Source organism: Komagataeibacter xylinus, from assembly GCF_009834365.1.
GTDB classification, from domain to species: domain Bacteria; phylum Pseudomonadota; class Alphaproteobacteria; order Acetobacterales; family Acetobacteraceae; genus Komagataeibacter; species Komagataeibacter xylinus_D.
The window spans coordinates 1,085,670-1,142,270 of sequence record NZ_CP041348.1; the positions used below are offsets into that span (position 1 = coordinate 1,085,670).

Sequence of the window (56,601 nt, forward strand, 5' to 3'; positions counted from 1 at the left end):
ATCATCTGCGGCCTGAAATCAAGCGTTTCGAGCCGGGCCGTGATCGAGCGCCCGAGGGCCGCGATATAGGCCGGATGGTCGGCAAAGGCCGGCAGGGTGCGGATGGCGGGCTGGTTGCGCAGCCGCATCAGGGCACGAAACGCCTGGTCATTGGCCGTGGCCGTGGTGGTGGCGCTGTATTGCGGGTAAAGCGGAGCAAGCAGGATACGGTCGCACCCCTGTGCCACCAGCTCATGCAGCGCCTGCTTTATGGAGGGCTGGCCATAGCGCATGCCCCACGCCACCGGCACATCGTCAGCCGCCAGCCTTTGTGCCAGCATTTCCGCCTGGTCGCGCGTATAGGTGCGCAGCGGGCTTTCATCACGGTCATGGTGCCAGATGCGGTGATACGCCTCGCCCGACCTGCGCGGGCGGAAGGTCAGCACCGGGCCATACAGGATCGGCTTCCAGATCAGGGGGCTGGCTTCAATAATGCGCCGGTCTGACAGGAATTCGGCCAGATAGCGGCGTACTGCGCCATAGCCGGTACCATCGGGCGTGCCAAGATTGCTTAGCAGAACCCCGTTGCGCGGCGGCGCATCTTCATGCCCCGCCGCGCGGTTTACAGTAATAAATGTCATGCTCCGGCTGCTACAGGAAGCCGGAGGCGGATGCAAAGGACCAGCAGCCCCTCACCCTGCATGGGGTGCATCCTAGCGCCGGGCGCGCACCCGGACCGGCTGCATGGCGCGCGCAGGAGCTGAACAGTAACGGGTGGCGGCAACAAGGCCCAGCAGGGCCATAACGGGGGAAAGCATCTGGACAAAAGCGAACATTACGGTCCCTTTCCTGATCGGACACGTATTACTCAACCGCGTGGATCATGGCGGCGTCAATCAAAAAATACCGGCCCTGCGTGCAACCTTTACGCATTTGCTCATGAGCGAGGGCAGCGCCACGGCACCATCACCGGGGTAATGCACGCATCCCTGTGCGGCCATGCTGTTGGGAAAGGCTGCAATTGTGGCTGCGTACACATCCACCAGCAGGGTGAAATGGGTGAACACATGCTTCACCTGCCCCACCATGCGCCAGCGTGGGTGCAGGCCGGGCGCGGCAGGAGCCTGCGCCAATGCCTCGGCCTCGGGCCACGGGTCATCGCGCCAGTGCGGCCCCGGCAGGCCCATCATGCCGCCGAGCAGCCCTTTTTCGGGGCGGCGGACCAGCAGCAGGCCCCCGGCTTCATCCACCAGGCAGAAATGCACGCCATGCCGCACGGGCCGCGCGATCCTGGGCGCGCGACGCGGCAGGGTGGCGGCAATGCCCTGCGCATGGCCCGCGCAGGCTTCGCGCCACGGGCACAGTACGCAGGCCGGGTTGCGCGGCGTGCAGATACCCGCCCCAAGATCAAACAGCGCCTGCGCAAAATCGGAGGGGCGGGCTTTGGCCTGCGCATCGCCGTTCAGGGTCACGGCGCGGGCGGCAATGGCCTTGCGGGCACCGGGCAGCGGATCGGTCAGGGCAAACAGGCGGCTGGTCACGCGCTCCACGTTGCCATCCACCGGCACCACGGGGCGGCCAAAGGCGATGGCAGCAATGGCCGCTGCCGTATAGGCCCCGATTCCCGGCAGTTCCAGCAGCCCTTCCACCGTATCGGGAAAAGTGCCGCCACGCGCTGCCACGGCCCTGGCGCAGGCATGCAGGTTGCGCGCGCGGGCGTAGTAGCCAAGCCCTGCCCACAGCGCCATGACCTGATCCTGCGGCGCGCGGGCCAGCGCCGTGACATCGGGGAAGGCGGCAAGGAAACGCTCGAAATAGGGCATGACCGCCGTGACCGTGGTCTGCTGGAGCATGATCTCGCTCAGCCACACCCGATAGGGATCAATGTTCTGGCCGGGCAGCGCGCGCCATGGCAGAATGCGACGGTGCCGGTCATACCAGCGTAACAGATCGGTAGCACAAGGTAACACGGACCCGGTTATGACGAACCCGCCGCCACGCAGCAAGAAAAAGAACGAAGCCGCGCCCCCCGAGCCGCCGCGCCGGGCTTTTCGCGCGCGCAGCATGGCCGCCCTGCTGCCCCAGATCAGCCAGCCGGTCTTTCGCAAGCAGTCGGCTGCCGCCGTGCAGGTCATGGCGGACTGGGCGGATATTGTCGGCCCCCATCTGGCCGCCCTGACCGTGCCGCGCAGGCTCTCGGCCGGCACGCTGACAGTGGGCTGCCAGGGGCCGGTGGCGATGGAACTGCAGCACCTCGCCCCCACCGTCATTGCCCGCATCAACACCACCTGCGGCACCGGCGTGGTCAAGCGGCTGAAAATGGTGCAGGACCTGATCGCACTGCCCCGGCAGGCCCGCCCCCCTGCCCCGCCGCGCACGCCGCCTGCCCCCGTGGATATTGACGACATGCCCGACGGCCCGCTGAAAGAGGCGCTGGCTTCACTCGGCGGATGGCTCCGCGCCCGGCAGGACCGATGAAAAGATGAAAGTTTCTGGTAAAGCTTTTTTTTAAAAAGGCGGCACCCAGAAACTTTTATTCTGCTGGAAACCGCCCGGATGAGTCGCCATATCCCGACTGTCATGAAAACGCCCTGTTCCGGGGGCTTCCTGATACGTAACATCACGGAACGGTGAGGGTATGGGGCTGGATATCTACCCGATCCGTGCCAATATCGCGCTTGCAATGGTACAAAAAAGGAACCCGTCAGATGCGTAAGTTGGCTCTGCTGCTGGCTGTATCCATGGGACTGGTTGGCGTTCTGCCTGCCCCTGCCGCCCATGCATGGGGGGGTGGCTGGCGGGGTGGCCCCGGTTGGGGCGGCGGCTGGCACCGTGGCTGGGGCTGGGGTGGCTTTGGCATGGGCATGGCTGCCGGCACCGCGCTGGGCGTAGCCATGTCGCCCTATCGCTACCGGCCTTATGGCTACGGGTATGGCTATCCGGCCTACGGTTATCCACCGCCGCCCTACCCGGTTTATGCCTATCCGCCGCCGCCACCTCCGCCGCCTCCGGCCTATTACGGTTATTACCGCTAGGATCTGAAACGGAAGGAAGTTCTGGTAAAACTTTTTCCAAAAGGCTTCGTAAAGGTGCCGCCATTTAAAAAGTCGGCACCCGAACACGTTTAAAGGCTGCGGGCCGCCTGCACGAATTCACGGATCAACGCAGGCGACTTGATGCCGGGGGCTGTCTCTACCCCGGATGAGACATCCACCGCCCGCGCCCCGCTGCGGGTTATGGCCTCACGCACGGTATCGGGCCGCAGGCCACCGGCCAGCATCCACGGTACTGGCGCCTGCCAACCCTCGGTCAGGCTCCAGTCAAAGGCCTGCGCATTGCCGCCGGGGCGCTGCGCCCCCGCAGGCGGGCGGGATTCGATCACCAGCCCATCAACCGTGCAGGCCTGCGGCAGGTCGGCACGGGCGGCAATGCCGGCAGCCAGCCACACCGGCACGCCAAACCGGGCGCGGATGGCGGCGGCACGGGCTGCGGTATCGTAAATCTGCAATCCATCGAGTGCGACCGTATCCAGCACGTGACGGATTTCGTCATCCGTCGGGCGCACGAACAGGCCGATGGCGCGCGGACCGCCTACCGGCAGGCGGTGCACCAGTGGGGCTGCCTGCGGGGCCGTGACATGGCGGGGCGAGCGGCTGAAAAACACGAACCCCACCCAGTCGGCCCCGGCCGCACAGGCGGCATCGAGCCCCGCCCCGTCACGGATGCCGCATATCTTGACCCTGACTGTCATTGTGATCCTGCCGCTACCTTAAAATTTCAAAGTTTCCGGGTGCCGCCTTTTTTCAAAAAGACCACATTCTTCTCAGGCTTTTTGGAAAAAGCCTCACCAAAAACTTTTTTCAGGAGAGTGCCGTTTGCAGTTCGGCAGCAATAGCCGCAGCAGCAGCCGCAGGGTTGTCGGCGCGGGTAATGGGGCGGCCCACCACAATCCAGTCTGCTCCGGCAGCGCTTGCCTGTGCCGGGGTCATGACCCGCTTCTGGTCGCCCAGGGCACTGCCTGCGGGGCGGATTCCGGGCACCACCAGCACCGGTGCCGCACCAAGCGCGGCCCGTAGCGGCGCAATCTCGTGCGAGGAACAGACAAGACCATCCGCACCCGAGTCCATGGCCAGCGCGCCAAGACGTAGCACCTGCGCCTCCACGCTGCCCTGCACCCCGGTTTCGTGCAGGGCGGCCTCATCCATGCTGGTCAGCACGGTCACGGCCAGCAGCATCGGGCGGGCCCCTTCGGGAAAGGTCTCGTCAATCGCCTTGCGGGCGGCGGCAATCATGGCGGGGCCACCGCTGGCATGGATGGTCAGCATGGCGGGCCGGAGTGCAGCCAGGCTGCCAATGGCCGAGGCCACGGTGTTGGGAATGTCGTGCAGCTTGAGGTCAAGAAAGAGCGGGCTCTCGCCTGCCGCTTCGCGCACCGCATCGAGCCCGCAGGCATAGGTGAACTCGAGCCCCAGCTTGACCATGCCTGCCTGCCCCGCCACCTGCTCACGCCAGCTTGTGGCCTGTGCGGTGTCCTTGGTGTCGAGGGCAACGATCAGGCGGGTGGGCCGTCCATGGCTCATTGGCGGTGCTCCAGAGGCAGAAATGGCGAGTTGGTCAGGATCAGGAGTGCTCGGGCGGCCTGGGCAGCGTGGCAGGCTGCGCAGCAGCCTCAGGGGCAGGAGCCACCTCAGGCGCGGGCGGCGTCTCGACCGGCTGGGGTGTGGCATAGGCCTTGAGCATGGGGGAATTGGCCGGGGCCGATGTCAGGCCCGGCAGGCGGGCGGGTGCATCGGTCTCAGGCAGGCTGGCGCGCAGAGTGCGCAGTTCCTGCTCGGCGCGGCGCGCGCGGCGGATCTGGCGCAGCACCACAACCCAGACACTGGCCGAGCCGGTGGCGTAGAACAGGGCGGCCACCAGAAGCGCCAGCACGCCGGGGGATGACGTCCATTTCCACTGCAGCCATGACAGTTCCACTGGCGCCTGATTGCAGGCCGCGAAAATGATCAGTGCCACGGTCACGGGCAGGGTGATGAAAAGACGTATCATGATCCTGTTTCCCTACCCTTAACAACCAGAGCCTGCAAGAAAATCAATTCCTGCGGCGCTGCCTTGATCGCGCGGCACGGGCATGGTTGCCTGTACCACACAGGGTGCAGGGAGCGGAGCAATGGGCAAGGTTGTCGTTTTTCGCAGCACGACGCGGCGTGATGAATCCTGGGCGGTTGAAGCCCGCACCGGGCGCGAGACATGCATTGCCAGCATCTATGCCACCCGCGCGGCGGCCGAGGCCGACTGCGCGTGGCGCAACAGCCAGGTCACGGCCTATCGCGCCTTCCTTGAGCGCAATGCGGTGGCCGTGCCGCAGTACAGCATCCGCCCCTATCGCCGTGCCGACCTGCCGCGCGCCTGGCGCCCCCTGCCCGCGCTGGGCTTTCTGCATGGGCAATGTCACTCATAAATTGATTGAAAATAATACACGTTTCCGGGTGCTCCCCCTTTTTTCAAAAAGGCGGTGTTTTCCCTTATGCACCCGCCTGCGCGCACCCTGAGGTATGGTATAAAGCGCGGTCAGGCCCATGCCGGGGCACCCGCCGATTGCAGCAAACGGAGATTTCATGACCGCGACCGCCTCCCCCCTTTCTCCCGTTCTGGAACAGGCGGACCGCACGCTCGATGCGGCCCTTGAGCGGCTTTTTGCCTTCCTGCGCATTCCCAGCATTTCCACCCAGCCCGAACATGCCGATGACTGCAGGCGTGCCGCACAATGGCTGCGCGATGAGCTCGATGGCCTCGGCTTTGACGTGACCCTGCACGAAACCCCCGGCCACCCCATTCTTACAGCCCACGACCGCACGCCGCCCGCAGGCCCGCATGTGCTGTTCTATGGCCATTACGACGTGCAGCCCGTCGATCCGCTGGAACTGTGGGAAAGTGGGCCGTTCGAACCAAAGCTGGTCACGGCGCAGGATGGCACGAAGCGCATCGTCGCCCGTGGAGCATCGGATGACAAAGGCCAGGTCATGACCTTTATCGAGGCCATCCGCGCCATCAGGGCAACAAACGGGCAGATGCCGGTGCGCATCTCGCTGCTGATCGAGGGCGAGGAAGAATGTGGCGGCCCCAGCCTGCTGCCCTTCATGGAAACGCACCGCAAGGAACTGCGCGCCGATGTCGGCCTGATCTGCGATACCGCCATGCTGCCCGGCGTGCCCGCCATCACCACCACGCTGCGCGGCATGCTTGGCGAGGAGGTGCACCTGCGCTGCGCAACGCGCGACCTGCATTCCGGCATTTACGGCAATGCCGCGCGCAACCCCGCCGAGGTGCTATGCCAGGTCCTGTCCTCCATCCGCGATGAGGCGACCGGCCGGGTGAAACTGCCCGGCTTCTATGCGGGCGTGCAGGACCCGGCCCCGGAACTGCGCGCGCGCTGGCGCGAGATTGCGCCCGATGATGCGACCTTTCTGGGCGAGGTCGGGCTGTCGTGCCCGGCGGGCGAGAAAGGTTACACCGCCATCGAGCAGACATGGTGCCGCCCCAGCTTCGAGATCAATGGCATTTCCAGCGGTTATGCCGGCGCGGGCTTCAAGACCGTGCTGCCCGGCGAGGCCGTAGCCAAGGTGTCGTTCCGGCTGGTGGCGGGACAGGACCCGGTGCATATCCGCCAGGCCTTCTGCAGCCATGTCCGCAACATGCTGCCCGAGGACTGCACGGTCACGTTTACGCCCTGCGGCGGATCGGTGGCGAGCGCCCTGCCCGATGATGCCTTTGGCCTGCAACCCGCCCTCGACGCGCTGGGCGCGGAATGGAACACGCCTGCGGTGACCATCGGCTGTGGCGGCTCGATTCCGGTGGCAGCCGACATGCAGCGCGTGCTGGGCATGCCCGCCCTGCTGGTGGGCTTTGCGCTGGATGATGACCGCGCCCATTCCCCCAACGAGAAATATGACCTGACCTCCTTCCACAAGGGCATGCGCTCGTGGGTCCGCATCCTGCACGCCATGGCCACGACCGATGCCTGAAGTCATGCCTCCCCTTGCCCTGACCATGGGCGACCCGGCCGGGATCGGGCCGGAAATCACCGCAGGCGCCTGGCGGGCCATGCGGGCAGGCGCCATGCCTTTCGCTGTTATCGGGGATGCGGAACTGATCGCCCGTTACGGCGTGAAAGTGCGCGAGATTGGCAGCATTGGCGAGGCAGCGGACGTGTTTGCCGATGCCGTGCCGGTGCTGCCGGTCACATTGGCCGCCCCCGTTCACCCCGGCCAGCCGGACAGCCGCAATGCGGATGCCATCACCACCTCCATCGCCCGCGCGGTGGAACTCGCCCGCCACGGGCACGCGGCGGGCGTTGTCACCAACCCCATAAGCAAGATCGTGCTGAAAAAGGCAGGTTTCGCCTATCCGGGCCATACGGAATATCTTGCCGCCCTGTGCAATGTGCCCGGGCGCGAGGTGATGATGCTGGCCTGCCCCGAACTGCGTGTGGTGCCCGTGACCATCCATGTCAGCCTGCGCCGCGCGCTTGATGAACTCACCACCGAAGGCATCATCACCGCCACCCGCACCACCCATGCGGCGCTGATCCGTGACTTTGGCATTGCGCGCCCCCGCATCGCCATGGCCGGGCTGAACCCGCATGCGGGCGAAGGCGGCACCATGGGCACGGAAGAACAGACCATCATCCTCCCCGCCATGGAAGAGCTGCGCAAACACGGCATGGATGTGAGCGGCCCCTGGCCCCCTGATACGATGTTCACGCCCGCCGCCCGCGCGCGCTATGACGTGGCGATGTGCATGTATCACGATCAGGCGCTGATCCCGCTCAAGACCATCGACATGACGCAGGGGGTCAACACCACGCTGGGGCTGCCCATCATCCGCACATCGCCCGATCACGGCACCGCCTTCGATATTGCGGGCCGCGGCACGGCTGACCCCTCCAGCCTTGTCGCAGCATTACGCCTGGCCATGCAGATGGCCGAACACAGGAACAGGTCATGAGCGCATCTTCTCCCGCCCCGATCCGGCTGGGCGTGAACATCGATCACGTCGCCACCGTGCGCAACGCACGCGGCGGCACGCATCCCGACCCGGTCAAGGCAGCATTACTGGCCCAGAAATCGGGCGCTGACGGCATTACCGCGCATCTGCGCGAGGACCGCCGCCACATCCGCGATGCCGACCTGGAGCGCCTGCGCGCGGAGCTTGCCATTCCGCTGAACATGGAAATGGCCGCGACCGGGGAAATGACCACCATCGCCACCCGCCTGCGCCCGCATGCGTGCTGCCTGGTGCCCGAGCGCCGGCAGGAGGTCACGACCGAGGGCGGGCTGGACGTGGTGGGACAAGCCGAAACGCTGGCCCCGCGCATTGCACGACTCAATGACGCAGGCATCCGTGTCTCGCTGTTCATTGACCCCGATGCCGCACAGATCGAGACTGCGGCAGAACTGGGTGCCGCCGTGGTGGAACTGCATACCGGCGCCTATGCCGATGCGCCCGATGCAGCCGCCCGCGCGGTGGAACTGGGCCGCCTGACCACAGGTGCCGCCCATGCCGCCCATTGCGGGCTGGAAGTGCATGCGGGCCACGGCCTGACCTATGATAATGTCACACCCATCGCAGCCCTGCTGCAGGTGATGGAACTCAATATCGGGCATTTCCTGATCGGGCAGGCCATTTTTGACGGGCTGCCTGCGGTGATCGGGCACATGAAGGCCGTGATCGCAGCGGCGCGGGACTGACAGATCAGCCCGCGGCAGGGCCAGGGAGCGGATCAGGAATAGTGCCCCATCCTGACTTACTGTTACGAAATGGCACGAAAAACACGGGCGGCGGCAACCTATCGAGCCGAAATGCAATGGCCTGCCGCCCGCTCCGTGGGCCAGAGGCGCAGCAGGGCCTCGGCCCTTGTATAATGTGGGTGTTATAGTAAAAGACTTCCCATCGCGCAATTTGCCTGATCGGTAAACGGTATCTTCCACAAAACTGGGAAATTTTGATCTTCATGATGGACGGTAAGCGTATTGCGGTTGTTCTGCCCGCCTATAATGCCGCAAAAACCTTGCAGCAGACCTATGATGAAATTCCCCTCGATATTGTGGATGACATCATTCTGACCGATGACGCCAGCAAGGACAACACGGCTGAACTGGCCCGTTCGCTCGGCATCCATGTCATCGAGCATGACCGCAACCGCGGTTACGGCGGCAACCAGAAGACATGCTATGAAAGCGCCCTGGCCCGCAGTGCGGACATCATCATCATGCTCCACCCCGACTACCAGTATTCGCCGCGCCTGATCCGGGCCATGGCGGCGATGCTGACCTCGGGGCATTATGATGTGGTCATTGCATCGCGCATACTGGGCAAGGGCGCGCTGAAGGGTGGCATGCCGCTGTACAAGTATGTGGCAAACCGCGCGCTGACCCTGACCCAGAACATCCTGATGAGCGCCAAGCTGTCCGAATATCATACCGGCTACCGGGGCTGGCGGCGCGAAGTGCTCGAAGCCCTGCCGCTTGACCTGTGCTCGGATGACTTCGTGTTCGACAACCAGATGCTGGCTCAGGTGGTGAATGCGGGCTTCCGCATTGGCGAGATTTCCTGCCCCACCCGTTACTTCGAGGAAGCCTCCTCCATCAATTTCCGCCGTAGCGTGAAATACGGACTCGGCGTTCTGGGCACATCCGCCATCTACCGCCTCAACCGGATGGGCCTCTATCGCCACACCATCTTCAAAAAATGAGCCAATCCCTGAAAACGGATGGAGAAGACAATCTTGATGGCGCAACGGATCGCGTCTCAAGGATCAAGCTTTTCCTTCTTTTTTCGGCTTTTGCGCTGCTTGGCGGGGGCCTCCTTGTCGCGCGGCGCACCGGCATGTCCCTCTCCATTCAGGACATGCTTTCGGGCCTGCATGGCGATCGGGCCTGGCAGGGATGGATTGTGTGCGAACTGATCCAGATCCTTGTCGCGCTGTGTGGCATCCTGCCCGCCTCGGCTACGGCCATGGGCATTGGCGCGGCCTATGGCATTGTAGATGGCTTTCTGCTGGCCGCCCCTGCCACGATGATCGGGGCCCTGCTTTCCTTCGTGCTGGCCCGCTCGTTCCTGCGTGGCTTTATCAACCGCCTGCTGCGCCGGAAGGCATGGCTGGACAAGATTGACCACGTGCTCTCGGCGGAAGGGTGGAAGATTGCCTGCCTGTTCCGCCTCTCACCCATCATGCCGTTTTCCCTCACCAGCTACGCGCTGGGCATGAGTGCCCTGTCGCTGCGCGATTACATGATCGGGACACTGGCTTCCCTGCCCGCGCTGCTTGGCTACATCGCCATGGGTGCGCTGACCGCGCGCAGTCTGACATCGGTTGGCGGGGGAAGCGCTTCATGGATCCATGCCACCATCCTGATCGTCGGCGCCATTGCCACTTTCGCACTGGTCTGGCACCTCAACCGGGTCATTTCGCGCATCCTGTCCACGGACCGGACGACTGCCTGAAGCCGGCCTGAAAAACGGCCTGTTCGAGAAGTTTCAAAGAAAATATGGCCCTCTGGAGCAAGACGGCCATATCCTTCCCCACTTCTCAAATGGACTGTTCCTGACAGCCTGCCATCCCTGCCCCATCATCTTGCCTCGCGAAGCGGGCAGGCCTGCATACGCTGTTCAGGGGTATGCGATCCATCAAGATACATGATCCAGTGGAAAGACCCGGGCCATACATGTAACCCGTAGCTGTGATCTTTTTCCCACTGCGTCACTTCGCCGCTCCACAAAGGCCCTTTGAGGAAAGGATAGGAATTGATGACCGGCTTCCTGAAGTGGGAGATGCCAAAGATGAGCATGAGCGTGACCAACACCCAGCAGACCCTGCTGACAAACTGCTTGCCCGTGGCAGCCAGGCAGAGGATGGAACACGCCAGCAGCGACTGACCGACAAAAACATACCGTTCAGCATCGGGAGCGATGGTTGTCAGCGCCCCCCCCAACCCCCCATACATCGAAGCAAAGGCATGGGTGCCGCCCGCCAGGGCCAGCCAGGCCGCCTCCCGCGTCTTTTTATTATATATTGCCTGATAAAGTACTGTTCCAAAAAACAGGACCATCAGTGCAATCGTCAAGGGAATAATACCTGAAGGAACGTGCCCGGTCATTGCTTTCCATTTAAGGGCATGACCGGTTTTTACGACAAAATGCTTAAAACCAACAAGCGGATAAAGAATATACCGAACCAGAAAGGTCAGGATATAATCAGAGAATGTGGAGGGATCGAAGAACCGTTGGTTGATGCGCCTGGCTCGTGATTTCAGGGTTTTGGCGATTTGATTTACGGTTTTTGGGGTAGCTTTTGATCTGCGTTTTGAGCAGATCGGGGACTGCCCTCCCGCTGGATGACTACGCGCTCGCGTTCAACCTTTCGAGGAAGAGGAAGCGGCGCATGTTGTAGACGATATTGGCCAGCCCGATCCTCATGGTGGCCCGGGTGATACCGACAGTTCGGATGAACAATCCCGTCTGTGATTTCTGGTCGGCAAAGACGTGCTCGACGCGTGATCGGATCACGGACTTTCCAGCATTCGATTTCTGGATATGTCGGGGCATAGGCTTGAGATGCGGCTTTTTTCTGTGAACCTTTGAGACAAAACCCTCTTTGTCCATGAAGTCCTCATTCGCTTTCGAGCGATAAGCTGTATCAGCCCAAACGCTTGAGGCCGTATTGGTTTTATCTAACAGCCCCTCTCTCAATCGCGCACCATCACTGGCGGCGGCATCCGTCGTCTTCCATTTTCGGATGAACCGAAACTTCCGGTCGATGGAGATGTGGGATTTGTAGCCAAAGAACGGGATGGCGAGATCGCTCGACGGTATGGTTCCATCGTCCTGCCGCTTCGCCTTCGTGAACTTAAGTGTCCATCGTGCATGACGATCCTTGTGCGACATCTTTGCGGGCTTGTCCTGCCAGTCTTCTGGAATACGTCCCGCCCGGAGATCCGCTTTCTCCCCTTTGGTATTGCGCTGCTTTGGCGCTGCCACCAGCGTGGCATCCAGGATCTGGCCGGACATCGGCAGATACCCAGCGTTACGCAGGGTGGCGTCAAAGCGCTCGAACAGCTTCTGGATGGCGCCTGCCTCGGTCAGACGCTCGCGAAACAGCCAGACCGTTTTGGCATCGGGCACCCGGTCCGACAGTCCCAGACCGAGGAAACGCATGAAGGACAGGCGGTCGTTGATCAGATATTCCGTTCGCTCGTCGGAGAGATTGTTCAGCGTCTGGATGACCAGGATCTTGAACATCAGCACCGGATCGAACGGGGGACGGCCGCCTTTGCTCCTGTCTGAATAGGCCAGAGCCTTCTCCAGATCAGGGCGGAACGCCTCAAAATCCACAGTCCGGGAAAATGCCTCCAACTGATCGCCAAGCCCGCTTAACCGGGCAAGCCGCTCGTCAACATCAAAGAAACCCGGCTGCTTCATGAGCCATCCCCCCAATCATCACACAAGGTATGGAATCACAGCCACCAATTCAGAGCCAAGGGGTTTTTCGAACCCTCCATGTTGAGTTATATGTCCGTTCTCCATACTTCTCGAAGAAAAAAAGAAGCTGTGTCGCGCTGGCACCGACAATAACCAAGCACTCGACCAGTCGGGCACGGGTGCGGTCAAAGAAAAGCCGGAGCACGAAAAGCGGGGCCATGCTCACCGCCCCCGGTCCACTCAGCGGGCCAAGAAAGAGCAGGCCCAAGCGCATGTATTCCCGCCAGCCCGAGGTTGTGGCAAGAGCAAGGATCAGCCCGCAACACAGGGCAAGATGAAACTGGGTGTGCATGCTCTGCACGGACACTTCCACTGACTGCGGCACGAACAGCAGCAGTGCGACCGCGACAATACGTGTCCGGGTGGAAGAGAGCCACTCATCCTTCGCCGTCAGCAGCATGAAAGGGGCCATCAGCTGGAAAACCAACGCAATGGACATGGTCACATAGGGTGCGTACGCCAGCGGCACGAGACGGGAGGCCAGCAGCGTACTGCCATTGGCCATTATATTGATATAACCACCAAATGAATGAAACAGTGCGCCATACCATGAAGAATACCAGGCCTTCTCGAAGAAGACGCATCCTTCTTCTGCCTGAAACCGGCCACCATGCAGTAGGGTACCTGAAAAGCGGGATAGCAGAAATATAGAAAAAACAGATAATACTATAAATACAAAAGATTTATTTTTTATTTCAGTTTTCATAGAATTGTATCTCTGCTTACCATCTGGAAAATAGAAAAATCACCCGTCATTCTGCCTGATCCTGATGGACCGGGCAGGCCTGCATGCGCTGCTCGGCGGTATGCGACCCGTCAAGGTACATGACCCATTGTGGATCGGGCCATACGTGCAATCCGTAACTGTGATCTTTCTCCCATCGTGCCACTTCACCACGCCAGGCCGAGCCGTGCTGAAGCATGCGGGGAATGACAAACGGACTCCAGAAATTGCAGAACCCGAAGACAAGCATGAGCACGACCAGACCCCAGCAGATCCTGCTGACCATCCGCCTGCCTGTCACGGCCAGGCAAAGGATGGAACAGGCCAGCATGGACTGCCCCACAAAAACATAGCGCTCGGAAAAATGGGGGAAGATCATTGTCGAGGCCCCGCCCAGCGCCCCGTACATGGAGGCACAGGCATGCCACCCGCCCGCCAGCGCCAGCCAGGCGGCATCACGCGTGTTTTTGTTATACACGGCCTGATAAAGTATTGTGCCCGCGAATAAAGCCATCAGCACAAGGGTCAGGGCGATCACGCCGTAAGGCATATGGCCCGCTGCTTCCTGCTTCTGCAGGGCGTAGCCTATCGTGGCAACAAGATGCTTGAACCCGAAAAACGGATAAAGGATGTAACGGACAAAAAACGCCAGAATAAAATCAGGCAGGGTAGAATTATATGTCCTTTGACCATAATGCCCGAAAAAGAGCAGCACCTGCGTGGCGCTTGCGCCAATGATGACCAGACATTCGATCAGTCGGGCACGGGTGCGGTCAAAGAAAAGCCGGACGATGAAAAGCGGTGCAAGGCTGACCGCGCCGGGGCCACTCAGCGGGCCAAGGAAGAGCAGGCCCAGACGCATGTATTCCTGCCAGCCCAATGTTGTGGCAAGGGCGAGGATCAGCCCGCAACACAGGGCCAGATGAAACTGGATGTGCATGCTATGCGCTGAAACTTCTATTGATTCCGGCACGAACAGAAGCAGGGCGACCGCGACAAGACGGATGCGGGGAGACGCTAGCCATGCATCCTTTGCTGTCAGAAGCAGAAAAGGTGCCCCTAACTGAAACAGCAGGCCCATCAGCATTGTTACATAAGGCGCATATGCCAGCGGCACGATATTATGGGCCAGCAGCGTGCTGGCATTGGCCATTATATTGATATAACCGCCATATGGGTGGAATAATGCTTCACGCCACGATGAGTACCAGGCTTCTTCAAAGAAGACACATCCTTCTTCTCCCACAAACCGGCCACCATGCAGCAGGGCAGGAGAAAAATTGGATAAAACAAAAACGGAAAAAACAGATAATATCATGAATATGAAAAATCTGTTTTTGACTTGATCGCTCATCAAACAACACCCGTTCAGGCTATCTGAACATCATTCTTTATTGTTATGGCTTCGTTACGTGGCATCATGATCCTGCCGTATGGAAGGATCATGCCGGGCACACAACAGGCTTTATTCCCCCGATGCGGACAGACCCATGCGGCACAAAGCGGCTTCTTCCCCCGATCATCGGGTCGGCATGGTCCAACGCACCCAGTCCTTTATCCCCCCGTGCCGCCCACGGTCAGCCCGGTCATTTTAAGGGTCGGCTGGCCCACGCCCACCGGCACGCCCTGGCCTGCCTTGCCGCAGGTGCCAATGCCGGGGTCAAGGGCGGGTTCGCCGCCAATCATGGTCACCTTGGTCATGGCATCCGCGCCATTGCCGATCAGCGTGGCGCCACGCACGGGGGATGTGATCCTGCCATCCTCGATCATGTAGGCCTCGGATGCGGCAAACACGAACTTGCCCGAGGTGATATCCACCTGCCCGCCACCAAAATTGACGGCATACAGCCCGCGCTTCGTGCTGCGGATCATGTCCTCGGTCGTGGCATCGCCGCCGAGCATGATGGTGTTGGTCATCCGCGGCATGGGCGCATGGGCGTAAGACTGGCGGCGACCATTGCCGGTGGGGGCAACGCCCATCAGGCGGGCATTGAGGCGATCCTGCAGGTAGCCGGTCAGGATGCCGTCCTCGATCATGACCGTGCGGCCGGTGGGCGTGCCTTCATCATCAATGGTCAGGCTGCCGCGCCGCTCGGGCAGCGTGCCATCATCCACCACGGTCACGCCGGGGGCCGCCACGCGCTGGCCCATCAGCCCTGCGAAGGCCGATGTGCCCTTGCGGTTGAAATCACCCTCCAGCCCATGGCCCACGGCCTCATGCAGCAGGATGCCGGGCCAGCCCGCGCCCAGCACCACCTCCATCTCGCCCGCGGGTGCAGGGCGGGCATCAAGATTGACCAGCGCCATGCGCAGGGCCTCGTCCACCGCGTTCTTCCACACTTCGGGGGCCAGCAGGCGGCTATAGGCATAACGCCCGCCCAGCCCGTGCCCGCCGCTTTCGCGCCGTCCGTCCTGCTCGACCACCACCGACACGTTGAGCCGCACCAGCGGGCGGATATCGGCCATGCGCTGCCCGTCGGGCCGCAGGATCTGGATTGCCTGCCACTCCGCCGAGATCGAGGCCATCACCTGCACCACGCGCGGGTCACGCGCGCGGGCATAGGCATCGAGCTCCGACAGCATGGCCGCGCGGGACGCGAATTCACCCTCCGCCAGCGGGTTGATGTCGGGGTAGAGGCGGTGGTTGGTTGAACGCGGCCCGGCAGCCAGCGTGCCCGAACGGCCCGCGCGCACCTGGCTTACGGTCTCGGCGGCGCGGCGGATCGCGCTTTCGCTGATTTCATCGGAATGGGCGAAACCGGTTTCCGTCTCCAGCACGGCGCGCAGGCCAAAGCCCGATGACGTATCGAAGGTGGCGGAACGGATGACGCCTTCATCAAGCGAAATGCCCTCGCTTTCACGATATTCCAAGAAAAGCTCGCCATCATCCATCCCCTCGAGCGCCTGCTGCACAAGGCGCTCGGCATCGGGGCGGCCAAGGCGGGCACCGGCGCGCTCAAAGAACAGGGCATCAGTTGCGGCCAGCGGGGTAAGACCCTGAAGGGATGAGGGCATGAAAAGACGACTCCGGTTTGGCGGAACAGGAAAAAACACGAACGCTCGGGCCGCGCAGGCCGGGAGGGCACACAGCATAGCCGGATTTGCCCCCCATGGAAAAGCAGGGACATGTTCATGACAGCCACCATGCCTGAAAATGAACTTCCCTCCATCTGCATGGTTTCCCTTTGTGGTAGGAAGGCAAGGCAGGGCATGTTGCGGGGATCATATTTATCTTTTTATTATCTGGAGAATTGGCGTCTCGTGAAAGTTTTACTCCTGTGCGGTTCAAACCTGTCCCGGTCCGCGCCCCGTCAGGCCGGGCTTGTGCTGGCCAGCCTTCTTTACGCGGGCGCGCCCGCCCTGGCCCAGACAGCGCCTGAGTCCACACAGGCCACGCCTGGCGTCCAGACCCCCGCTGCCATCCCGTCCGCGCCCACCGGCACGGAACGGACAGCAGCGGCACCGTCAGCCCCTGCGCCCGCCGCCAGCCCGGACACGGCGGGGGAGCAGCTCTACTCGGTGCCAACGCCCGAACCGCTTTCGGGGAGCGGAAGCATGCCACCTGCACCAGCCGTCACCACGCCATCTGCAAACCCCACGCCGCCGCAGGCCCCGCCGGGGAACCCTGCTACGCCCGCCATGCCCGCAGGCGGTGGCGCGTCCACGCCTGCCACACCGCAGGAGGGTACTCCCAGCCCGGCCAGCCAGGCCACGACCACGCCGGGCAGCACTGACCATGCTGACGCCACCCCACCGGGCACCCAGCCCGCCCAGACCATGCACAAAGATGGCCCGGCCTCAAGCGGCAGCAGCCCGGTTCCGCCAGCCGATGCCCTGCTGTCCGATGCCGCTGCCCCCGCAGCCCTGGCCCAGGACCTGCGTCCGCCCTCGATCGCGCTTGACGGGCTGTTCCAGGCCATTGGCGAGGCACATATCTATACGGATGCCAAGACCGCAGCCGACGCCATACCCGATGAAGCGCCTGCCGACCTGATGGCGCAGTACAACCTTGCCCGCCAGCGCCCCGATTTCTCGCTCAAGGATTTCGTGGCCCAGCACTTCACCCTGCCCGAGCGCAAGACCGTCTCCTACCAGCGCACGCCGGATGAAAACGTGCGCGACTACATCGTCGGCATGTGGGAAGTGCTCAGCCGCCCGCCAGACACGCAGGTGGCCTATTCCTCGCAGCTGCCCCTGCCGTTTACCTATGTGGTGCCCGGTGGCCGTTTCAGTGAACTGTATTACTGGGACAGCTACTTCACCATGATCGGCCTGTACGAAAACCAGAAGATCGACCTCATGCGCGACATGGTGCGCGACATGGCCTCGATGATCGACCGGTACGGCCATATCCCCAACGGCAGCCGCACCTATTACCTCAGCCGCTCGCAGGCGCCGTTCTTCTCGCTGATGGTCGACCTGCTGGCCATGCATGACGGGCAGGTGGCCTACACCACCTTCCTGCCCGAACTGCAGGCGGAATATGACTACTGGATGGACGGGCAGGATTCCCTGGCCCCCGGTGGCGCCTACCGCCACGTGGTGCGCCTGCCCGATGGCACGATCATGAACCGCCACTGGGATGACCGCGACACCCCGCGTGATGAAAGCTACCCGCAGGACATCGCCACGGCCGCTGAATCCGGTCGCCCCAAGAACGAGGTATACCGCGACCTCCGCGCCGGTTCCGAGACGGGGTGGGACTTCAGTTCGCGCTGGCTGGCGGACGGGCATACGCTCTCCACCATCCACACCACGGAACTGCTGACCGTGGAGCTCAACTTCCTCATACCGCACCTGCAGCAGACCCTGGCCCACGCCTATGACCTGAAGGGCAACAAGGAAGAGGCAGCCCGCTACGCACACCTTGCTGAAGAGCGCATCAGTGCTGCACAGCGCATCCTGTGGGATGAGCGCCGCGCGGCCTATATTGATTATGACTGGAAGAAGGGCGAATCGACCTCCATCCTGTCAGGTGCCACGGTCGTGCCGCTGTTCCTGCAGATGGCAACGCCCGAGCAGGCCAAGGCCGTATCGGAAACCGTGCGCAAGAACCTGCTCAAGGTGGGTGGCCTGATCGCCACCGAGCGCACCAATAGCGGCCAGCAGTGGGATGCCCCCAATGGCTGGGCCCCGCTGCAGTGGATGGCGGTCAAGGGCTTCAACCAGTATGGCTATGACCAGCTTGCCAGCGACATCGCGGCGCGCTGGATGGGCCGCGTGATCGGCACCTACGAAAAATCGGGCGTGCTGCTGGAAAAATATGACGTGGTCAATCCCTATATCAGCCCCAAGGGCGGCAAGGGTGGCGGCGAATACCCGATGCAGATCGGCTTTGGCTGGACCAACGGCACGCTGCTTGGCCTGATGAACCGCTACCCGCAGAACACCCGCGTGGTCCTTGACCGCAACCCGGCAGCGGATCAGCCCTCGCCCCAGCCCCTGCCGCCCATGAACGCCTATGGCGTGCAGAGCGATGCCGATGCGCTGAACCGCTACACCCAGCCCACCGTGACCCTGACCCCGCGCCCGGTGGCGCCCACCCCTACGCTGCCGCAGGTTTCAAGCGTGGGCGCCAGCGCACCGATCCCGACCACCGAAATACCACCCAGCCCGGCAGCCGCGCAGGCTACGGCTCCCGCCACGCCGCCTGCTGAAGCACCCGCGGCAAGCGCGACCCCGGCGGAAATCGCGACACCTACGGCCCCGGCTGCGCAGCCAGCCACAGCCGCACCTGCCACGCCTGCGGCACAGGACACGACCAGTGCGCCCGTTTCCGCAACGCCGCCTGCGGCCAGTCAGCCAGCGCCCTCCACGGCACCTGAAGCAGCCACGCCGCCCGCAGCCCAACCCGCACCGGCCAACGCTCCAGCCAATGCCCCGGCCAACGATGCGACAGCGCCTGCCAATCAGCAGGCAGCACCCGCAAGCCCGGCCACGCCGCCACAACCGGCCCAGCCGTAAAAAACACAAGGGGGAAGACCATCTGGTCTTCCCCCTTTTTTCATGGAAACTGCAGAGACATTTCTGGTGAAGCTTTTTTCAAAAAGGCGGCGCCCAAAAACTTCTGTCGTTCAGACACATACGAAAACAGGCCGGTCACCCCAAGGGCGACCGGCCTGCAAATCTGGTCGGAGTGAGAGGATTCGAACCTCCGGCCCCTGCGTCCCGAACACAGTGCTCTACCAGGCTGAGCTACACTCCGTTGCAGGCGGCTATACTAGCCTGCTCCCTTTTGCGCAAGGGGATAGATGAAAAGTTTTACAGCGTTGTTACCGCGTCACGCGCCCCTGAGGGGGCCGGAAGTGCTGCAAGGGCAGCCATGAGGGTTGCCACATCCGGCACGACCGCAAACAGGTCGCGCGCGCTGGGTGAGGCGAACCCATCCTCGATACAGGTATCGATCATGGCCAGCAGCGGGTCGGCCCAGCCTGCGATGTTGACGATATAGATCGGCTTGTCATGCTGGCGCAGCTGCCGCCAGGTCATGATCTCGATCGTCTCGTCAAACGTGCCCAGGCCGCCGGGCATGACCACAAAGGCATCCGAACACGCAAACATGCGCGCCTTGCGGTCGTGCATGCTGTCGGTCACGGTCAGGTCGGTCACACCTTCATGCATGATCTCGCGTGAATGCAGAAAGCGCGGGATCACGCCCGTCACCTCGCCCCCTGCCGCCAGCGTGGCATCAGCCACCGTGCCCATGAGGCCGACATGCCCGCCCCCATAGACCAGCCGCACGCCTGCCTGCCCGAGTGCCGTGCCCAGCGCGCGCGACTGGGCTGCATATTCCGGCCGCGAGCCGAAACGTGATCCACAAAAAACCGCTACAGATGAAATCTGCATCTATCCAGCTCAGCTCCCGCAAGGTTGGTCACGCGCCGCGCACCCTTCAGCGCGGCAGGAATTTCAATGCCATGGTGACACCCACGCCCGCCAGCGTAAACAGGGCCGAGACCACAAACAGCGCGCCATAGCCCATTGTCTGGATCACCAGCCCCAGCAACGGCCCGGACAGCCCCACGGCAATATCTAAAAACACGGAAAAAGCCCCCAGTGCAGCCCCCCGGTTTTCCGCCCCCACGCGGCCCACGGCCAGCACCCCCATGGCAGGGAACACCAGAGAGAACCCGGCCCCGGTCAGCGCGGCGCCAAGGGCTGCGCCCTCCACGCTCGAGCACTGCCACAGCACGCCCAGGCCCAGCGTTTCCACCAGCAGGGAGATAAGGGTGACCTGCAACCCGCCCCGGCGGTCGATCTGCCGGGCGAAGAGGAAGCGCATCATCACGAAGGCCAGGCCAAAACCGGCCAGCGCCACGGCGGCACCATTCCAGTTGTTATGGGCGTAGAACAGCGCCAGGCAGGCTGAAATGGTGCCAAACCCCACCGACCCGCAGGCCAGCACCGCGCCATGAGGCAGCACGCGCATGAACACCTGCCCGAATGGCATGGGCGGCGCCTTGGCGGGCACGGGGGGCACCGGCGCATACTGCCGCGCCAGCACAAACCCGAACAGCGTCAGCCCCGCCGAGAGCGCACCCACCACCGTCAGCCCCCCATAGGGCATGGGCAGGCCGGACAGGATCTGCCCGATCGGCGCGCCAAGGGCGATGCCGCCATAAGAGGTCACGCCATTCCACGAGATCACCTGCGCGGTGCGGCCAGCCCCCACGCGGCCGATATTCCACATGATGGCACCCGTCGCCGTCCAGCTTTCGCCTATGCCCAGCAGCACGCGGCTCAGGATCAGCAACCCGACTGACAGCGCTGCAAAATGCAGCAGCACGCCCGATGCCAGCAGCATCAGCCCCGAAAGCGTGCACACGGCCAGCCCGACAATGACCGTGGGCTTGGCGCCGCGCCGGTCGGCCTGCCGCCCCGCGCCTGCGCGCGAGGCGAAGGTTGCGAGATACTGGACCGAGACCGCCATGCCCGCGAGCACGGTGTTGTAGCCCAGCACCTGGTGCACAAAAACCGGGATAACCGCCATCGGCAGGCCGATATCGATGTAACACAGCAGATTGAACAGCACGACGGGCAGTATCCGCCGTGTCGGTGACGCCGATGATGCCTGCGGCCCGGTCATGATATGCCTGAACTCCCAATAAAAAACGAACGCGCCATACCGGCGCGCATGACAACCCTGATTTTCCGCCCGGCAAAAGAGCTTGGGCACAACGCCGGATACGGCTTATGGAAAAAACTGAAAAAACCAACCCGCAACCATTCGTTCCCGCACCACAGCCCCGTGCAGGATGCATGAACACGTATCACCCGGCCACGAAGGAGACAGGTTTCATGACGCAACGCCCCACCCCCGATGCAGGTGGCTACACCACGCTCTCCACCCGCACGGCCTATGAAAACCCCTGGACCCGCGTGCGCGAGGACATCATCCTGCGCCCCAATGGCCGCGAAGGGCTGTATGGCGTGGTGGAGCGTGGGGATTTTGTCGTGATCCTGCCCCTGTGGGAGGGACCCGAAGGCCCCCGCGTCACCCTGATCCGCCAGTACCGCTATCCCATACAAAAGCGGATGTGGGAACTGCCCATGGGCATGTGGGAAAACCGCCCCGACGCCACACCCGAGGATGTGGCGCGTGGCGAACTGCGTGAGGAAACCGGTTTGCAGGCCGCACAGATGCGCGATGCGGGGCTGATGTATCAGGGGGCGGGCTACACCACCCAGAAGGGCCGCGCCTTCCTTGCCACCGGGCTGACGCAGGGTAAACACCAGCGCGAGGATACGGAAGAGGACATTACCTGCCACACCGTAACCCTGGCCGAGATGGAAGCGATGATTCTCGACGGGCGCATCACCTGCATGGTCACGATTGCGGCATTTGGCCTGATCCGGGCGCGTGGCTGGATCTGAACGCCAGGGCGGCATGAACCATGAAGAAAGTTTTTGGTGAAGCTTTTTTCAAAAAGCTTCAAAGAATGCCGCCTTGTTAAAAGAAAGGCGGCACCCAAAAACTTCTGCTTTACCTTAATTTGAAACGCCCTGCTCGCGCCGCAGCGGCGTCAGGTAACGCTCAAGGTTGACGCGCAGCGGCATGAGGTAGGTATTGCCGCCCGCATCTGCCACGACCTCCATCATCCGCCGGGCAAAGGTGATGTTGGCCTCAAGTGTGGGCTCGAACCCGTGGGGGAAGATGACGTGGTTCGTCGTCTCCCAATACGAGCGTGACTTCGGCCCCACCACCGGCGAGATTCCCCAGAACACGTTTTCCCCGTGCAGCCAGTTCATGCACAGCTCAAGCATGGGCAGGTCGAATATGGGCTGGGTAAAGAAGCCGATGGCACCGGCTTCCTTCTTGCGGGCGATGGCTTCCATTTCCTGATACGGCGCGCGGCGATACGGGTCGAACGCGGCATAGACATCCAGATGTGGCGCCTCGCGGCGGTAACGCGCAATCACGCTCTCGCTGCTGTTGGGATAGGTGCGGTGCCGCAGGTCCGATGGCGGGTCGCCCTTGACCACCAGCACCTCACGCAGGCCAGGATCATCCACGCCCGGCAGGGGCGCATCAGGGGCAATATCGATGGCGCGGATATGCGGCACCACGCGCGGGAAAACCGGACGCACCAGACGCGCCGCCTCCCAGCTGCGCAGCGGAAAGCGCAGCAGGTCAGGGATATTGATCATTCCCGCATCTGGGAACAGCCGGGCGACTTCATTGGCATCACGCAGCAGGGTTTCCGCATCACGCGGAATCAGTTCAACGGATGTCAGGGTCATGGGCGTACCTGCCCTGTCACGATCTGGCGGGCGGCATCAAGGGTGTTGCGCAGCAGGCAGGCAATGGTCATCGGCCCCACCCCGCCGGGCACGGGCGTAATCAGGCCCGCGCGTTCAACAGCCTCGTCAAACTTCACGTCACCCACCAGCCGCGTCTTGCCCGAAGGCAGCGTGACGCGCGAGATACCGACATCAATCACCGTTGCACCCGGCTTGATCCAGTCGCCGCGCACCAGTTCGCGCACGCCAGTCGCCACCACCACGATATCGGCCTGCCGGGACAGGGCTGCCGTATCACGCGTGTCGATATGCGCCACGGTGACGGTGCAGCCCTCCTGCAGCAGCAGTTCGGCCATGGGGCGGCCAACAAGGTTCGAGGCGCCAATCACCAGCGCGTCCTTGCCGCGCATGTCACCCACGTAGTGGCGCAGCAGCAGCAGGCAGCCCAGCGGCGTGCACGGCACGATGCCCGGCAGCCCCAGCGCCAGACGCCCGGCATTGACCACGCCCAGCCCGTCCACGTCCTTTTCGGGGGCGATGGCGTTGGTCACGGCCACGGGGTCCAGCCCCGCAGGCAGGGGCAACTGCACGAGGATGCCATGGATCTCGGGATCGACATTGAGCCGCGCGATCAGGCTGAGCAGTTCCTCCTGCGCAGTGGTGGCAGGCAGCATGTGCATGAACGAGCGCATGCCCGCGCGATGGGTCTGGAGCGCCTTGTTGCGCACATAGACCTCGCTTGCGGGGTCATTGCCCACCAGCACCACGGCAAGGCCGGGAGTGACATGGTGCTTTTCATAAAAGGCACTGACATCGGCTGCGATCTCCTGTGTGAGGCGGGCGGCGAAACCCTTGCCATCAATCAGGCGCGCGCGAGACGACCCTTGGGCATCGGATAGTGCTGAACCGGTCATCATCCCCTCCGGAAACGAACATGCGATGCGTGCAGATACGGCAAGAAGCCCTGCCGGGACAATCAGGGTGAGCCGTTTTTTTAAGGAAATGGGGAGAAAGCCGCCTCTTTTCTTTGCCGTAACCGTCTGCCTGCCCAGGCGCGGACAGGAACGCTGCTGATGCGCGTGGCGTTAACGTGGTGGCATCCGCCCGTATGGCCGGACATTTCTTTTCCTTCTGGATAAAACCATGTCGAAGCCCGTTCTTGTTGTCGGTGCGGGGCCTGTCGGCCTGACCATGGCCGCCGAACTGGCCCGTTACGGGACGCCTGTCAGGGTTATCGACAGGCTGCCAGCCCGCACCACGCAGTCCCGTGCCCTGGCCGTCTGGCCCCGGACACTGGAACTGCTTGACGCAGCGGGCTGTGCGGATGCGTTTATGGCCACCGGGCTCCGTGCAGATGCTGTCAGCATTCATGCTGGCAACAGAACACTTGCCCGGATCCCGTTCGGGACGATCGCCTCCCCCTTCAGTTACCTGCTGATGATTGCGCAATCGGAAACCGAGCGGTTGCTGGAAGAACATCTCGGGACTTTTGGCAATACTGTCGAACGCGAAACCGAACTGACCGATTTCGTTGACGGGGCGGACGGTGTTTCATGCACGCTCATGCATGCGGGTGGCAGGATCGAGACGCTGGAAGCTGCGTGGCTCATCGGGTGCGATGGTGCGCATTCCTTTGTTCGCAGCAGACTGGGCCTGGCATTCGCGGGCGACACGCTGCCCATGGGGTTTGTCATTGCTGATGTGCATGTGGCGGGCCTTGCGATCCCGCCTGACGAACCGGCGATTTTCTGGCACCCCGACGGCGCTGTCATGTTCTTTCCGATAGCGCGGGGCCATTACCGTATCATCGCCGATCTGGGTTCGGTTCCATTGCATACGCCAGACCTTGGGGAAATGCAGATGATTGTCGACCGGCGCGGACCGGGCGGGATCACCCTGTCCGATCCGGTGTGGCTGTCGGATTTCGGGGTCAATGAACGCAAGGTTAGGGATTACCGCAAGGGCCACGTGTTTCTGGCTGGTGATGCGGCCCATATCCATAGCCCTGCCGGTGGTCAGGGCATGAACATGGGCATGCAGGATGCCTTCAATCTCGCCTGGAAGCTGGCACTCGTCGCGCGGCAGGATGCCAGCCCGTGCCTATTGGACAGCTACAGTAGCGAACGCAGCGGCGTTGCGCGGCAGATCTTGTCGGATTCCAGCCACATGACCAGAATTGTCCTGCTCAGAAGTCATCTGGCGCAGAGGGTGCGCAACTTCATTGTAAAGCAGGGTTTCCGCATTCCGGCGGTCCGTCGTGCCATTGCCAATCGGCTTTCCGGAATCCTGATCGACTACCCGGACAGCCCGCTCAACATAGGTTCAGCCCGGAGGCTGCGTGGCCCCGGGCCGGGGCAACGACTGATTTCACGACGACAGTCCGGACGAGGCAATATGCCGCCCCGCTTTGTACTGGCTGCCACAGACAGTGTCGAAGCGCGGGCCATGATGGCACGCCATTCAGCCTTGCTGATGCCCGAAACAGAGCTGCCACCGGATGAAAACGGTATCTGGCTGATACGACCCGATGGCTATGTCGCCGCTGTCGCAAAAGGTGGGAACTGGACGGTCATCGACATGGCTCTGGACAGTATGGCAGGCAATCGAAACATCAGGACTTATGATGAAATTGGAAGACATTGGTGATGTCCGGCCATGAAACCGGATGGGCAGCAGTCGCCTCCATTCAAGTTATTACGTCTCTCGGCGACGTTTTCGTAAAGCCGACATCCACGCCTGTTTCAGCCCGATCACATTGCGGGGACTGACTTTACGACAAGGCAAGTGAAGAGATGAAATCTTTCTCACTGACCTTAATAAGCCACATCGTCGAGATACGATCTTCATCCGGTAATAAACGCCAGAATATCGGCATTGACGACGTCTGCATGGGTCGTGTGCATGCCATGCGGATAACCGGGATAGATTTTCAACGTGCTGTTCTGCAGTAGTCTATCCTGAAGGATCGCGGCATTCTTGTAGGGCACGACCTGATCATCATCGCCCTGCAGCACAAGCACCGGCACGGTGATGGCTTTCAGGTCCTCCGTCTGATCCGTTTCGGAGAAGGCCCTGATCCCTTCATAATGCGCCTTGGCACTGCCCATCATGCCCTGACGCCACCAGTTGCGGATCGTTCCTTCTGAAACTTCTGCGCCCGGACGGTTGAAACCGTAAAACGGGCCGCTCGCTACATCCAGAAAGAACTGCGCGCGACTGGCTGCCAGCCCGGCACGAAGTCCGTCCAGCACTTTGATCGGTGCGCCTTCCGGACTGCGATCCGTCTGGACCATCAAGGGCGGCACGGAACTGATGAGCACGGCTTTGGCGACACGCCCCTGAGGCTGACCATATTGCGCGACATAGCGGGCAACCTGCCCGCCCCCTGTCGAATGCCCGACATGAATGGCGTTTTTCAGATCGAGATGTTCAACAACGGCTGATGCGTCGGCCGCATAATGGTCCATGTCATGACCATCGCTGACCTGCGCTGAACGTCCGTGACCGCGGCGGTCATGCGCAATGACACGAAATCCCCTGCTCAGGAAGAACAGCATCTGCGTGTCCCAGTCATCGGCGCTGAGCGGCCAGCCATGATGGAAGATGATCGGCCGGGCGTCCTTCGGTCCCCAGTCCTTGTAGAAAATCTCTACGCCGTCGGATGTCGTGACGAAGGGCATGATACGTCTCCTTGCCGAGCAATAATGGGGTACTGGTCAGAGCCTAACGTTAAAGGTAGCTTCAAGGTCAAGTTGCGTTCATAGTGGGAGTTACATCATGAAGATTGGAGAACTGGCGCAGCAAACCGGTCTTACGACTTCCAAAATCCGGTTCTATGAGCGCATTGGGCTGCTGAAAACGGTCAATCGCCGTCCCAACGGATACCGAACCTATCCACCGCAGGCCGTGCTGATCCTGGGGCTTATCACAACGGCGCAGCGGGCCGGATTTACGCTGGATGAAATCCGCACCCTGCTGCCCTCTGACCTGCAGCACTGGGACCATGATGCCCTCATGAATGCACTGACACGCAAGATTGCGGATATCGAGGCGCTACAGGCACGCCTGGCCCAGAGCAAAGCCCACCTCCTTCGTCTGGTTGAGGACATTCAGGCACGCCCTGAAGACATGGACTGTGCGGCCAATGCCCGTCGTGTCCTGACCAATGTGCTTATGGAGCCTTCCAAAAATCTGGACGTCACACCAGACGATGTGCGCCTTCTGGACAGGACGGATCGCCGTCTGTCCGTGAGCAGGGGGCGCAGCAAAAAAGCTGTTTCAGCTTAAAGTCCAGCCAGAAGGGACACGACTTTTCTTGCGGTTGCTCTGGCGGAAGAAGGGTTCTGGCCCGTCACCAGTTTTCCATCCGCCACAACATGGGACATGAACGGCAGAAGGGCTTTTTCGTATAGCGCGCCCCGTGCCTTCATTTCAGCTTCCGCGTTGTAAGGTATCTTCCGCGCTACACCTGCCAGCCTTTCCTCGGTCCACGAAAATCCGGTGATTCTGCGCCCGGAGACCAGAAAAGCCCCATTGGCAAGCCGGGTGTTCAGCAGCCCGCAATATCCATGACAGACAGCGGAAACAATACCGCCCTTTTCCCACACTGCGCGTGTAATGGCCTGAAGGCCCTCACTATCTGGAAAGTCCCACATCACGCCATGCCCGCCGGTAAAGTAGATCGCATCATAATCCTGCGGATTGATGTCTGCTGGGGTGGGGGTTGAAGAGAGCAGGGCCATTTTTGCCGGATCGGCCAGCCACGCTTTTGCGGAACCGTCGCGCATCGGCCATTTCAACGCACGCGGATCAAGCGGAACCTTGCCACCCTTGGGGTAATCATCCGGCGAGAGACGCGGGCGTATTCAGGCGGCGATGGTATTGTGGACCTGCTGGTGGGCTTTCCAGTGCCAGGGCAGGAGTTCATGGAGGCGTGGATTGGGAATGTCATTGATCCGTGCCAGGACATCAGCGAGCCATGCATGGGGATCGACATCGTTCAGGCGCGCGGTGACGATCAGGGAATACATGGCGGCGGCGCGCTCTCCGCCACGATCGGACCCGGCGAACAACCAGGCTTTCCTGCCCAGGGCGATGCCGCGCAGGGCGCGTTCTGCTGCATTGTTTGAGAGGCAGATCCGGCCGTCAGTGAGGAATCGTGTGAATGTATCGGCACGCCGTAGAAAATAGTTCATGGCGTGGGTAACGGGATTTTTGGTCGACATGCGCCGGCAACACTCCCGCATCCAGTCGAACAGATCGTCGACCAGAGGGGCTATGTCTGTTTGACGGACTGCCAGCCGATGTTCTGGGGGCGTACCGTTGATGGTGCGCTCGGCCTGGAATATGGCGTCGATCCTGCCTACTGCCTCTATGGCGAGGGGCGCCTTGTCCCTCTCGGCGATTTTGAACAGCCCTCTGCGTCCGTGGGCCCAGCATCCGGCGGAGACAACCGGCGCGGGTTGGCGTCCCGGTTTCGCCAGAGTATTATAACCCGCATAGGCGTCTGACTGCAGAATGCCGGTCCAGCCGGTGAGATGGTCCGTGGGATGTTCGCCCTTGCGGTCCCGGGAATACCGGAACCAGACGGCTGGCGGTGCTGGCCCACCAAATGGACCATCATCACGCACATAATTCCACAATCGTCCGGTGACTGTCCGGCCTTTCGCCAGAACCGGCACGGTGGTGTCGTCCGCGTGCAGGCGTTGTGCCGCCAGCACATGCGCCCGGATCAGCGTAGTCAGGGGGGCCAGCGTCGCGGTGCAGGCTCCCACCCAGTCGGCCAGCGTTGATGTGTCGAGATCGATCCCTTCGCGGGCAAAGGCATCGCTCTGGCGGTTCAGCGGCAGATGCTGCAGGAACTTGTCGCACAGGATGGTCGACAGCAGCCATGGGCCGGCGCGTCCGCGCGCGATCGGATGGAAGGGGGCGGGTGGCTGGGTGATGCTCTCGCAGTCCCGGCAGGTGAACTTCTCCCGCACCGTCTGGATGACCTTGAACTGGCGCGGGATCACCTCCAGCGTCTCGGTGACGCTCTCCCCCAGTTTGCTCAGACGATCGCTGCCACAGCACGGACACTGTGTCGGTGCGGGGATGACGACCCGCTCGCGCGGCAGATCGGCACGCAGGGGCTGGCGCCCCCGGTTGCTCCTGGGTGCTGTCGCGCGGACGGCGGGATCCGCCGCATTTTCGGGCGCGTCCTCGGCGAGTGTCGTCTCCAGCTCTTCCAGTTCGAGTTCGAGCTGGGCCAGCAGGCGGCGCCCCCGCTCCGACGAGGCGCCGAAACGGTCCTGGCGCATCCGCGCGATAAGATGTTTGAGATGGGCAATCTGCGCTTCGGCGCTGGCCGCGCGCGCTTCTGCATCAGTGGCCCGGATTTCGGCAGTAGACGCCCGGAGTTCGGCGACCTGGGCACGCGCCTCGGCAGCGGCAAGTGCTGCGCGCAAGGCGATGATGTCGTCCGTGTCTCCCGTCATGAAGGCAGTTGATCACATGGGCGCTCAAAAGGGTACCAGTATATGCTGACCTGGCGCGGTTTTTATTATCCCGCCAGTTCAGGTCTCCATGTTTTCTGCGGATTGCGCCAATCCACACCCTCCAGCAGACAAGTCAATTGTGACGGGGAGAGATGGATCGCTCCGTCCTTTGCCGAAGGCCACAGGAAATGCCCGCGCTCGATCCGCTTCGCATATAAGGAAAGGCCGATCCCATCGTGCCAGATCAGTTTCACCAGGTCGCCGCGTCGGCCCCTGAAGGCATAGACGTCACCCGCGAAAGGGTCACGACCCAGTGCTTCCTGGACCTTCAACGCCAGCCCGGGCATCCCCAGGCGCATATCGGTTACACCGGCCGCCAGCCATATCCTCAGCGTGGAGGGAAGCGGGATCATGATCGTAGTGCGCCCACAATCTCACGCAGACGATCAGCGGACAGCCCTGTGTCGAACTCCAGCCGCACACCGTCCGGAAAGACCAGGCTGACGGCTCGGTCGGACAGCGTTCCCTGTTCTCTCCGACGCTCCAATGGCTGCGGCTCGGGGGCCGGGGCCACCATGACAGGTATGAACGATGTCCCGCCTTTGGCCCGAGCCTCTCGCCGCCAGCGAAACACCAGACTTGGATGGATCCCAAACTGTGCAGCCACCTCCCTTATGGGGCGTCGGCTCTCGTAGGACGCGATGACCACTCGCGCGCGAAATTCAGGGGCGTGCCAGCGGCGGCGATCCGAAACGATCTCGATCCGCGAGGCGCCCGCCAGCCTGTCCCGCTCGCCTGTCTCTCTACCGCTCCTTTGGAGCCTCTCTGCGGTACTACCTGCGACACTCGCAGGTAGTACCGCGTCCCTATCTCTTAAATCGCTCATGCTTCATAGCTGAACCAGACCAGAAGTATTCAGCAAGGCGTCAGTCGCCGGGAGCTTACCCCTTGGGGCTGACAATGCGCTGTTCATAACCCCTGGCGGCAAACACGTCCCAGGCATGCGTCAGTTCCGACAGCCATAATCCGGTCGGGTGCGCCGGATTGTCGAAATGCGCGATGTTGGTGGCAACGTGAAGGATATGACGGCTCATGGCTGGTCCCTTTCATGCGGCAGGGTAGTCGAACAACCGTTCTGTAACGTTCAAGTCCAGTTGAAGGTCAATCTGTCGTTTGACATTCAATCTGACTTCAACGTTAGCGTTGTAAGGGCAAACCTGCTCGGCACCATGGAGGCAGCCCCACATGCAGACAATTCTGGGCGCAAATGGCCAGATCGCCACGGAACTGGCGCGGACATTGCATCAGCATCATACGGGTGACCTGCGGCTTGTGAGCCGCAATCCCCGCAAGGTCAATGACGACGATACCCTTATGGCTGCGAACCTGCTGGATGCAGAGCAGACGACACAGGCGGTGAAAGGCAGCCGGATCGTCTATTTCACAGCCGGCCTGCCCCCGGACAGCACACTGTGGGAAGAGCAGTTTCCGGTCATGCTGAAGAACGCCCTGCAGGCATGCCGGGCGGCCGGGGCCAGTTTTGCCTATTTCGATAATACCTACATGTATCCGCAGAACAGCGCGATCCAGACGGAGGAAACACGCTTCGCCCCGGTTGGCCGGAAAGGGCGGGTGCGCGCTGCAATGGCGTCCATGGTGCTGGAAGAAATGGTCCGAAGAGACATCCCCGTGCTCATCGCCCGCGCACCGGAATTCTACGGCCCGGGGAAAACGCAGAGCTTCACCAATGCCCTGATCATTGACAGGCTGAAAGCGGGCAGAAGACCGCTGGTCCCGGTCCGTGACGATACGCGCCGGACCCTCATCTGGACACCGGATGCAAGCCGCGGGCTGGCAACCCTGGGCAACACACCGGATGCTTATGGCCAGACCTGGCATCTGCCATGCTGTGATGATCGGCCGACCTACAGGACATTCGTCACCATGGCGAGCAGGATTTTCGGGCACGCGCCCTCCTATTCGGTCATTGGAAAGTGGCCACTGATCATCGCAGGCATTTTTTCAAAAAAGGTGCGGGAGATTAGGGAACTGCTGCCACGCTACGAACAGGACAATCTCTTCGATTCAACGAAGTTCAAACGCCGTTTCCCCGAGTTTTCTGTCACGACATATGAGGAGGGTCTGGAAGTGATCAGGAAGGAATAGAGAGGCGGATACCGCCGTCATGTCAGACATTAAAGCGGCTGTGACCATTGCCCGAAAGCCGACATTGTCAAGCAGACCGCTATAGACAGAGTTTGGGACAAAGTCGTCGTCTCCGCTTCGCTGCTACGATGACGGTTTTCAGCGAAAGCAGAAGCTTCAGCCTCGTATAAAACTATCGTCGGTTGGCTGCGATTGGAGGCAAGAGTCGCGTGGTGCCTTTGGATCTCACAGCAGCGGATAGCGGTTATTCCTCCTCTCGCTTAATTGCCTTCTGTGTTCGTACGGACGATCAATTCCCACTGGATGGAACCGAGATTGGTCGCATGTTGGTGATGATTCTGAGGCGGGAGAGGATCGCCCTTGTTCGATGTAATCTCTTTCTTGCAGTGTCGGCACTTGTAGATTCCCGATATAGGAACTTCGCTCCCAGGATTGTAATAGTGAGTCTACCAAGTGTTTTGAGGCTTACCTGTCTTGTGAAGATCATTTAGATTTAAATACCAAGCCATCTCATGCTCCGTGGGAACCCAATTTCTCTCGGCATTCTACTACAAGCTACTATCCCGACAAATACTAATTATGCGAAAAAACACTTGTTCATTTTAGGATAGAAAATTATTGTTTTCTTATAGTAATACAATAAATTGAGACATTTTATCAATATAAATCATCAAATATAATTAGTATATGAATTTGATTTCGTGTGAAATTATATAAATAACTTACTATAAATTCTATTTTAACAGGGGAATGTCTTATATATTTACTTAATTAACACTTGCGCGGGTCCGAGAAGGCGGCATCAATCCGATTTTAGTGGCCATCGAAGCAGCTTGGTTTCGATGGCATTCCGCGTTTAATATCGACAAAACGGAGAGGATCAAATGTCACTTTCTGGTGTTATGAGTTCGCCTTACCAGCGTAAATTTTTCCTGTTTTCATCGATCTTAATTATCATTGTTTCCTGTTTTATCGTATGGATTCTTTATTGGTTCACATTGGACACTCGCGGCTGGAACCTGCTCATTAGTGTCTTAGTTTCGATTGTCACCAGCGCCATATTCTCCCTTGGGTCTGCGCTCTATCTTGCCTTTTTCTTCGAAGACCCCTTCGAACTTGCCTCTGCCCAAGAGCTGCTGCCTCAAGATGTCGGCCAAGCCCTAAGGCAGATAGCCGAGAATACGGCAGACTATAAGCTGTTCGTGCGCACTGGCCGCCATTTCAGGGCGGAAATTCTCCCTGTACTCGTGAATAGCGCCATAAAGTCCCGCAGGCCTGTCCAAATCGAAGTAGTGCTACTCAATTTTCGTAATGACGCTTTATGCGAGAAATACGCGGCTTACCGGAAAAGTACCTCCTTTGACGCCAAGGTGTGGACAAAGGAATATGTGCAGCAGGAAGTGTTGGCGACGATCTTGCGGCTGATCGATACCGTGGTGACCCACAGCAGCCTAGTGAAGGTTGATCTTTATTTGAGCGATCGACTTTCGATTTTCCGAATTGACGGATCATCAGACGAACTTATCGTCACCCGGGAAGATCCCAAGGATACAGCGTCACGTTATCGCCGCGATGATAGGGCCTACTCAGCCTTCCTGACCGAATTCAATTGGACGCGCGATGATGCGATAAAGGTTAGGCTTGGAAGCAATGGTTTGTCACTACCGACAACATTGGAGGAAATGTTAGACGGATCTTCTTTGCTAGCAACTGTCGGCGCTGGTGCGGCGAAGGCAAAAACTGCCCCCTCACCATATGCCCGTTAAAATTCCTTTCCCACTCACGCTCGATTACGTCAGATCGGCTTCAACTTCTGCCCTATTTGCAAGCCTCCAGTCGTGGGTGAAGGCGTCAGATCCTACCTGTCTGGTTCACCCGCACGGCTTCGCCGTAGTCCTCCTCAGGTCCGGGTTCGAAGACTGGCGGCTTCATTGGTGGCCGAAAGGACCAAGAATTTTGACTGGCATGCCGGGGATGATCCACACCCACGACAAAATGATTGAGAGCCGAATTCTTCTGTGGTTGCCGTCCGTTATGCAAGAGTTTTCTGACCCATATTGACGTGTGATCGTGTGCGGTCTTCTGTAAGGCCTGTTGATGTGGCCTTTCAGAAGCCACTGGCCAGTATGGTGATCAGCGGATCAGATCCAAATCTCACAGGCGTGCTTTAAAGCACAGAGAAATCCACTGGTTTTTCCGATCCGGATCAGACGATCATGCGCCCATTCAGGTCATCGCCCTCTCACACCCCTACCGGTTCCATCCGCGGGAGCCGAGCCATCGCTCAGGCTGCCACGGACAGGGCCGGATCCCGATAATCCTCCTGTTTTGTTGCCATGGCCCAGATGGCTCGTGCCATCCTGTTGGCCAGCGCAATGGCTACCAGCATACGGGGCTTGCGGGCCAGCATCCGTGCCAGCCAGCTTCCCGGTGCAGGGGCCTTACGGCTGGCCCAGTTCACCTGGGTCATGGCGCCCATGATGAGAAGCCTGCGGATATCAGCCTGCCCGGCTTTTGATATCTTCCCCAGCCTTTCCTTTCCGCCAGATGAGAACTGACGGGGCACCAGCCCCAGCCACGCAGCAAAGTCGCGCCCGCGCCGGAAGCTCTGCAGGTCAGGCGCAAAAGCTTCAATCGCAAGAGCGGTCAGAGGACCCACTCCAGGCATGCTCTGCAATCTGCAGGTGTTTTCACTTTCCTGGGCAAGCATCCTGATCTTCTTTGTTCTGACATCAATCCGCACACTCTGCTCCGAAATCTGTCGCAGCAGATCAAGGCATTCCTGCTTCACAGCCTCTGGCAGAACCGCCTCATCCAGCATGGCTTCAATGTGTCTGATATGCGCAATCCCCTGTGGCACGACGAGACCGAATTCATACAGAACGGCACGCAGGGCATTCACCAGTTCCGTGCGCTGGTGCACCAGACGCTGCCGGGCCCGGAAAAGAACGCCACGCGCCTGCTGCGCTTCAGTGCGTGGTTCGACAAAGCGCATTTCCGGCTGACGGGCCGCAATGACGATCGCTTCCGCATCAGCAGCATCGTTCTTCTGGCGCTTCACGAAAGGCTTCACATACTGCGGAGCGATCAGTCTGACCTCGTGACCAGCTCCTGCCAGTTCGCGAGCCCAGTAATGCGCGCTCCCGCACGCTTCAAGAACGACCAGAGCAGGCGGCTGCGTGGCCATGAACTGCATAAACTGCTGACGACGCAGCTTTTTGCGAAACATCACCTCGCCCGCACGCGAAGCTCCATGAACCTGGAAAATGTTCTTTGCCAGATCAATGCCTATCACTGTATCCTTCATCTGCCGTCCTTTCGCGCAGTCGTTTCTTCCAACGACCATTCTGGCACATTGCGATGCCGTGCGGGGAGGACGGCAACCACCCCATCTCACAGGGCAGATCAAGAACGTTCTTTATGACGTTTCGGCAGTAACGGCCGGAGGGCAGCCTGTGTACGAAGTGGCCTACGCTGGCAACAAATATGTTAGAGCCTGATCCGAAAGTTTTTGAACAATACCAGCCTGTTGTGATTCATCCGTCTTTACGAAGAGATGGAGTGAATGGTGACATGGACTGGTATTGCCCGACGTGAACATAGCCGGGAAGGACTGCGATATCCATCGGATATGATGGACGGGGAATGGGCTTTGATCATGCCATTTGTGCCCCCTGCGAAACGGGGCGGTCGCCCTCGCACGACGGATATGCGCGAGGTGGTCAATGCGATGCTCTACATAGCCTCGGCCGGGTGCGCGTGGCGCCTGCTGCCGAAATGCTTTCCGCCGGTCTCGACTGTCAGGCGCTATTTCTACGCCTGGCGTGATACCGGGCTGTTCGAGGTCATGAATACGGTGCTGGTCATGAGCCTGCGCGAGATCGAGGGGCGTGAAGCCTCCCCGAGCGCGGGCGTGATTGACAGCCAGTCGGTGAAAACTACGGAAAGCGGCGGGCTTTCGGGCTATGACGCGGGCAAGAAGGTCAAGGGCCGCAAGCGCCATATCGTGACTGATACCTGCGGCTTCCTGATCTTTCTCCTCGTTCATGCCGCCGATATCCAGGATCGTGATGGGGCCGTTGATGTCCTGGCGGCAATACGCAGGCGCTTTCCCTGGCTGCGCCACATCTTCGCTGATGGCGGCTATGCTGGCGAGAAATTGCGATCCGCGCTCGCCTCCATGGGAAAATGGACGGTCGAAATCATCAGGCGGTCCGATACGGTGAAAGGCTTTCAGATCCTGCCGCGCCGCTGGGTGGTTGAACGGACATTCGCCTGGCTGGGACGGTGCAGGCGGCTCGCCAAAGATTGGGAACAATCCATTGCGTCCTCAACCGCATGGACATTGATCGCCTCGATCCGCATGCTCACACGACGGACAGCAAGGCATTGTCAAGCTTGAAAAACTTTCGGATCGGGCTCTTAGAAATACTGCGAACGTTTTGCAAAAAACTGCTGAGCGAGTGCGGGCAAGAGTGAGTAATATCCAAACCCTCAAGGCGGGTGACTGCTACCGCATAGAAAATCATGTTTATCATGAGGCCATCGTTCCAGACGACGCCGTAACGGCAACGATCGTATGTATGCACTCTCCGTCGCCGGGACCTATCAAGGTGATTGGCCTAGATGGTTATCCAGAACACCTCGAGTTTCAACGGATCGAACGCCGAGCAGCTGATTACATGGGTTTCGTTTGAGCGCCAATCTTCACCTCAATCTATGAAAAGACGAGGCTGTCGCGGCGAACCGCGTTGAGCATCATGAAATGAATGACGGATTTTTGCCTACTATGGCGAATAGGAGACATTCCGCTCCCCCCCCGTCACAGCCCCATTCCTTCGCCACACAAAAAAGGCCGGGACAGAATTGCCCCGGCCCTCATGCCAATCCGTTCAGTTCACCCGATCTTACTGATCGTCATCATCACCGGTCGGCGCATCATTATCATCGGCATTGGGGCTGACCGCCACGAACACGCTCTGCCCGTTGCGCACGACCCGCAGCAGCACCGAGTGATTGGCCTGGAAAGCCTGCCTTATGGCCGAGACAGTGGCGCGCGGGTTTTCAACCGGCACTTCGCCCACCGCCTGAATGACATCACCAGCATGGATACCAGCCTGCTCGGCGGGCGAGCCGGGCTGCACGTCGCTCACCACCACGCCGCGCACGCTCTCTTCCAGCCCGAGTTGCTGGCGCAGGTCAGGCGTAAGGGGGGCAAGGGTTACGCCCAGTTTCGGACCCTTGTCGGCATCATGCGCGTTGTCACCCACAGTGCCATCGGCCGTGCTGCCCTTGCCCAGGCTTGAAATCAGCACGGTTGCCGTCTGCGGCTTGTTGTTGCGCAGGTAGGACAGCGATGCCTTGGTGCCGGGCGTGATGGAGGCCACATTGACTGCCAGCGTATGGGGCGTATCGATATTCTGCCCATTGAGCTGGGTCACCACGTCACCGGCCTTAAGTCCCGCCTTCTCGGCCGGGCTGCCCACGCTGACACTGGCTACCAGCGCCCCGGTGGCCGGTGCCCCCGTGGCCGAGGGCTTCAGCCCCAGCGCGCTGGCCATGGACGGCGTGATTTCCTGCGCCGTTACCCCCAGATAGCCGCGCGTGACATGGCCGGTCTTTTCAAGCTGCTCGACAATGTTTTTCACGGTATCGGACGGAATGGCGAAGCCAATGCCGATCGACCCGCCCGAAGGCGAAAGAATGGCAGTGTTCACCCCCACCACCTTGCCATCCTGCGTAAACAGCGGGCCACCGGAATTGCCACGATTGATGGGCGCGTCCACCTGAATGAAGGAATCATACGGCCCATCGCCAATATCACGCCCGCGCGCGGAGACGATGCCTGCGGTCACCGTGCCGCCAAGCCCGTATGGGTTGCCAACGGCCACCACCCATTCACCCGGCTCGACCTTGTCGGAGTCGCCAAGTTCGATAAAGCGCAGCTTGCCCGAGGGCGAGACCTTGAGCAGGGCGATATCGGTCTTTGAATCGCGGCCCACGATCTTGGCGGGCAGCGCCGTGCCATCATCAAGCGTGACCGTGACCTTGGTCGCACCCTTGACCACATGGTTGTTGGTCACGACGTAGCCATCGGGCGAGATGACGAAGCCCGAGCCACGCGCCTCGACCGTGCGGTGCGCCTGCTGCGGCATCATCTGGAAAGGGAACGGGAACGGAAAGCCGCCCTGCATGCCGCCGCCACCGCCGCCCATTTCCTCGCCCGTGTCAGCATCCTTGATGCGGGCCGTGATCGAGACCACCGCCGGTTTGACCTGCTTGACCAGATTGACGAAGTTAGGCAGCTGCTGGATCTGGGTATCGGGGCGGATGACCCCGGTTTCATCGGCCCGCGCCACAGGTGCGCAGACCAGCCCTGCCCCGGCAACCGTGCTGGCCACCAGCGAGGCCAGCAACCGCGTGCGAAACCGGCGGGGGGAAAGGGTGTTCGACCGTACTACGTCTGACATGGCATCCCTGAGCATGGAGGTCCTGCTGAAATCTCGAAACAACGGGGCGGGACTGGCCGCCTGAGCATTACAGTCCCATTCCCTGCATTGTGCCGCAAGAGAGCCAACACGTGTTATACCGTTGCATGACAAATAGGTTAGGCACGCTTCCGGGCAAAAAAATCCCGTAGCAGCGCCCCGGCCTCGCGCTCGCGCACGCCGCCCACCGTCTCGGGCCGGTGCAGGCAGCGGGCTTGCGCAAACACCCGCGGGCCATGCTCCACGCCCCCGCCCTTGGGGTCATAGGCGCCAAAGACAATCCGGCCGATACGGAAATGCACCGCCGCTGCTGCACACATGGGGCATGGCTCCAGCGTGACATAAAGCGTGCAGTCTGCCAGGCGCTGCCCACCGCGCAGGCGGGTCGCTGCGCGCATGACCTGCATTTCGGCATGGGCGGAGGGATCATGCCACTCCTCCACCCGGTTGCCCGCACGCGCGAGCACCTGCCCCTCCGGCCCGGCAAGGGCGGCCCCCACCGGCACCTCGCCGCGCAGCGCAGCGGCCCGCGCCTCTGCCATCGCAATATCCATGAAATAAGCCGGGAGCGGACGTGTCATGCCCGCATGATACCCAGCCCCCTCGCTACGGGCCAGTACCCCGCGCAAAACCGCAACTTTTTACTGGATTGGAGCAACCCCGCATGGCCATGATGGTTAACGGGTCAGGAGACGGGCATCTGCCCCGCAACGGACCAAGGCAGCCGCTCCAGCAGCAGAGGAAAGGGTCATGCATACGCTTTCGCTCATTCTGGCAACCGCCGCGATCGTGGCGGGACTGGCTGCATCAAATGACCTGCACCCTGCGGCACGCCCTTCCGAGACCTGCCTGCTCACCTGTGCCTTGCGCTAAGGATTGGCTGCAATGGACTGAGCGGAATAAAATTTTCTGGTAAAGCTTTTTTCAAAAAGCTTCAAAGAACGCTGCCTTTTAAAAAAAGGCAGCACCCAAAAACTGCCGCTTTTTATCGAGACTTTAATTCAGGGCAGTGGCAGGTCATTCACGGTTACAATGCGCCATCCCTCCGGCAGGCGCTCGATCACGCTTAGCGCCAGATTCTGGATGGAGAAATGCAGCGCCGTTTCGGGGTGAACCCGCAGGGCATGGGCCAGGGCTGCGCGAATGGCTCCGCCATGGCTGACCACCACCATGTCCTGCCCCTCATGCTCGGCGGCAAGGCGGTCAAGGCAGGCCCCCACGCGCGAGCACACCTGCACCATGCTTTCGCCCTGCGGCGGCAGTTCGGTTGCCCCCACTGACCAGAACGGATGGGCAGGCAGGCTCAGCTTGTCGGGCAGCGTGTCATGCGTAATGCCGTGCCACTCGCCCATCGACTGTTCGGTCAGGTCAGGCTCCACGCACCAGTCATGCGGGCCATAGCCAGCCTTCTGGATGGCGCGCGCGGTATGCTGGGTGCGTGACAGCGGCGAGGTAAACCACAAAGCGGGTTTTGGCAGGCGGCAGGCCAGTGTTTCGTACATCCCGCGCTGCGCCACGAGGCTGTCGGGGCAAAGCGGCACATCCATCGCCCCATACAGCCGCATGCGGGCATTCTGCTCCACCAGGGCATGGCGGATCAGCCAGAAGCGGGTCACCCCCTTCTCCAGTTGCGGGGTATCAAGAAAATTGCCGTGGTTGGTCTGTATCGTCACGCCGGAAATCCATCATGAAAAAAACAGGAAAAAGTCAGGCAGGCAGAATCGCGCGCGCGCGCCAGCCATGCGGCAGGTAGGTCTGCACGGGCGCCATGGCGGCAAGGCGGGGCCAGTGCCGCAGGATCAGGCCAATCTTGTCAAGGATGCGCCCGACATTGCGCGCCTCGCGGCGCAGGCGTTCGGTCGGGTCCATGCCCTCATGCGAGGGCTCGCCCGAAACCAGTCGCGCGCCAGCCGAAATACGCAACGCGCCAGCCAGTTCACCCGGCAGGTCGGGATGGGCCAGCGGCACCGGCTGGCCCACATGGCACAGCACCGCGGCAAGGGCCGCATCAGCATCATCAGAGGGGATGCAGCCGGAAAGATCGGTATTGAGCCACGCATATAACTGCCGCGCCTCGGCTACCGCCAGTGGGCGAAAACCGCCTTCAGGGCTATCGGGGGCACGGACAAAAAAGCTCATGATGGTTGGCAGGCAGTCCCATGTGTCATCCGGGCCGGGCCGGGTGGGAGCGACAGGCGGCAGCAGTTCCAGCACGGGACTGGCCGCGATCTGTGCCGTGACGGCGGCAAGAAAACTGCGCAGCCGGTCGCGCACCACGGAGCGGGGTATGGCGCCAAACGCCGTTATTTCAGCCAATGCCGCCTGCCAGCGCAGGATAAGGCCGACATTGTGCCCTGGCAGCAGGCTATTGCGCGCGGGGCCTGCGGGCCAGGCGGCACGATAGCTGTAATCCGCCAGCCCGGCGGGCAGGTCGCGCGGGCCATCAAGCCTGCCGCGCACACAGGCAGGCAACAGCAGCGCCCCGCAAAAAGGCGGCCCGGTAAAGAATTTGGAGCCGGTCACCATCACCATCCAGCCCATGTCCAGATAGGCACGCACCCGTGCCGGATCGAGCCGCGCCTGACAGGCATCCACCACCACATCAGGCCGGTCATCCGTGCCAGCGCCCAGCGGGGCGGTTGCCTGTTCCAGCGCCGCAAGCCCCGGTGCGAGCAGGCCCGTCTTGGACAGGTCAAGCCGATGCAGCAGCACATGGCGGCCTGAAGCGCGCAGTTCATGCGTCAGGCAGCAGGTTTGCGCATCCACCTCTGGCAGTGCGCGCACATGGCCCGCCCCATCGCGCATGGGCACGTTGACCACCTCTGTATCAGCAGGAAAGCCCGCAATGCGCGCGCCCCGGGTCACGCCATGACCAAGGGCGGTATCATTGGCAAAATGGCGCCCCTGCGCGGCCAGAGGCACGCCGCTGCCCGTCTCCTCGGGGGCAAGGAGGATATTGCTGACGGGGCGGCCACCCGGCGCCAGCGCCGCAAGGGCCAGCGCATAGAGTTCGCAATCCGTGCCCGAAGGAGCGAGCACGACGCCTTCATGCCCGGTCAGGCCAAAAGCACGGGCGATGCCAGCCTGTATACCGGCATCCTGCGTCTGTGCCGCTTCTTCCGCCCGGCCCTGCAATGCCCCCGCCACCAAAGCGAGACGGGCCGTTTCAGCACCTGCAAAGCCGCGCTCGGACAGTGACGAGGCCGTGGACGAAGCAAAGGTGATGGCCCATGGCCGGGGCCGGTGCGAACAGCCGTAATGGTTCAGCCCCGTTGCCGGGTCCACCGCCAGCCGGGCATCGCCGCCCGTGGCCATCAGGGTCTCGATCGGGCCAAGCAGCTTCCATAGCGGGGCCAGCGCGCCCTGCAATGCCGTGAAATCGGCCGCCACCGGCAGCGCTGCAAGGGCTGGCTGCAAGGGGGCAAGCGCGGGCCACATCGCGCGCAGGGTCGTGCTGTCTGGCACGTCGGATCCGGCCATCAGCGGCACCCATGCGGCGGGCGCATCCGTATCGGCCCGGCCCGTATCAAGGTACCAGAACAGGGCTGCCGTACGGGCGGCGCAGAAGGCGGCCTGAAACGGCTGTTGGGGCGCGCGTTCCAGCAGGGCGGCGAGTTCCAGCGCATGGCGCAGGAAGAAGGCCGTCTGCTCAAGATTGCCCTGAAGCGGCAGGCCAAGCACGATCCCCCCATCGGGCAGGATGCGGAAAGGGGCTTCAAGCACCGGGTCCAGCACGATGCGCCGCGCGCCCGCAATCACCCGCAGGTCTGGCCGTTCCAGAACACGCAGCAGCTCCTGCGTCAGAGTATGGGCGAACACCGTGCTGTTTCCTTTTCCACGTTGGCAGGCGGCACGACCCAGCCCGCTTCGGCCATAAGGCGGCGCATATGGTCTGGTGGGGGAGCCGTGGCCCGCACGGGCGGGTCAAGCGGCAGATTGATGCCGCGGCTCATGAGGTGTAGCGCCCCGGCCGTGGGCGCGCCATAGCGCTCATCTCCCCGTATGGGGCAGCCGATCAGGGCACAATGGGCGCGGGCCTGATGGGTACGCCCGGTTTCCAGCACCAGTTCCAGCCAGCTTATGGGCTCACCCGCCGCATCCCTGCCCTGCCCCAGTACCCGCCACCGCGTGCGCGCGGGCGGCGCATCCTGCACATTGGGCTGCATGCGCCACTGCCCGGCCTCTTCCACGCGGCCAAGCGGGGCAGCGACCACGCCAGACAGGCCTGCAGGCGTGCCATGCACGATGGCCCAGTAGGTCTTGCGGGCCTGGCCTGAAGCAAAACAGGCCTGCGCCGCCACCAAAGCCTGCTTGCGCAGCGCCACGACCAGACAGCCTGCCGTATCCTGATCCAGCCTGTGCGCCAGCCATGGCCCGTTGCGGTGGCGTGACAGGAGGGGAAACCAGTCCTCCACACTCGGGCCGCCCTTTCGACCGGGATGGACCGGCAGCCCCGGTGGCTTGTCCAGCACCACGAAGCGGTTGTCACGGTAGAGAACCGTGAACGGCAGGGAGCCAGTGGGCTGCACGGATGCAGGCCGGGGCGAAGGTTGCCTCATTCGTCTTCTGTCGGGCGGCGCATAAGCACTTCACGGCGGCCCACATGGTTGGCCTCGCTGACCAGCCCTTCCTTCTCCATCTGCTCGATGATCTTGGCCGCACGGTTATAGCCGATCGACAGATGGCGCTGGATGAAGGAGGTCGATGCCTTGCCCTCACGCGCCACCACTTCAACCGCCTGCGCAAACAGGCCATCTTCCTCAGCACCACCAGAAGGGGCAGCGAAGGGCTTGTCCGCGCTGTCCTCTTCCTGGGGCGAGATGACATCATCATCATAGATCGGCTCGCCCTGCGTGCGCAGGAAGGCCACCACGGCCTCCACCTCCGCATCCGCCACGAACGGGCCGTGCACGCGCGTGATCCGCCCGCCTGCCTGCATGAACAGCATGTCCCCTCGCCCCAGAAGCTGCTCGGCCCCCTGCTCGCCCAGAATGGTGCGGCTGTCGAACTTGCTGATGACCTGAAACGAAATACGCGTGGGGAAGTTGGCCTTGATGGTGCCGGTAATCACATCGACCGAGGGGCGCTGGGTGGCAAGAATGAGATGGATGCCCGCCGCGCGCGCTTTTTGGGCCAGGCGTTGCAGCAGGGCCTCGATCTCCTTGCCCGCCACGATCATGAGATCGGCCATCTCATCAACCACGATGACAAGATAGGGCAGCGAATCAAGGGCAAGCTGCTGCTCCTCGAATGTCGGCTTGCCGGTTTCGGGGTCATAGCCGGTCTGCACGCGCCGGGTCACGATCTCGCCGCGCTCGCGGGCTTCGGTCACGCGCTCGTTGTAGCTGGCGATGTTACGCACCTGCAGGTGCGCCATGGCGCGGTAGCGGCGATCCATCTCGCGCACCGCCCATTTCATGGCCGCGACCGCCTTGGCCGGTTCCGTCACCACCGGGGTCATGAGATGGGGAATGCCCTCATAGATGGACAGTTCAAGGATCTTGGGGTCAATCAGGATCAGGCGGCACTGCTCGGGCGAGAGGCGGTAGAGCAGCGACAGGATCATGGAGTTCACCCCCACCGACTTGCCCGACCCCGTGGTGCCCGCAATCAGCAGGTGGGGCATGGCGGCAAGGTCGCTATAAACCGATTCACCCGCAATATCCTTGCCCAGCGCAAGGTTGAGCCGCGCGGGGGAATGCGCCCATCGAGGGTCCATGAGCAGTTCGGAGAAATAAACTGTCTCACGCCGGGAATTCGGCACCTCGATGCCAATCACGTTGCGCCCCGGCACGGTGGCAATGCGCACGCTGAGCACCGACAGGGAGCGCGCCACGTCATCCGCCAGGCCAATCACGCGGGCGGCGCGGATGCCGGCTGCGGGCTGGAGTTCATACAGCGTGACCACCGGGCCTGCATGATAGGCCACGATCGTGCCCTGCACCCCGTACTCGGACAGCACGGTCACAAGCTGGGCGGCGTTGGCCTTGAGCAGTTCCTCGGTCGGCTTGGTCGTGGAGGCTGGCGGCGGCGGTGTCAGCAGTGAAAGCGAGGGAAACTGCCACTGCGGCTGCTGCGGCGGCGTATAGCCCGACGTGGCGGAAGCCGCGGGCGCAGGTGCATCATACGCATCCGGGCGGGCAGGCGCCTCATCGGCGCGCGGGCCACCGGAGAAAAGGCGTGAAAAGAGGTTCGGGCGCGCCGGTTCCTCAACAGCGGGCGGCGTGCCCGGATGATCGGTGATGGGCGTGTTTTCGGGCGGTCCCGGCTCGTCATGCCATGGCGCGCGGTCAGATGCCGTGTCATTCCCCCCCACCAGCAACGGCTGCGGAATATCCTCATCCATGCCCGGCGGGTGCATCCAGTTGCTCTGCAACGACACCTGCGCCGGGCGGCCGCCTTCCAGCTTGCGGCTGCCGGGCAACGTCGGGCGCGCCGCATCCTCCGGCTTTGTGGTGGTGGCGGGCATGTTCTTAGCATCTGGCGCACGCAGGCTGCCTGCAGGGGCCGCATCGTTCACCGGCATCAGGCCCGTGCCGGGGGCAGCGCCCGCCCGAACGAGGGGCCCGGTCTCAGCATGGGGCGCAGATGCGGTCAGGGCAGTATTGAAAAGCGGTTCGTCTTCATCCTCGATCAGCGCCGCCAGTGAGGATGGTGGCGCTGCGGCAGGGGCCGCCTGAGAAGCGGGAGAATGGGCCGGTGCCTGCGCCCCGCCCTGCCCTGCTTCGGGCCGCGCTGCCATGCGGCGCAGCCAGGCCACCAGCACCATGGGCTGGCGCAACCCGAACAGGAAACCGCGCCCCATGCCCCGCCATTCCGACAGGGACAGGGCAAGTGCGAGCAGCACCAGCAGGGCGCCAAGCACAAGCCCCAGCACCCAGACAAGGAGCGGCCCACCATGCCCCACGAACACGATGGCAGCCTGAATCGACATATGCGCGACCGAAAGGCCCACTGCCCCGCCCAGCCCGGCCTGCGTGGGCCATTGTGGCGCGTGCAGTCCCGCCAGCAGCGGCAGGGCCGCGACATCGGCTGCAATGACCGGCAGGGCGCATAGCAGGGCAATGAGACGCAGAAGCGCCGATACCAGCCCATGGTGGCGGATCAGGCGCCAGCCCCACGCCATGAGGCAGAAAATGGCCAGTGTGCCCACGATCCCGAAATTCTGGAGCATGAAATCGGCCATATAGGCGCCGGGCCGCCCGAGCAGGTTGCCCGGCGGCTGCGCGCTCGACGTATTGGCGGAGGGATCGCGCGGATCATAACTCCATAACGCAATGGCGAGACACAGCGCCAGAATCCACAATCCCACGCCACCGGCTTCGGCCAACCGTTCGCGCAGGCGCGAACGGGCCGGGCCAGAGGAAAGTGATTCAGGAAAAAAACGGCTGAAGATCGCCAAAAATCCACATCCCGATCATAAGGTCCGCCTGCGGGGACCAAAAGCACGAGGGAGATGACCTTGCATGCCGCGCCTGCCATTCCCGCCAAACGAAACAACTATAACCCTGTCCACACGACAGAAAGAAGGCCGACAGGATAAAATACGGCGATGAATCACCCGTTATCATCCGCCCCATGCCGCCAGGCATACAGGCAGGCCGCTCCATGCCGCCGCTCGAGCAGCAGATGCTGCGCCGCCACAGGGGGTGCTTCTGCCGCAGCTGTCTCGACCACGATGAGGGTGCCAGCGTGCAGCCAGCCACCCCGTTCCAGCACGGCCAGCGCCCGGCTGGGCAGGTCGTGATTATACGGGGGATCGAGAAAAACCAGATCGGCGGATGCGGCAGTACCACGCGGCGGCAGGCGCAGCATGTCGCAGGCACGAATCGTGGCGCGGTCCTGCAGGCCACAGCCGTGCACATTCTCGCGCAGGCACCGCAGGGCCGCGCGGTTCTGCTCGACAAACAGCGCAGATGCCGCCCCGCGTGAAAGGGCCTCGAGCCCCAGCGCACCGGTTCCGGCAAACCCGTCGAGCACGTGCGCGCCGCGCAAACGGTCCGCCCCGGCCCATGGCGCATGCATCAGCGTATCGAACAGGGCCTGGCGCACCCGGTCCGCCGTGGGGCGCGTGACCTGTCCCGGCGGGGCCAGCAGGGTGCGGCCCCTGCATTCACCTGCGATGATCCGCATCAGGCCCCGCGCGGGGTCTTGCCGCCCGCAAGGCCTGCTATCTGCTCACGGATGACCTTGCCGGTCACTTCCTCAAGCTCGCCCCGCTTGAGCGTGCCAAGCTGGAATGGCCCGTAGGAGGTGCGGATCAGGCGGCTGACATGCAGGTTCAGCCCTTGCATCACCTTACGGATCTCGCGGTTCTTGCCTTCACGCAGCGAGACGGTCAGCCAGGCATTGTCGCCCTTGACGGAATCAAGCTGCGCCTCGATCGGGCCATAACGCACGCCCTCGAACTCGCTGCCCCTGATCAGGGAGGCCAGCGCGCGCTCATCAACCACCCCAAACACGCGCACACGGTAACGCCTGATCCAGCCATTGCTGGGCAGTTCCAGCCTGCGTGCGAGTGCACCATCATTGGTGAGCAGCAGCAGCCCCTCGCTGTTCAGGTCAAGACGGCCCACGCTGATGACGCGCGGCATGCCCGGCGGCAGGGAGTCGAACACGGTGGGGCGGTCCTCGGGGTCGCGATGGGTCGTGACCAGCCCGTCGGGCTTATGGTAGCGCCACAGCCGCGTGCGGTCGGGCGCGCCGACCACCTTCTGCTCGACCTGAACGATATCGCCTTCATCGACAAAAGTGGCCGGATGGGTGACCGGCGCGCCATTGAGCTGCACCTTGCCCTCGGCAATCAGGCGCTCGGCATCGCGCCTGCTGCACACGCCCGAACGGGCCAGCCATTTGGCAATACGGTCACCACGCGCGGAGGGGGCTTGGGTGGAATGGTCCTGTGTCATGTTCCTGTCTGCCTCGCAGCGTCGATCAACCCTTCGAACAGAAGACGGTCTCCTGCCGATATGCCAAATTCGGGGTGCCACTGCACCCCTATACAGAACGGATGGCCGGGAAGCTCAATAGCCTCGACCACGCCATCGGGCGCCGTGGCGCAGATCACCCCGCGCCCGGCATCCGCCACCGCCTGGTGGTGCGATGAATTGACGGCCAGCACCTCCTGCCCCACCAGGCGCGCAAGCTGCGTGCCGGGGGTTACATGCACTACATGCCCCGCCTCATCACGCGGGTTGGGCTGTTCATGCGCGAGAGCGGCGGGATAGGTGTCGGGAATATGCTGCACCAGCCGCCCACCGAGCAGCACGGCGAGCAACTGCATGCCACCGCAGATGCCCATTACCGGTCGCCCCAGAGCCAGCCCCTCGCTGAGCAGCGCCATTTCCGCTGCCGTGCGGCGCGGCTTGGTCTGCACGGTCGCATGCGGCGGCTCATCGCCATACAGATCGGGCGGCACGTCAAAAGCCCCACCGGTGACCACCAGCCCATCGAGCCGGGCCACCATCTGCGCCGCCTGTGCCGTATCATGCCCCAGCGCTACCGGCAGGCCGCCACAGGCGGAAATCATGTCCATGTAATTCTGGCGCAGCGCATACCACGCAAAGCGGGAATAACCGCCCGTGGTGGAAGGTGGCTCGCTATCGAGCGTGATACCGATCAGGGGAGCGCGTGAAGGGGTCATGGCACTGACCTGGCAGGACGGGCTGGCGGGCGGAACGGAGTCATCATGCTGTTCCCCCTTCTGTGCTGCTGCAAGAGTGCCACGCTACGTGCATGATACAAAAAATCCCCACCGGCAAAGCCTTGATGGGGACTTATGTAATCTTATTAAACCCTATGGTGGGCGCACAAGGGCTCGAACCTTGGACCCGCTGATTAAGAGTCAGCTGCTCTACCAACTGAGCTATGCGCCCACAGGGTTACCCTCTCGGGTGAGAGGGCTTCTAGCAGTCACCCCATTGGCTGGCAAGGGGTTTTTTGAATTTTTTTATATTCCCTAGCGCTGGAGCAACCGCAGCAGCCCATCAAACTGCTCGAGCGAGCGGTAATCGATCTTCACACTCCCGCCCTTGCCATCAAAGCTGATCTGCACTTTCAGGCCCAGCCTTGTGGCAAGATCACGCTCAAGGGCGGCGATCTCGGGGTTGCGGGCGGCTTTCTCCCCCTTCTCACGTGCAGTAGTGGCCTTGCGCTCGTGCTGCCTGGCCAAGGCCTCGGTCTGGCGCACGTTCAGCCCCTGCGCCAGCACCACCTTCAGCGCCGCCACCGGATCGGCATGCGCCAGCAGGGCCCGGGCATGACCTGCGGAAAGACTTTGATGACGCACCGCATCACGCACGGGCGGCGGCAGTTGCAGCAGGCGGACCATATTGGCCACATGCGGGCGCGACTTGCCAATGGCGCTGGCCAGTTCATCCTGCGTCAGTTCGTAGTCATCAAGCAGGCGCTGGAGGCCCTCGGCTTCCTCGATGGCGTTGAGATCGGCGCGCTGGAGATTTTCCACCAGAGCCGCGGCCATGGCATCGCCATCATCGAGCGGGCGGATATGCACCGGCACGTCATGCAGCCCCGCAATCTGCGAAGCCCGCCACCGGCGCTCACCCGCAATGATCTGGTAAGTGCCCGGACGCTGCGGATGGGGGCGGACCAGAATGGGCTGCAAAATACCGCGCACGCGGATGGAACTGGCCAGTTCATCGAGCGCGCCCGGTTCCATCTGCTGGCGCGGCTGGAAGGGACTGGGCTCCAGCACATCGACCGGCAGGCTGGAAATGGCTTCCGGGGCCTTGCGCCCCTCGACCGCAGGGGCCGCGGGCAATGCATTGACCTGCTCGCCCAGTAGCGCTGCAAGCCCACGGCCCAGGCGGGGGCGACCCGCTTCCTTCTTGGTTTTCACGCGCGTGCCTTCCCTTTATGACCAGCCGCCAAGCCAAGGCGCCCTGCCAGTTCGGTTGCCAGCGCCTGATAGGCCTGACTGCCCGAGGAGCGCTGGTCGTAATTCATGACCGGCTGCCCGTGGCTCTGCGCCTCGGAGATACGGATATTGCGGGGAATGAGGGTTTCCATCACCTTGTCGCCAAAGAAGCTGCGGGCATCATCGGCTACGAGTTCCGACAGGTTGTTACGCCGATCATACATGGTCAGCACGATGCCATCGAGTTTGAGCGCCGGGTTGAGCCCCTTGCTTACGCTATTGACGGTGCGCACCAGCTGGCTGATGCCTTCGAGCGCAAAAAATTCGCATTGCAGCGGCACGAGCACCGACTGCGCTGCCACCAGCGCGTTGAGCGTGAGCAGGCCAAGGCTGGGCGGGCAATCAATCAGCACAACGTCATAATCGCTGCCAATCTGGGCCAGGGCCTCACGCAGGCGGTATTCGCGCCCTTCCGCCATGACCAGCTCAAGCTCGGCACCAGCCAGTTCAGTATCCGCCGCAATCAGCGACAGGCCAGGCACGGCGCTGGCCTGCACCACGCCTGCAGCGCGCCCGCCATCTTCCAGCATGGCATAGGTGCCGCTGCTGCGGGCATCATACCCCACGCCCAGACCGGTCGAGGCATTGCCCTGCGGGTCGAGATCGACCAGCAGCACTTTCAGCCCCGAGGTGGCCAGCGCGGCCGCCACGTTGATGGCGGTGGTTGTCTTGCCTACGCCGCCCTTCTGGTTGGCCAGCGCGATAATGCGGGGGGAAGACGCTGACCGGCTTCCCGTATCATTCATTGTTATGGTCTCTGACACGCCTGATATCGCTCAATTCTAGAATCACACCATCCGTATTGGTACGGCTTGGAATCCGGGTTGTCGCCATGTGCCAACCGGCACGGGCCATCGTCAATTCTTCCTCTGCGTTGCGTCCTTTCAGAAACAGGCAGATACCATCAGGCTGCAGGAACCGCGCACCCCATTCCAGCAGGCGCGACAGGGGAGCAAGGGCCCGGGCCGTCACCACCTGCGCGGGAGGTACATCAACCACTTCCAGCCGCTGCGCGCAGACCCGCACCTTCACCCCCGCCACCCGTGCCGCCTCACGCAGGAATGCAGCCTTGCGCTGGTCGGATTCAACCAGCGTCACGTTCGCATCGGTCGCGCACGCGATGACCAGACCGGGGAATCCTCCGCCCGAGCCCATATCAACCAGATCCACGCCGCCAGACGGAATCAGGCTGGCAAGCTGCAGGCTGTCGCCGATATGGCGTGACCACAGATGCGGCAGGTCATGCGGGGAGACAAGGTTGATGCGCGCATTCCAGCGCAGCAGCAGGTCGGCATACCGCTCCAGCCGTTCGCGTGTTTCACGTGAAACATCGGCCAGCACTGCCATGGAATCACCCTGCGCCATCAGGCCGCGACCTGACGCTGGCGGATATGCGCCAGCAACGCCACAAGGGCCGAAGGCGTAATGCCGGGAATACGCTGGGCCGCGCCAAAGGTCACGGGCCGCACGCGAGCAAGGCGCTCCTGCATCTCGCTGCTCAGCCCACCAACCTGCGCATAGTCGAGGTCAGGCGGCAGGGTGATGCGGCCTTCGGTGGCAAGCTGGCGAATCTCGCGATCCTGCCGGGTAATGTAGCCGCTATAGCGGGCCTCGGTGGCCAGATGACGGGCCACGCGAGGCGGCAGGCCAGCAAACCACGGGGCGATGGTGGCAATCATGGCAGGTGTTGCATCGGTCGCCAGCACATCAAGCAGCGAACGCGCGCGCCCATCGGCCGAGACACTGATCCCTGCCCTGCGCAGAAGCTCCGGTGCATAGGTTTCCTGCCCGGCCCGATGAGTGGCGGCATCAATGGCCGCCTGCTCTGCCTCGAAACGCGCGGCGCGTGGTGGTGCAACACACCCCCATTCCATGCCGCGTGGCGTCAGGCGCAGGTCAGCGTTATCAGCCCGCAGGGTCAGCCTGTATTCCGCGCGTGAGGTAAACATGCGGTATGGCTCGGACACGCCCTGCGTGGTCAGATCATCAATCATGACCCCAATATAGGCATCGCCGCGCTCCAGCGTTACCCCCGCTTCACCCGCCGCATGCCGGGCTGCGTTGATGCCCGCAATCAGGCCCTGCGCTCCGGCCTCTTCATAGCCCGTCGTGCCATTGACCTGACCTGCCAGGAACAGACCGGGCAGGCTTTTGAGTTCCAGCGTGGGGGCGAGTTCGCGCGGGTCAACATAGTCGTATTCCACGGCGTAGCCCGGCCGCACGATGCGGCAGTGTTCCAGCCCCGGAATGCTTTGCAGCATTTCAAGCTGCACATGGGCAGGCAGGCTGGTGGAAATACCATTGGGATAGACCAGCCCGCCATCAGGGTTGCCGGGCAGGCCTTCGGGCTCAAGGAAGATCTGGTGCGAGTCCTTTTGCGCGAACCGTACCACCTTGTCCTCGATGGAGGGGCAGTAGCGCGGTCCCCGCCCCGAGATCGCGCCGCCATACAACGCCGAAAGATGCAGGTTCTCGCGAATGATCTCATGCGTGCGCGGCGTGGTGGCCGTGATGCGGCACGAGACCATGGGGTTGGTGATGCCGTCCGTCATGCGGCTGAAGGGTTCAGGTTCGGCATCGCCCCGGTCTTCGGGCAGGCTATCCCAGTCGATGCTGTCGCGCGCGATGCGGGCGGGCGTTCCGGTCTTGAGGCGCCCCATGCGCAGGCCGAGTGCAGCCAGACGTTCGCCCAGCGCATTGGCGGGCCGGTCCCCCACCCTGCCCGCCGGTTCGCTGTCATGCCCGACATGGATGGTGCCGCGCAGGAAAGTGCCGGTGGCCAGCACGACAGCACCGGCGGCAAACACCCGGCCATCCTCGCACACAATGCCGCCTACGCAGCCCTGCGCATCGAGCAGCACGTCGCCCGCAGCACCCTCAACAATCTCCAGCCCTTCGGTCTGGTCAAGCAGGTCCTGTATGGCCTGCCGGTACAGCGTGCGGTCTGCCTGGGCGCGCGGACCATGCACCGCTGGCCCCTTGGAGCGATTGAGCAGCTTGAAGTGAATCCCGGCCCGATCGGCGGCGATGCCCATCAACCCGTCCAGCGCATCGATCTCGCGCACCAGATGCCCCTTGCCGATGCCACCGATCGCCGGGTTGCACGACATGATGCCCACCGTATCGCGCCGGTGCGTGAGCAGCAAGGTACGCGCGCCCGTACGCGCGGCGGCCGCGGCGGCTTCACACCCCGCATGCCCCCCACCGACGACAATCACATCATAGGCCCGATCCATCACCCCTTGCTCCTACTTGCCAATACAGAACTGGCCAAACACGGTATCCAGCAGCGCTTCCACATCCACGACGCCCGTCAGGCGGCCAAGCGCGCGCATGGCCAGCCGCATTTCCTCGCCCCGCATTTCCGGCCACGCCAGGGAAAGCGCGCGCCCGATATGGTGTGCCGTCTCCTCGATTGCGGCACGATGGCGCGCGCGGGTCAGCGGGGCGTTGGCCCGGCCTGCTGTCAGGGCGCGGGCTTTCCCGGCCAGCACTGTCTGTAGCACATCCATGCCCGCATGGGTGAGAACACTGATGCCAATTGCCCCTTCCGGCGCTGGCTGCTGGTCGATCTTGTTGCAGACCAGCAGCCCACCCTCTTCCAGCCGGGGCGGAAGGGTGCTGCCGGTAAAGACCTGCACCACGCAATCCGCCTGTTTCACGTGAAACATTGAACGCCGTACGCCCTCGGCTTCAATCTCATCCTCTGTTTCGCGCAATCCGGCAGTATCGACAAGCGTTACCGGCACGTCACCCAGCACGATACGGGTCTCGATCGCATCGCGCGTGGTGCCCGCCCGAGCGGATACGATCGCCGCATCGCGCCCCGCCAGCGCATTGAGCAGACTGGACTTGCCCACATTCGGCTCACCCACAATGGCAAAGACCAGCCCACGACGCAGCCGTTCCGCCCCTGCCCCTTCGCGCAGATAGGCCGCCATGGTTGCGTGCAGCGCCGTCAGGCCATCGAGCAGGCCCTGCTCCACTTCTGGCGGCAGCTCTTCATCGGGGAAGTCGATCAGCGCTTCCTGATGGGCCAGCAGCGTGCGCAGCCTGTCGGCCCATTGCTGGTACAGACGGCTCTGGGCGCCATCAACCTGGGCGAGCGCCTGCTGCCGCTGGGCCTCGGTCTCGGCATCGATCAGGTCCGCAATGCCTTCGGCCTGCATGAGGTCAAGACGCCCGTTGCCAAAGGCCCGGCGACTGAACTCGCCCGGCTCGGCCGGGCGGGCGCCAAGGGCGACGAGCGCATCAGCCACGGCATTGATTACGGCAGGGCCTGCATGCAGGTGCAGCTCCGCGCTATCCTCGCCCGTATAGCTGTCCGGGCCGGGGAACCACAGCACCAGCGCGCGATCGAGCAGCACGGGCGTGGGGCCTTGCCGGTTCCACAGGCCACGCAGCGAGGCCCGGCGGGGCGCAGGCAGGCGGCCGCACAGGCTTTCCACAATCCGGCCACTTCCCTTCCCGCTCAGCCGCATGACCGCGATTGCCGCGCGCGACAGGCCGCTGGCCAGAGCAAAAATGACCGGGGGAGAACCATCACTTTCCTGCATTCTTTCCTCCATCAGGTCATCATCATTTTGCCAGCGCTGCCAACGGCGTTATCGTTCACCTCTTTGTCCTGATCAAGGTGACTCATGCCACAACTTTCAATGCATTCGCCATTGGCCCCCCTCACCGTCTCCGCCGAAGACGGGAAGATCGTGGCGCTTGACTGGGGCTGGGGCCGCGACCAGGAAGAAACACCCCTGCTGGATAAAGCCCGCTCCTGGCTGGAAGCCTATTTTGATGGCGAGGCCGCGCTATGCGACCTGCCCCTGGCCCCCTATGGCACGCCCGAGCAGCAGGCGGCCTGGCAGTTCATGCTGGGTATTCCCGTGGGCCAGCAGGTCAACTGGCGCGATGCCGCCCACCGGGCAGGCGTATCGCCCGAGACCATTCTCAGCGCCTGCGCCGAGAACCCCATCCCCATTTTCATTCCCTGCCACCGCATCGATTTTGCCGATTGCCCGGATTACGACCCGGACAGCTATCCCGGTGATGAAGGCGCACGCGACCGGCAGTTCCTGCTTGACCTTGAAACCCTGTCCGCCACCCCGCTTTGATCCTGCATCGCTGAACAGGAGCCACGATCATGAATACCGTCATCCGCGTGCATGACTATGGGGGGCCGGATGTCCTCCGTGTGGAAACGCTGCCCGTCCCCACGCCTGGCCCCGGCGAGATCGTGCTGCGGCAGGAGGCGATCGGCGTCAATTTCATTGATACCTATTTCCGCAGCGGGCTGTACAAATTCCCTGCCCTGCCCGCCATCCCCGGCATGGAGGGGGCTGGCACCATCACGGCGGTGGGTGAAGGCGTGTCAAACCTGCAGGCTGGCATGCGGGTGGCCTACCCCGCCACACCGGGTGGATACGCCACCCTGCGCACCATTGCGGCGGACCGGGTCGTGGTGCTGCCGCCTGATATCACGGCCCAGACAGCTGCCGCCATGATGCTGCGCGGCCTGAGCGTGCACATGCTGCTGCGCGAGGTGTACCGTGTGCAGCCGGGCGATGATATTCTGGTCTATGCGGCGGCAGGCGGCGTAGGGCTGCTCATGTGCCAGTGGGCGCGGCATCTGGGCGCGCGCGTGATCGACGTGGTCTCCACCCCCGAAAAAGCCGCGCTGGCCAAGGCCAATGGCGCGGCAGATGTCATCATCGGCACGGAGAACGTGACCGAACAGGTCCGCGCGCTGACCGAAGGCCGCATGCTGCCGGTCGTGTATGACAGCATCGGCAAGGCGACGTTCGAGACCAGCCTGTCCTGCCTCCGGCCACGGGGGCTGATGGTCAGCTACGGCAATGCCTCAGGAGCCGTGACCGGAGTGGATGTGGGCACGCTGGCAAGTCACGGCAGCCTGTACCTCACGCGCCCCCTGCTCATGACCTATATCGCCAAGCGCGCAGCCCTTGAGCATGCGGCACGTGAACTGTTTGCTCTGGTGGAAAAAGGCGTGCTGACGCCACGCATCGGCCAGTCCTTTGCGCTGAAGGACGCGGCACAGGCGCATATTGCGCTGGAATCGCGCAAGACTACCGGCAGCACCATCCTGCTGCCCTGAATGAAAACAGATAAAAGTTTTTGGGTGCCGCCTTTTTGGAAAAAGGCGGCGTTTTTCGAAGCTTTTTGAAAAAAGCTTCACCAAAAACTTTTGATTTTCAGGCAATAAAAAACCCCGGCTGCAAGGCCGGGGTTTCTGCTCTGGCACTTATCTCTGATGCGATCAGGTATTCATCGCATCGAAGAAGTCGTGGTTGGTTTTGCTGTATTTCAGCTTGTCGAGCAGGAAATCCATCGCATCCATCGTGCCCATCGGCGCAAGGATACGGCGCAGCACCCACATCTTGGCAAGATCAGCACGGTCAACGAGCAGTTCTTCCTTACGCGTGCCACTCTTGGTGATGTCGATCGCGGGGAAGGTACGCTTGTCGGCGAGCTTGCGGTCAAGGATCAGTTCCGAGTTGCCGGTGCCCTTGAACTCTTCAAAGATGACCTCGTCCATGCGGCTGCCGGTATCGATCAGGGCAGTGGCGATGATGGTCAGCGACCCCCCTTCCTCGATGTTACGGGCCGCACCGAAGAAGCGCTTGGGACGCTGCAGCGCATTGGCGTCCACACCACCGGTCAGCACCTTGCCCGATGAAGGCACGACCGTGTTGTAGGCACGGGCCAGACGCGTGATGGAATCAAGCAGGATCACCACATCGCGCTTGTGCTCGACAAGGCGCTTGGCCTTCTCGAGCACCATTTCCGTTACCTGCACGTGGCGGGTGGCGGGCTCGTCAAAGGTGGAGGACACCACTTCACCGCGCACGGAACGCGCCATGTCGGTCACTTCCTCGGGCCGCTCGTCAATCAGCAGCACGATGAGGAAGACTTCAGGATGGTTGGCGGAAATGGAGGAGGCGATGCTCTGCAGCATCACGGTCTTACCGGTGCGCGGGGGGGCCACGATCAGCGCGCGCTGCCCCATGCCGATGGGCGAGACAAGATCGATCACGCGGGAGGTGAAATCGCGGTTCGGGGTCTTGCCCTTCCCCTTGCCGGGGGGCACTGGTGCTTCAGCGCCGCCAACGGCCGAGTTCTCGACTTCCATCTTCAGCCGCCGCTCGGGGTAGAGCGGGGTCAGGTTGTCGAAGTTGATACGCTGGCGCACCGCCTCGGGCGGCTCGAAATTGATGGCGTTGACCTTGAGCAGCGCGAAATAACGCTCCCCATCACGCGGGGCGCGGATCTGGCCTTCCACCGTATCACCGGTGCGCAGGCCGAAGCGACGGACCTGGCTGGGGGAGATGTAGATATCATCCGGCCCCGGCAGGTAATTGGCCTCGGGCGAGCGGAGGAAGCCAAATCCATCGGACAGGATTTCAAGCGTGCCGTCCCCATAGATGGCCTGGTCATTATCGGCCAGGGTCTTGAGGATCGTGAACATCAGCTCCTGCTTGCGAAGAGATGATGCGTTTTCAATATTCAGACTTTCAGCATAAGCCAGAAGATCTGCTGGAG

Annotated in this window: 54 protein-coding genes, 2 tRNA genes and 2 pseudogenes (2 of these 58 running past the window's edge); 19 read left to right on the top strand and 39 right to left on the bottom strand. The window is 62.2% G+C overall.

Annotated elements, in window-relative coordinates:
• The 3 genes from hemH to mutY all read right to left on the bottom strand — a co-directional run.
• Positions 1-620 carry the 5' portion of a ferrochelatase gene (gene hemH, locus FMA36_RS05125; RefSeq protein WP_159261319.1) on the bottom strand. 436 nt of this gene lie to the left of the window's left edge, so 620 of the gene's 1,056 nt are visible here — the first part of the coding sequence; its start codon is at positions 618-620; its stop codon lies beyond the left edge, outside the window.
• A 72-nt stretch (positions 621-692) separates the two neighbouring features.
• Positions 693-815, bottom strand: a complete 123-nt coding sequence (locus tag FMA36_RS19670; RefSeq protein ID WP_276612601.1) for a hypothetical protein — start codon at positions 813-815, stop codon at positions 693-695.
• 60 nt (positions 816-875) lie between these two features.
• Entirely contained in the window at positions 876-1,949 is a 1,074-nt protein-coding gene (mutY, locus tag FMA36_RS05130; protein WP_159261320.1) for an A/G-specific adenine glycosylase, read from the bottom strand.
• 10 nt (positions 1,950-1,959) lie between these two features.
• Between mutY and FMA36_RS05135 the strand changes: the two genes are divergently transcribed.
• A complete protein-coding gene (locus tag FMA36_RS05135; RefSeq protein ID WP_159261321.1) occupies positions 1,960-2,457 on the top strand; it encodes a DciA family protein in 498 nt (165 codons plus the stop codon).
• Between the two features lie 230 nt (positions 2,458-2,687).
• A complete protein-coding gene (locus FMA36_RS05140) occupies positions 2,688-3,014 on the top strand; it encodes a hypothetical protein (protein WP_159261322.1) in 327 nt (108 codons plus the stop codon).
• Between the two features lie 89 nt (positions 3,015-3,103).
• Here FMA36_RS05140 and FMA36_RS05145 read toward each other — a convergent pair whose 3' ends face one another.
• The 3 genes from FMA36_RS05145 to FMA36_RS05155 all read right to left on the bottom strand — a co-directional run bounded on the left by FMA36_RS05145 (position 3,104) and on the right by FMA36_RS05155 (position 5,025).
• Entirely contained in the window at positions 3,104-3,730 is a 627-nt protein-coding gene (locus FMA36_RS05145) for a phosphoribosylanthranilate isomerase (protein WP_159261323.1), read from the bottom strand.
• Between the two features lie 109 nt (positions 3,731-3,839).
• Positions 3,840-4,559 carry an orotidine-5'-phosphate decarboxylase gene (pyrF, locus tag FMA36_RS05150; protein ID WP_159261324.1) on the bottom strand — a complete coding sequence of 240 codons (720 nt, stop codon included), beginning with the start codon at positions 4,557-4,559 and terminating at the stop codon, positions 3,840-3,842.
• 40 nt (positions 4,560-4,599) lie between these two features.
• Entirely contained in the window at positions 4,600-5,025 is a 426-nt protein-coding gene (locus tag FMA36_RS05155; RefSeq protein ID WP_240906483.1) for a LapA family protein, read from the bottom strand.
• Positions 5,026-5,146: 121 nt separating this feature from the next.
• Between FMA36_RS05155 and FMA36_RS05160 the strand changes: the two genes are divergently transcribed.
• The 6 genes from FMA36_RS05160 (at position 5,147) to FMA36_RS05185 (ending at position 10,482) form a co-directional block, all read left to right on the top strand.
• A complete protein-coding gene (locus FMA36_RS05160) occupies positions 5,147-5,437 on the top strand; it encodes a hypothetical protein (RefSeq protein ID WP_159261325.1) in 291 nt (96 codons plus the stop codon).
• Between the two features lie 157 nt (positions 5,438-5,594).
• Positions 5,595-7,001, top strand: coding sequence for a dipeptidase (locus tag FMA36_RS05165; RefSeq protein ID WP_159261326.1), 1,407 nt, complete (start codon positions 5,595-5,597; stop codon positions 6,999-7,001).
• A complete protein-coding gene (gene pdxA, locus FMA36_RS05170) occupies positions 6,994-7,983 on the top strand; it encodes a 4-hydroxythreonine-4-phosphate dehydrogenase PdxA (RefSeq protein WP_159261327.1) in 990 nt (329 codons plus the stop codon). The genes FMA36_RS05165 and pdxA overlap by 8 nt, the downstream gene beginning before the upstream one ends.
• Complete coding sequence (locus FMA36_RS05175) at positions 7,980-8,726, top strand: pyridoxine 5'-phosphate synthase (RefSeq protein ID WP_159261329.1); 747 nt, start codon at positions 7,980-7,982, stop codon at positions 8,724-8,726. Before pdxA ends, FMA36_RS05175 begins: the two co-directional genes overlap by 4 nt.
• A 263-nt stretch (positions 8,727-8,989) precedes the next feature.
• Positions 8,990-9,730: a glycosyltransferase family 2 protein gene (locus FMA36_RS05180; protein ID WP_159261332.1), complete on the top strand. Its 741-nt coding sequence runs from the start codon at positions 8,990-8,992 to the stop codon at positions 9,728-9,730.
• Complete coding sequence (locus tag FMA36_RS05185; RefSeq protein ID WP_159261335.1) at positions 9,727-10,482, top strand: TVP38/TMEM64 family protein; 756 nt, start codon at positions 9,727-9,729, stop codon at positions 10,480-10,482. Before FMA36_RS05180 ends, FMA36_RS05185 begins: the two co-directional genes overlap by 4 nt.
• A gap of 125 nt (positions 10,483-10,607) precedes the next feature.
• On the opposite strand, the gene FMA36_RS05190 is transcribed toward FMA36_RS05185, so the two are convergent.
• From FMA36_RS05190 to tldD, 5 genes are all read right to left on the bottom strand, one after another.
• Positions 10,608-11,135 (bottom strand): hypothetical protein, encoded by a 528-nt coding sequence (locus FMA36_RS05190; protein WP_159261337.1) that lies wholly within the window; start codon positions 11,133-11,135, stop codon positions 10,608-10,610.
• Positions 11,136-11,376: 241 nt separating this feature from the next.
• Positions 11,377-12,456 carry an IS5 family transposase gene (locus tag FMA36_RS05195; RefSeq protein WP_010516652.1) on the bottom strand — a complete coding sequence of 360 codons (1,080 nt, stop codon included), beginning with the start codon at positions 12,454-12,456 and terminating at the stop codon, positions 11,377-11,379.
• A 49-nt stretch (positions 12,457-12,505) separates the two neighbouring features.
• Complete coding sequence (locus FMA36_RS05200) at positions 12,506-13,222, bottom strand: hypothetical protein (RefSeq protein ID WP_159261339.1); 717 nt, start codon at positions 13,220-13,222, stop codon at positions 12,506-12,508.
• A 46-nt stretch (positions 13,223-13,268) separates the two neighbouring features.
• Positions 13,269-14,393, bottom strand: a complete 1,125-nt coding sequence (locus FMA36_RS05205) for a hypothetical protein (protein ID WP_206065184.1) — start codon at positions 14,391-14,393, stop codon at positions 13,269-13,271.
• A gap of 401 nt (positions 14,394-14,794) precedes the next feature.
• Positions 14,795-16,255: a metalloprotease TldD gene (gene tldD / locus FMA36_RS05210; protein ID WP_159261341.1), complete on the bottom strand. Its 1,461-nt coding sequence runs from the start codon at positions 16,253-16,255 to the stop codon at positions 14,795-14,797.
• Between the two features lie 624 nt (positions 16,256-16,879).
• On the opposite strand from tldD, the gene treF reads away from it, so the two are divergent.
• A complete protein-coding gene (gene treF, locus FMA36_RS05215) occupies positions 16,880-19,204 on the top strand; it encodes an alpha,alpha-trehalase TreF (RefSeq protein ID WP_240906551.1) in 2,325 nt (774 codons plus the stop codon).
• 164 nt (positions 19,205-19,368) lie between these two features.
• On the opposite strand, the gene FMA36_RS05220 is transcribed toward treF, so the two are convergent.
• The 3 genes from FMA36_RS05220 to FMA36_RS05230 form a co-directional block, all read right to left on the bottom strand.
• Positions 19,369-19,445: transfer RNA gene (locus FMA36_RS05220), tRNA-Pro, on the bottom strand.
• Between the two features lie 56 nt (positions 19,446-19,501).
• A complete protein-coding gene (locus FMA36_RS05225; protein ID WP_159261343.1) occupies positions 19,502-20,086 on the bottom strand; it encodes an LOG family protein in 585 nt (194 codons plus the stop codon).
• A gap of 46 nt (positions 20,087-20,132) precedes the next feature.
• Positions 20,133-21,326 carry an MFS transporter gene (locus FMA36_RS05230; RefSeq protein WP_159261345.1) on the bottom strand — a complete coding sequence of 398 codons (1,194 nt, stop codon included), beginning with the start codon at positions 21,324-21,326 and terminating at the stop codon, positions 20,133-20,135.
• Positions 21,327-21,374: 48 nt separating this feature from the next.
• Here FMA36_RS05230 and FMA36_RS19675 point away from each other — a divergent pair, with 48 nt between their 5' ends.
• On the top strand, positions 21,375-21,503 hold the full coding sequence (locus tag FMA36_RS19675) for a hypothetical protein (protein WP_276612602.1): 129 nt from the start codon (positions 21,375-21,377) through the stop codon (positions 21,501-21,503).
• 35 nt (positions 21,504-21,538) lie between these two features.
• Entirely contained in the window at positions 21,539-22,114 is a 576-nt protein-coding gene (locus FMA36_RS05235; protein WP_159261346.1) for an NUDIX domain-containing protein, read from the top strand.
• A gap of 114 nt (positions 22,115-22,228) precedes the next feature.
• On the opposite strand, the gene FMA36_RS05240 is transcribed toward FMA36_RS05235, so the two are convergent.
• Positions 22,229-22,981, bottom strand: a complete 753-nt coding sequence (locus FMA36_RS05240) for a methylenetetrahydrofolate reductase (RefSeq protein WP_159261348.1) — start codon at positions 22,979-22,981, stop codon at positions 22,229-22,231.
• Entirely contained in the window at positions 22,978-23,898 is a 921-nt protein-coding gene (gene folD, locus FMA36_RS05245; RefSeq protein WP_408885647.1) for a bifunctional methylenetetrahydrofolate dehydrogenase/methenyltetrahydrofolate cyclohydrolase FolD, read from the bottom strand. Before folD ends, FMA36_RS05240 begins: the two co-directional genes overlap by 4 nt.
• 226 nt (positions 23,899-24,124) lie before the next feature.
• Here folD and FMA36_RS05250 point away from each other — a divergent pair, with 226 nt between their 5' ends.
• The gene (locus FMA36_RS05250) at positions 24,125-25,627 is read left to right on the top strand and encodes an FAD-dependent monooxygenase (RefSeq protein ID WP_159261350.1); all 1,503 of its coding nucleotides are present in this window, start codon (positions 24,125-24,127) and stop codon (positions 25,625-25,627) included.
• A 197-nt stretch (positions 25,628-25,824) separates the two neighbouring features.
• Here FMA36_RS05250 and FMA36_RS05255 read toward each other — a convergent pair whose 3' ends face one another.
• Entirely contained in the window at positions 25,825-26,661 is an 837-nt protein-coding gene (locus FMA36_RS05255; protein ID WP_159261352.1) for an alpha/beta fold hydrolase, read from the bottom strand.
• A gap of 97 nt (positions 26,662-26,758) precedes the next feature.
• On the opposite strand from FMA36_RS05255, the gene FMA36_RS05260 reads away from it, so the two are divergent.
• Complete coding sequence (locus FMA36_RS05260; protein WP_159261353.1) at positions 26,759-27,268, top strand: MerR family transcriptional regulator; 510 nt, start codon at positions 26,759-26,761, stop codon at positions 27,266-27,268.
• Here FMA36_RS05260 and FMA36_RS05265 read toward each other — a convergent pair.
• The 5 genes and pseudogenes from FMA36_RS05265 to FMA36_RS05285 all read right to left on the bottom strand — a co-directional run.
• Positions 27,265-27,816: pseudogene (locus tag FMA36_RS05265) on the bottom strand (type 1 glutamine amidotransferase domain-containing protein); the annotation flags it as partial. The gene FMA36_RS05260 and the pseudogene FMA36_RS05265 sit on opposite strands and share 4 nt — an antisense overlap.
• Before the next feature lie 30 nt (positions 27,817-27,846).
• Positions 27,847-29,457 carry an IS66 family transposase gene (gene tnpC, locus FMA36_RS05270; protein WP_159261355.1) on the bottom strand — a complete coding sequence of 537 codons (1,611 nt, stop codon included), beginning with the start codon at positions 29,455-29,457 and terminating at the stop codon, positions 27,847-27,849.
• Positions 29,458-29,522: 65 nt separating this feature from the next.
• Complete coding sequence (gene tnpB, locus FMA36_RS05275) at positions 29,523-29,870, bottom strand: IS66 family insertion sequence element accessory protein TnpB (RefSeq protein WP_019092242.1); 348 nt, start codon at positions 29,868-29,870, stop codon at positions 29,523-29,525.
• Positions 29,867-30,343, bottom strand: coding sequence for an IS66-like element accessory protein TnpA (gene tnpA / locus FMA36_RS05280; RefSeq protein ID WP_193713759.1), 477 nt, complete (start codon positions 30,341-30,343; stop codon positions 29,867-29,869). The genes tnpB and tnpA overlap by 4 nt, the downstream gene beginning before the upstream one ends.
• A gap of 58 nt (positions 30,344-30,401) precedes the next feature.
• A pseudogene (locus FMA36_RS05285) lies at positions 30,402-30,551 on the bottom strand (type 1 glutamine amidotransferase domain-containing protein); the annotation flags it as partial.
• Between the two features lie 151 nt (positions 30,552-30,702).
• Between FMA36_RS05285 and FMA36_RS05290 the strand changes: the two are divergent.
• The gene (locus FMA36_RS05290; RefSeq protein WP_159261357.1) at positions 30,703-31,623 is read left to right on the top strand and encodes an SDR family oxidoreductase; all 921 of its coding nucleotides are present in this window, start codon (positions 30,703-30,705) and stop codon (positions 31,621-31,623) included.
• A gap of 884 nt (positions 31,624-32,507) precedes the next feature.
• Positions 32,508-33,389, top strand: coding sequence for a hypothetical protein (locus FMA36_RS05295; protein WP_159261359.1), 882 nt, complete (start codon positions 32,508-32,510; stop codon positions 33,387-33,389).
• A gap of 518 nt (positions 33,390-33,907) precedes the next feature.
• Here FMA36_RS05295 and FMA36_RS05300 read toward each other — a convergent pair.
• Complete coding sequence (locus tag FMA36_RS05300; RefSeq protein WP_159261362.1) at positions 33,908-34,930, bottom strand: IS110 family RNA-guided transposase; 1,023 nt, start codon at positions 34,928-34,930, stop codon at positions 33,908-33,910.
• 258 nt (positions 34,931-35,188) lie between these two features.
• Between FMA36_RS05300 and FMA36_RS05305 the strand changes: the two genes are divergently transcribed.
• The gene (locus tag FMA36_RS05305; RefSeq protein ID WP_048859179.1) at positions 35,189-36,025 is read left to right on the top strand and encodes an IS5-like element IS1031A family transposase; all 837 of its coding nucleotides are present in this window, start codon (positions 35,189-35,191) and stop codon (positions 36,023-36,025) included.
• Positions 36,026-36,530: 505 nt separating this feature from the next.
• On the opposite strand, the gene FMA36_RS05310 is transcribed toward FMA36_RS05305, so the two are convergent.
• Both FMA36_RS05310 and FMA36_RS05315 read right to left on the bottom strand, forming a co-directional pair.
• The gene (locus FMA36_RS05310; RefSeq protein WP_159261364.1) at positions 36,531-38,108 is read right to left on the bottom strand and encodes a DegQ family serine endoprotease; all 1,578 of its coding nucleotides are present in this window, start codon (positions 38,106-38,108) and stop codon (positions 36,531-36,533) included.
• A 122-nt stretch (positions 38,109-38,230) separates the two neighbouring features.
• A complete protein-coding gene (locus FMA36_RS05315; RefSeq protein WP_240906484.1) occupies positions 38,231-38,692 on the bottom strand; it encodes a nucleoside deaminase in 462 nt (153 codons plus the stop codon).
• A gap of 169 nt (positions 38,693-38,861) precedes the next feature.
• Between FMA36_RS05315 and FMA36_RS19680 the strand changes: the two genes are divergently transcribed.
• Positions 38,862-38,984, top strand: coding sequence for a hypothetical protein (locus tag FMA36_RS19680; protein WP_276612603.1), 123 nt, complete (start codon positions 38,862-38,864; stop codon positions 38,982-38,984).
• 128 nt (positions 38,985-39,112) lie between these two features.
• Here the strand turns inward: FMA36_RS19680 and FMA36_RS05320 are convergent, their stop codons facing one another.
• The 13 genes from FMA36_RS05320 to mnmE all read right to left on the bottom strand — a co-directional run bounded on the left by FMA36_RS05320 (position 39,113) and on the right by mnmE (position 53,603).
• Positions 39,113-39,784 carry a histidine phosphatase family protein gene (locus tag FMA36_RS05320; protein WP_159261366.1) on the bottom strand — a complete coding sequence of 224 codons (672 nt, stop codon included), beginning with the start codon at positions 39,782-39,784 and terminating at the stop codon, positions 39,113-39,115.
• 34 nt (positions 39,785-39,818) lie between these two features.
• On the bottom strand, positions 39,819-41,930 hold the full coding sequence (locus FMA36_RS05325) for a hypothetical protein (protein WP_159261368.1): 2,112 nt from the start codon (positions 41,928-41,930) through the stop codon (positions 39,819-39,821).
• Positions 41,912-42,670 (bottom strand): RluA family pseudouridine synthase, encoded by a 759-nt coding sequence (locus tag FMA36_RS05330; RefSeq protein ID WP_159261370.1) that lies wholly within the window; start codon positions 42,668-42,670, stop codon positions 41,912-41,914. The genes FMA36_RS05325 and FMA36_RS05330 overlap by 19 nt, the downstream gene beginning before the upstream one ends.
• The gene (locus FMA36_RS05335; RefSeq protein WP_159261372.1) at positions 42,667-45,513 is read right to left on the bottom strand and encodes a DNA translocase FtsK; all 2,847 of its coding nucleotides are present in this window, start codon (positions 45,511-45,513) and stop codon (positions 42,667-42,669) included. Before FMA36_RS05335 ends, FMA36_RS05330 begins: the two co-directional genes overlap by 4 nt.
• Positions 45,514-45,668: 155 nt before the next feature.
• Complete coding sequence (gene rsmD / locus FMA36_RS05340; protein ID WP_159261374.1) at positions 45,669-46,244, bottom strand: 16S rRNA (guanine(966)-N(2))-methyltransferase RsmD; 576 nt, start codon at positions 46,242-46,244, stop codon at positions 45,669-45,671.
• Positions 46,244-47,020: a pseudouridine synthase gene (locus FMA36_RS05345; RefSeq protein ID WP_159261376.1), complete on the bottom strand. Its 777-nt coding sequence runs from the start codon at positions 47,018-47,020 to the stop codon at positions 46,244-46,246. Before FMA36_RS05345 ends, rsmD begins: the two co-directional genes overlap by 1 nt.
• The gene (locus FMA36_RS05350) at positions 47,017-47,754 is read right to left on the bottom strand and encodes a gamma-glutamyl-gamma-aminobutyrate hydrolase family protein (RefSeq protein ID WP_159261378.1); all 738 of its coding nucleotides are present in this window, start codon (positions 47,752-47,754) and stop codon (positions 47,017-47,019) included. The genes FMA36_RS05345 and FMA36_RS05350 overlap by 4 nt, the downstream gene beginning before the upstream one ends.
• A gap of 156 nt (positions 47,755-47,910) precedes the next feature.
• A tRNA-Lys gene (locus tag FMA36_RS05355) sits at positions 47,911-47,986 on the bottom strand.
• An 83-nt stretch (positions 47,987-48,069) separates the two neighbouring features.
• Positions 48,070-48,969 (bottom strand): ParB/RepB/Spo0J family partition protein, encoded by a 900-nt coding sequence (locus tag FMA36_RS05360; RefSeq protein WP_159261380.1) that lies wholly within the window; start codon positions 48,967-48,969, stop codon positions 48,070-48,072.
• Positions 48,966-49,793, bottom strand: a complete 828-nt coding sequence (locus FMA36_RS05365; protein WP_159261382.1) for a ParA family protein — start codon at positions 49,791-49,793, stop codon at positions 48,966-48,968. Before FMA36_RS05365 ends, FMA36_RS05360 begins: the two co-directional genes overlap by 4 nt.
• The gene (gene rsmG / locus FMA36_RS05370; protein WP_159263643.1) at positions 49,786-50,394 is read right to left on the bottom strand and encodes a 16S rRNA (guanine(527)-N(7))-methyltransferase RsmG; all 609 of its coding nucleotides are present in this window, start codon (positions 50,392-50,394) and stop codon (positions 49,786-49,788) included. Before rsmG ends, FMA36_RS05365 begins: the two co-directional genes overlap by 8 nt.
• Before the next feature lie 17 nt (positions 50,395-50,411).
• Entirely contained in the window at positions 50,412-52,283 is a 1,872-nt protein-coding gene (mnmG, locus tag FMA36_RS05375; protein ID WP_159261384.1) for a tRNA uridine-5-carboxymethylaminomethyl(34) synthesis enzyme MnmG, read from the bottom strand.
• Positions 52,284-52,295: 12 nt separating this feature from the next.
• Positions 52,296-53,603 carry a tRNA uridine-5-carboxymethylaminomethyl(34) synthesis GTPase MnmE gene (mnmE, locus tag FMA36_RS05380; protein ID WP_159261386.1) on the bottom strand — a complete coding sequence of 436 codons (1,308 nt, stop codon included), beginning with the start codon at positions 53,601-53,603 and terminating at the stop codon, positions 52,296-52,298.
• Between the two features lie 99 nt (positions 53,604-53,702).
• On the opposite strand from mnmE, the gene FMA36_RS05385 reads away from it, so the two are divergent.
• Positions 53,703-54,155 (top strand): methylated-DNA--[protein]-cysteine S-methyltransferase, encoded by a 453-nt coding sequence (locus FMA36_RS05385; protein WP_159263645.1) that lies wholly within the window; start codon positions 53,703-53,705, stop codon positions 54,153-54,155.
• Positions 54,156-54,184: 29 nt separating this feature from the next.
• Positions 54,185-55,156, top strand: coding sequence for a quinone oxidoreductase family protein (locus FMA36_RS05390; protein WP_159261388.1), 972 nt, complete (start codon positions 54,185-54,187; stop codon positions 55,154-55,156).
• Positions 55,157-55,318: 162 nt separating this feature from the next.
• Here FMA36_RS05390 and rho read toward each other — a convergent pair whose 3' ends face one another.
• Positions 55,319-56,601, bottom strand: partial view of a transcription termination factor Rho gene (gene rho, locus FMA36_RS05395; RefSeq protein WP_159261390.1) — the 3' portion only. The gene runs 28 nt beyond the window's last position; only the last 1,283 of its 1,311 coding nucleotides appear in the window; its start codon lies beyond the right edge, outside the window — the gene reads right to left on this strand; the stop codon is at positions 55,319-55,321.

Bases quoted from the DNA above. Each gene is read 5' to 3' on its own strand.
- FMA36_RS05295 (WP_159261359.1), top strand. From the start codon at position 32,508: ATGTCACTTTCTGGTGTTATGAGTTCGCCTTACCAGCGTAAATTTTTC.
- FMA36_RS05230 (WP_159261345.1), bottom strand. From the start codon at position 21,326: ATGACCGGGCCGCAGGCATCATCGGCGTCACCGACACGGCGGATACTG.
- FMA36_RS05290 (WP_159261357.1), top strand. From the start codon at position 30,703: ATGCAGACAATTCTGGGCGCAAATGGCCAGATCGCCACGGAACTGGCG.
- FMA36_RS19680 (WP_276612603.1), top strand. From the start codon at position 38,862: ATGCATACGCTTTCGCTCATTCTGGCAACCGCCGCGATCGTGGCGGGA.
- tnpC (WP_159261355.1), bottom strand. From the start codon at position 29,457: ATGACGGGAGACACGGACGACATCATCGCCTTGCGCGCAGCACTTGCC.
- FMA36_RS05135 (WP_159261321.1), top strand. From the start codon at position 1,960: ATGACGAACCCGCCGCCACGCAGCAAGAAAAAGAACGAAGCCGCGCCC.
- FMA36_RS05260 (WP_159261353.1), top strand. From the start codon at position 26,759: ATGAAGATTGGAGAACTGGCGCAGCAAACCGGTCTTACGACTTCCAAA.
- FMA36_RS05140 (WP_159261322.1), top strand. From the start codon at position 2,688: ATGCGTAAGTTGGCTCTGCTGCTGGCTGTATCCATGGGACTGGTTGGC.
- mnmE (WP_159261386.1), bottom strand. From the start codon at position 53,603: ATGCAGGAAAGTGATGGTTCTCCCCCGGTCATTTTTGCTCTGGCCAGC.
- FMA36_RS19670 (WP_276612601.1), bottom strand. From the start codon at position 815: ATGTTCGCTTTTGTCCAGATGCTTTCCCCCGTTATGGCCCTGCTGGGC.
- FMA36_RS05250 (WP_159261350.1), top strand. From the start codon at position 24,125: ATGTCGAAGCCCGTTCTTGTTGTCGGTGCGGGGCCTGTCGGCCTGACC.
- FMA36_RS05195 (WP_010516652.1), bottom strand. From the start codon at position 12,456: ATGAAGCAGCCGGGTTTCTTTGATGTTGACGAGCGGCTTGCCCGGTTA.
- mnmG (WP_159261384.1), bottom strand. From the start codon at position 52,283: ATGGATCGGGCCTATGATGTGATTGTCGTCGGTGGGGGGCATGCGGGG.
- tldD (WP_159261341.1), bottom strand. From the start codon at position 16,255: ATGCCCTCATCCCTTCAGGGTCTTACCCCGCTGGCCGCAACTGATGCC.
- FMA36_RS05155 (WP_240906483.1), bottom strand. From the start codon at position 5,025: ATGATACGTCTTTTCATCACCCTGCCCGTGACCGTGGCACTGATCATT.
- rsmD (WP_159261374.1), bottom strand. From the start codon at position 46,244: ATGCGGATCATCGCAGGTGAATGCAGGGGCCGCACCCTGCTGGCCCCG.
- tnpB (WP_019092242.1), bottom strand. From the start codon at position 29,870: ATGATCCCGCTTCCCTCCACGCTGAGGATATGGCTGGCGGCCGGTGTA.
- FMA36_RS05180 (WP_159261332.1), top strand. From the start codon at position 8,990: ATGATGGACGGTAAGCGTATTGCGGTTGTTCTGCCCGCCTATAATGCC.
- FMA36_RS05305 (WP_048859179.1), top strand. From the start codon at position 35,189: ATGGTGACATGGACTGGTATTGCCCGACGTGAACATAGCCGGGAAGGA.
- FMA36_RS05300 (WP_159261362.1), bottom strand. From the start codon at position 34,930: ATGAAGGATACAGTGATAGGCATTGATCTGGCAAAGAACATTTTCCAG.
- FMA36_RS05345 (WP_159261376.1), bottom strand. From the start codon at position 47,020: ATGACACAGGACCATTCCACCCAAGCCCCCTCCGCGCGTGGTGACCGT.
- FMA36_RS05145 (WP_159261323.1), bottom strand. From the start codon at position 3,730: ATGACAGTCAGGGTCAAGATATGCGGCATCCGTGACGGGGCGGGGCTC.
- FMA36_RS05365 (WP_159261382.1), bottom strand. From the start codon at position 49,793: ATGAATGATACGGGAAGCCGGTCAGCGTCTTCCCCCCGCATTATCGCG.
- FMA36_RS19675 (WP_276612602.1), top strand. From the start codon at position 21,375: ATGACAACCCTGATTTTCCGCCCGGCAAAAGAGCTTGGGCACAACGCC.
- FMA36_RS05185 (WP_159261335.1), top strand. From the start codon at position 9,727: ATGAGCCAATCCCTGAAAACGGATGGAGAAGACAATCTTGATGGCGCA.
- FMA36_RS05235 (WP_159261346.1), top strand. From the start codon at position 21,539: ATGACGCAACGCCCCACCCCCGATGCAGGTGGCTACACCACGCTCTCC.
- FMA36_RS05315 (WP_240906484.1), bottom strand. From the start codon at position 38,692: ATGACACGTCCGCTCCCGGCTTATTTCATGGATATTGCGATGGCAGAG.
- FMA36_RS05390 (WP_159261388.1), top strand. From the start codon at position 54,185: ATGAATACCGTCATCCGCGTGCATGACTATGGGGGGCCGGATGTCCTC.
- FMA36_RS05330 (WP_159261370.1), bottom strand. From the start codon at position 42,670: ATGAGGCAACCTTCGCCCCGGCCTGCATCCGTGCAGCCCACTGGCTCC.
- FMA36_RS05350 (WP_159261378.1), bottom strand. From the start codon at position 47,754: ATGACCCCTTCACGCGCTCCCCTGATCGGTATCACGCTCGATAGCGAG.
- pyrF (WP_159261324.1), bottom strand. From the start codon at position 4,559: ATGAGCCATGGACGGCCCACCCGCCTGATCGTTGCCCTCGACACCAAG.
- FMA36_RS05190 (WP_159261337.1), bottom strand. From the start codon at position 11,135: ATGACCGGGCACGTTCCTTCAGGTATTATTCCCTTGACGATTGCACTG.
- tnpA (WP_193713759.1), bottom strand. From the start codon at position 30,343: ATGAGCGATTTAAGAGATAGGGACGCGGTACTACCTGCGAGTGTCGCA.
- FMA36_RS05165 (WP_159261326.1), top strand. From the start codon at position 5,595: ATGACCGCGACCGCCTCCCCCCTTTCTCCCGTTCTGGAACAGGCGGAC.
- FMA36_RS05385 (WP_159263645.1), top strand. From the start codon at position 53,703: ATGCATTCGCCATTGGCCCCCCTCACCGTCTCCGCCGAAGACGGGAAG.
- FMA36_RS05175 (WP_159261329.1), top strand. From the start codon at position 7,980: ATGAGCGCATCTTCTCCCGCCCCGATCCGGCTGGGCGTGAACATCGAT.
- FMA36_RS05310 (WP_159261364.1), bottom strand. From the start codon at position 38,108: ATGCTCAGGGATGCCATGTCAGACGTAGTACGGTCGAACACCCTTTCC.
- FMA36_RS05240 (WP_159261348.1), bottom strand. From the start codon at position 22,981: ATGACCCTGACATCCGTTGAACTGATTCCGCGTGATGCGGAAACCCTG.
- folD (WP_408885647.1), bottom strand. From the start codon at position 23,898: ATGATGACCGGTTCAGCACTATCCGATGCCCAAGGGTCGTCTCGCGCG.
- FMA36_RS05160 (WP_159261325.1), top strand. From the start codon at position 5,147: ATGGGCAAGGTTGTCGTTTTTCGCAGCACGACGCGGCGTGATGAATCC.
- rsmG (WP_159263643.1), bottom strand. From the start codon at position 50,394: ATGGCAGTGCTGGCCGATGTTTCACGTGAAACACGCGAACGGCTGGAG.
- FMA36_RS05225 (WP_159261343.1), bottom strand. From the start codon at position 20,086: ATGCAGATTTCATCTGTAGCGGTTTTTTGTGGATCACGTTTCGGCTCG.
- pdxA (WP_159261327.1), top strand. From the start codon at position 6,994: ATGCCTGAAGTCATGCCTCCCCTTGCCCTGACCATGGGCGACCCGGCC.
- FMA36_RS05200 (WP_159261339.1), bottom strand. From the start codon at position 13,222: ATGAAAACTGAAATAAAAAATAAATCTTTTGTATTTATAGTATTATCT.
- FMA36_RS05205 (WP_206065184.1), bottom strand. From the start codon at position 14,393: ATGGCCAATGCCAGCACGCTGCTGGCCCATAATATCGTGCCGCTGGCA.
- FMA36_RS05255 (WP_159261352.1), bottom strand. From the start codon at position 26,661: ATGCCCTTCGTCACGACATCCGACGGCGTAGAGATTTTCTACAAGGAC.
- treF (WP_240906551.1), top strand. From the start codon at position 16,880: ATGCCCGCAGGCGGTGGCGCGTCCACGCCTGCCACACCGCAGGAGGGT.